This window comes from Streptomyces sp. NPDC005898 (assembly GCF_040629635.1).
GTDB lineage: Bacteria > Actinomycetota > Actinomycetes > Streptomycetales > Streptomycetaceae > Streptomyces.
On sequence record NZ_JBEXWC010000036.1, the window covers coordinates 1 to 49,808 of the forward strand.

The 49,808-nt window shown below is 73.8% G+C and carries 46 protein-coding genes and 1 riboswitch; of the genes, 21 read left to right on the plus strand and 25 right to left on the minus strand.

From position 1 onward, the window contains the following. Positions 1-148 precede the first annotated feature (148 nt). The 3 genes from moaA to ABZ385_RS30950 all read right to left on the minus strand — a co-directional run bounded on the left by moaA (position 149) and on the right by ABZ385_RS30950 (position 3,388). On the minus strand, positions 149-1,156 hold the full coding sequence (gene moaA, locus ABZ385_RS30940) for a GTP 3',8-cyclase MoaA (RefSeq protein WP_358913965.1): 1,008 nt from the start codon (positions 1,154-1,156) through the stop codon (positions 149-151). A 175-nt stretch (positions 1,157-1,331) separates the two neighbouring features. Then, the gene (locus ABZ385_RS30945) at positions 1,332-2,969 is read right to left on the minus strand and encodes a cation acetate symporter (protein ID WP_358589908.1); all 1,638 of its coding nucleotides are present in this window, start codon (positions 2,967-2,969) and stop codon (positions 1,332-1,334) included. Beyond that, positions 2,966-3,388, minus strand: coding sequence for a DUF485 domain-containing protein (locus ABZ385_RS30950; RefSeq protein WP_358589906.1), 423 nt, complete (start codon positions 3,386-3,388; stop codon positions 2,966-2,968). Before ABZ385_RS30950 ends, ABZ385_RS30945 begins: the two co-directional genes overlap by 4 nt. A gap of 330 nt (positions 3,389-3,718) precedes the next feature. Between ABZ385_RS30950 and ABZ385_RS30955 the strand changes: the two genes are divergently transcribed. The 4 genes from ABZ385_RS30955 to ABZ385_RS30970 all read left to right on the plus strand — a co-directional run bounded on the left by ABZ385_RS30955 (position 3,719) and on the right by ABZ385_RS30970 (position 7,751). Further along, positions 3,719-5,266: a S8 family serine peptidase gene (locus ABZ385_RS30955; RefSeq protein WP_358913966.1), complete on the plus strand. Its 1,548-nt coding sequence runs from the start codon at positions 3,719-3,721 to the stop codon at positions 5,264-5,266. A 14-nt stretch (positions 5,267-5,280) separates the two neighbouring features. After that, the gene (locus ABZ385_RS30960; RefSeq protein WP_358913967.1) at positions 5,281-6,888 is read left to right on the plus strand and encodes a S8 family serine peptidase; all 1,608 of its coding nucleotides are present in this window, start codon (positions 5,281-5,283) and stop codon (positions 6,886-6,888) included. A 96-nt stretch (positions 6,889-6,984) separates the two neighbouring features. Continuing rightward, positions 6,985-7,548 (plus strand): hypothetical protein, encoded by a 564-nt coding sequence (locus ABZ385_RS30965; RefSeq protein WP_358913968.1) that lies wholly within the window; start codon positions 6,985-6,987, stop codon positions 7,546-7,548. Next, positions 7,545-7,751: a hypothetical protein gene (locus ABZ385_RS30970; RefSeq protein WP_358913987.1), complete on the plus strand. Its 207-nt coding sequence runs from the start codon at positions 7,545-7,547 to the stop codon at positions 7,749-7,751. The genes ABZ385_RS30965 and ABZ385_RS30970 overlap by 4 nt, the downstream gene beginning before the upstream one ends. Positions 7,752-7,763: 12 nt before the next feature. On the opposite strand, the gene ABZ385_RS30975 is transcribed toward ABZ385_RS30970, so the two are convergent. From ABZ385_RS30975 to ABZ385_RS31015, 9 genes are all read right to left on the minus strand, one after another. Continuing rightward, complete coding sequence (locus tag ABZ385_RS30975; protein WP_358913969.1) at positions 7,764-8,513, minus strand: lysoplasmalogenase; 750 nt, start codon at positions 8,511-8,513, stop codon at positions 7,764-7,766. Further along, positions 8,510-9,433 carry a sterol desaturase family protein gene (locus tag ABZ385_RS30980; protein WP_358913970.1) on the minus strand — a complete coding sequence of 308 codons (924 nt, stop codon included), beginning with the start codon at positions 9,431-9,433 and terminating at the stop codon, positions 8,510-8,512. The genes ABZ385_RS30975 and ABZ385_RS30980 overlap by 4 nt, the downstream gene beginning before the upstream one ends. Before the next feature lie 139 nt (positions 9,434-9,572). Next, the gene (locus tag ABZ385_RS30985) at positions 9,573-10,220 is read right to left on the minus strand and encodes a hypothetical protein (protein WP_358913971.1); all 648 of its coding nucleotides are present in this window, start codon (positions 10,218-10,220) and stop codon (positions 9,573-9,575) included. Then, entirely contained in the window at positions 10,217-10,555 is a 339-nt protein-coding gene (locus ABZ385_RS30990) for a hypothetical protein (protein ID WP_358698113.1), read from the minus strand. Before ABZ385_RS30990 ends, ABZ385_RS30985 begins: the two co-directional genes overlap by 4 nt. A 52-nt stretch (positions 10,556-10,607) precedes the next feature. After that, complete coding sequence (locus tag ABZ385_RS30995; protein ID WP_358913972.1) at positions 10,608-15,800, minus strand: caspase family protein; 5,193 nt, start codon at positions 15,798-15,800, stop codon at positions 10,608-10,610. Positions 15,801-15,976: 176 nt separating this feature from the next. Beyond that, positions 15,977-17,215 carry an amidohydrolase family protein gene (locus ABZ385_RS31000; protein WP_358586075.1) on the minus strand — a complete coding sequence of 413 codons (1,239 nt, stop codon included), beginning with the start codon at positions 17,213-17,215 and terminating at the stop codon, positions 15,977-15,979. Next, positions 17,212-18,495, minus strand: coding sequence for an amidohydrolase family protein (locus ABZ385_RS31005; RefSeq protein ID WP_358913973.1), 1,284 nt, complete (start codon positions 18,493-18,495; stop codon positions 17,212-17,214). Before ABZ385_RS31005 ends, ABZ385_RS31000 begins: the two co-directional genes overlap by 4 nt. A gap of 14 nt (positions 18,496-18,509) precedes the next feature. Then, positions 18,510-19,394, minus strand: a complete 885-nt coding sequence (locus ABZ385_RS31010; protein WP_358913974.1) for an SDR family NAD(P)-dependent oxidoreductase — start codon at positions 19,392-19,394, stop codon at positions 18,510-18,512. A 1-nt stretch (position 19,395) separates the two neighbouring features. After that, positions 19,396-20,193: an acetoacetate decarboxylase family protein gene (locus ABZ385_RS31015; RefSeq protein ID WP_358586070.1), complete on the minus strand. Its 798-nt coding sequence runs from the start codon at positions 20,191-20,193 to the stop codon at positions 19,396-19,398. A gap of 69 nt (positions 20,194-20,262) precedes the next feature. Here ABZ385_RS31015 and ABZ385_RS31020 point away from each other — a divergent pair, with 69 nt between their 5' ends. From ABZ385_RS31020 to ABZ385_RS31045, 6 genes are all read left to right on the plus strand, one after another. Continuing rightward, entirely contained in the window at positions 20,263-20,898 is a 636-nt protein-coding gene (locus tag ABZ385_RS31020; RefSeq protein ID WP_358913975.1) for a TetR/AcrR family transcriptional regulator, read from the plus strand. Positions 20,899-20,929: 31 nt separating this feature from the next. Continuing rightward, positions 20,930-21,925, plus strand: coding sequence for a DEDDh family exonuclease (locus ABZ385_RS31025; RefSeq protein ID WP_358586066.1), 996 nt, complete (start codon positions 20,930-20,932; stop codon positions 21,923-21,925). Between the two features lie 122 nt (positions 21,926-22,047). Next, positions 22,048-22,281: a hypothetical protein gene (locus ABZ385_RS31030; protein WP_358586064.1), complete on the plus strand. Its 234-nt coding sequence runs from the start codon at positions 22,048-22,050 to the stop codon at positions 22,279-22,281. A 105-nt stretch (positions 22,282-22,386) separates the two neighbouring features. After that, positions 22,387-23,175: an SURF1 family protein gene (locus ABZ385_RS31035; RefSeq protein WP_358586062.1), complete on the plus strand. Its 789-nt coding sequence runs from the start codon at positions 22,387-22,389 to the stop codon at positions 23,173-23,175. A gap of 65 nt (positions 23,176-23,240) precedes the next feature. Further along, on the plus strand, positions 23,241-25,025 hold the full coding sequence (locus ABZ385_RS31040) for a glycoside hydrolase family 15 protein (RefSeq protein WP_358586060.1): 1,785 nt from the start codon (positions 23,241-23,243) through the stop codon (positions 25,023-25,025). A gap of 4 nt (positions 25,026-25,029) precedes the next feature. Next, positions 25,030-25,785 (plus strand): SDR family oxidoreductase, encoded by a 756-nt coding sequence (locus tag ABZ385_RS31045; protein ID WP_358586058.1) that lies wholly within the window; start codon positions 25,030-25,032, stop codon positions 25,783-25,785. Between the two features lie 45 nt (positions 25,786-25,830). Here ABZ385_RS31045 and amaP read toward each other — a convergent pair whose 3' ends face one another. From amaP to ABZ385_RS31070, 5 genes are read right to left on the minus strand one after another with little or no spacing between them, the layout of a single operon-like run. Continuing rightward, a complete protein-coding gene (amaP, locus tag ABZ385_RS31050) occupies positions 25,831-26,409 on the minus strand; it encodes an alkaline shock response membrane anchor protein AmaP (protein WP_358913986.1) in 579 nt (192 codons plus the stop codon). A gap of 5 nt (positions 26,410-26,414) precedes the next feature. After that, positions 26,415-27,116, minus strand: a complete 702-nt coding sequence (locus ABZ385_RS31055) for a DUF6286 domain-containing protein (RefSeq protein WP_358586056.1) — start codon at positions 27,114-27,116, stop codon at positions 26,415-26,417. Beyond that, positions 27,113-27,457 (minus strand): hypothetical protein, encoded by a 345-nt coding sequence (locus ABZ385_RS31060; protein ID WP_358586054.1) that lies wholly within the window; start codon positions 27,455-27,457, stop codon positions 27,113-27,115. The genes ABZ385_RS31055 and ABZ385_RS31060 overlap by 4 nt, the downstream gene beginning before the upstream one ends. Before the next feature lie 3 nt (positions 27,458-27,460). After that, complete coding sequence (locus ABZ385_RS31065; protein ID WP_055550183.1) at positions 27,461-27,646, minus strand: hypothetical protein; 186 nt, start codon at positions 27,644-27,646, stop codon at positions 27,461-27,463. Between the two features lie 37 nt (positions 27,647-27,683). Next, entirely contained in the window at positions 27,684-28,169 is a 486-nt protein-coding gene (locus ABZ385_RS31070) for an Asp23/Gls24 family envelope stress response protein (RefSeq protein ID WP_358586052.1), read from the minus strand. Between the two features lie 95 nt (positions 28,170-28,264). Here ABZ385_RS31070 and ABZ385_RS31075 point away from each other — a divergent pair, with 95 nt between their 5' ends. After that, entirely contained in the window at positions 28,265-28,996 is a 732-nt protein-coding gene (locus ABZ385_RS31075) for a nucleopolyhedrovirus P10 family protein (RefSeq protein ID WP_358913976.1), read from the plus strand. Positions 28,997-29,092: 96 nt separating this feature from the next. Here ABZ385_RS31075 and ABZ385_RS31080 read toward each other — a convergent pair whose 3' ends face one another. The 4 genes from ABZ385_RS31080 to ABZ385_RS31095 all read right to left on the minus strand — a co-directional run bounded on the left by ABZ385_RS31080 (position 29,093) and on the right by ABZ385_RS31095 (position 33,102). Then, on the minus strand, positions 29,093-29,896 hold the full coding sequence (locus ABZ385_RS31080; protein ID WP_358913977.1) for an enoyl-CoA hydratase/isomerase family protein: 804 nt from the start codon (positions 29,894-29,896) through the stop codon (positions 29,093-29,095). A 133-nt stretch (positions 29,897-30,029) separates the two neighbouring features. Then, positions 30,030-30,254: a helix-turn-helix domain-containing protein gene (locus ABZ385_RS31085; RefSeq protein ID WP_358586047.1), complete on the minus strand. Its 225-nt coding sequence runs from the start codon at positions 30,252-30,254 to the stop codon at positions 30,030-30,032. A gap of 353 nt (positions 30,255-30,607) precedes the next feature. Then, positions 30,608-32,206, minus strand: a complete 1,599-nt coding sequence (locus tag ABZ385_RS31090) for an ABC-F family ATP-binding cassette domain-containing protein (RefSeq protein WP_358586045.1) — start codon at positions 32,204-32,206, stop codon at positions 30,608-30,610. A 122-nt stretch (positions 32,207-32,328) separates the two neighbouring features. Next, positions 32,329-33,102, minus strand: a complete 774-nt coding sequence (locus ABZ385_RS31095) for a hypothetical protein (protein WP_358913978.1) — start codon at positions 33,100-33,102, stop codon at positions 32,329-32,331. Positions 33,103-33,330: 228 nt separating this feature from the next. Here ABZ385_RS31095 and ABZ385_RS31100 point away from each other — a divergent pair, with 228 nt between their 5' ends. Continuing rightward, positions 33,331-34,221 (plus strand): neutral zinc metallopeptidase, encoded by an 891-nt coding sequence (locus ABZ385_RS31100; RefSeq protein WP_358589331.1) that lies wholly within the window; start codon positions 33,331-33,333, stop codon positions 34,219-34,221. Positions 34,222-34,350: 129 nt separating this feature from the next. Next, positions 34,351-34,764: a VOC family protein gene (locus ABZ385_RS31105; RefSeq protein ID WP_358589334.1), complete on the plus strand. Its 414-nt coding sequence runs from the start codon at positions 34,351-34,353 to the stop codon at positions 34,762-34,764. Positions 34,765-34,803: 39 nt separating this feature from the next. On the opposite strand, the gene ABZ385_RS31110 is transcribed toward ABZ385_RS31105, so the two are convergent. The 3 genes from ABZ385_RS31110 to ABZ385_RS31120 form a co-directional block, all read right to left on the minus strand. Then, positions 34,804-36,312: a hypothetical protein gene (locus ABZ385_RS31110; RefSeq protein WP_358913979.1), complete on the minus strand. Its 1,509-nt coding sequence runs from the start codon at positions 36,310-36,312 to the stop codon at positions 34,804-34,806. A 155-nt stretch (positions 36,313-36,467) separates the two neighbouring features. Next, a complete protein-coding gene (locus ABZ385_RS31115; RefSeq protein WP_358913980.1) occupies positions 36,468-37,604 on the minus strand; it encodes a hypothetical protein in 1,137 nt (378 codons plus the stop codon). Between the two features lie 169 nt (positions 37,605-37,773). Continuing rightward, the gene (locus ABZ385_RS31120) at positions 37,774-38,502 is read right to left on the minus strand and encodes a class II aldolase/adducin family protein (RefSeq protein ID WP_358913981.1); all 729 of its coding nucleotides are present in this window, start codon (positions 38,500-38,502) and stop codon (positions 37,774-37,776) included. A 335-nt stretch (positions 38,503-38,837) separates the two neighbouring features. On the opposite strand from ABZ385_RS31120, the gene ABZ385_RS31125 reads away from it, so the two are divergent. The 7 genes from ABZ385_RS31125 to ABZ385_RS31155 all read left to right on the plus strand — a co-directional run bounded on the left by ABZ385_RS31125 (position 38,838) and on the right by ABZ385_RS31155 (position 47,366). Then, positions 38,838-40,136 (plus strand): inorganic phosphate transporter, encoded by a 1,299-nt coding sequence (locus tag ABZ385_RS31125; protein ID WP_358589344.1) that lies wholly within the window; start codon positions 38,838-38,840, stop codon positions 40,134-40,136. 12 nt (positions 40,137-40,148) lie between these two features. After that, positions 40,149-40,376 (plus strand): hypothetical protein, encoded by a 228-nt coding sequence (locus tag ABZ385_RS31130; RefSeq protein WP_358589346.1) that lies wholly within the window; start codon positions 40,149-40,151, stop codon positions 40,374-40,376. A 156-nt stretch (positions 40,377-40,532) separates the two neighbouring features. Continuing rightward, a riboswitch (cobalamin riboswitch) is annotated at positions 40,533-40,618 on the plus strand. Positions 40,619-40,747: 129 nt separating this feature from the next. Next, positions 40,748-41,719: a cobalamin biosynthesis protein gene (locus ABZ385_RS31135; protein WP_358913982.1), complete on the plus strand. Its 972-nt coding sequence runs from the start codon at positions 40,748-40,750 to the stop codon at positions 41,717-41,719. Then, positions 41,716-43,260 (plus strand): cobyric acid synthase, encoded by a 1,545-nt coding sequence (locus ABZ385_RS31140; protein ID WP_358700354.1) that lies wholly within the window; start codon positions 41,716-41,718, stop codon positions 43,258-43,260. The genes ABZ385_RS31135 and ABZ385_RS31140 overlap by 4 nt, the downstream gene beginning before the upstream one ends. A gap of 34 nt (positions 43,261-43,294) precedes the next feature. Continuing rightward, the gene (locus ABZ385_RS31145; protein WP_358913983.1) at positions 43,295-45,355 is read left to right on the plus strand and encodes a putative cobaltochelatase; all 2,061 of its coding nucleotides are present in this window, start codon (positions 43,295-43,297) and stop codon (positions 45,353-45,355) included. Then, positions 45,355-45,963, plus strand: coding sequence for a cob(I)yrinic acid a,c-diamide adenosyltransferase (gene cobO / locus ABZ385_RS31150; protein WP_358590696.1), 609 nt, complete (start codon positions 45,355-45,357; stop codon positions 45,961-45,963). The genes ABZ385_RS31145 and cobO overlap by 1 nt, the downstream gene beginning before the upstream one ends. After that, complete coding sequence (locus tag ABZ385_RS31155) at positions 45,957-47,366, plus strand: cobyrinate a,c-diamide synthase (protein WP_358913984.1); 1,410 nt, start codon at positions 45,957-45,959, stop codon at positions 47,364-47,366. Before cobO ends, ABZ385_RS31155 begins: the two co-directional genes overlap by 7 nt. 14 nt (positions 47,367-47,380) lie before the next feature. Here the strand turns inward: ABZ385_RS31155 and ABZ385_RS31160 are convergent, their stop codons facing one another. Then, entirely contained in the window at positions 47,381-48,112 is a 732-nt protein-coding gene (locus ABZ385_RS31160) for a ZIP family metal transporter (protein WP_358701739.1), read from the minus strand. Positions 48,113-48,193: 81 nt separating this feature from the next. Between ABZ385_RS31160 and cobC the strand changes: the two genes are divergently transcribed. Next, positions 48,194-49,654, plus strand: a complete 1,461-nt coding sequence (gene cobC / locus ABZ385_RS31165; protein ID WP_358913985.1) for an Rv2231c family pyridoxal phosphate-dependent protein CobC — start codon at positions 48,194-48,196, stop codon at positions 49,652-49,654. Positions 49,655-49,808 lie beyond the last annotated feature (154 nt).

The window sequence follows — 49,808 nt, forward strand, 5'->3', positions numbered from 1 at the left end:
CGCCCGCAGGGCGGGCCTGGCGGCGTCTGGTGCGTGCGATCGCAAGGCGGAGGGTCGCCCCGATACTGGTGGTATCGGGGCGATCCCGACAACGCGGCGAGCGTGCGTGCCAGACGCCGCCAGGCAGACGGGACTTTCGAAACATGCCCTAGCCGCCGATCGCGGACATCGGGCGCTCCGGCTGGAGGAATGAGGGGTCGTCCAGGCCCGAGCCGGCCTTCTTGCCCCACATGGCGCGCTTCCAGATGCGGGCGATCTCCTCGTCCGAGCCTTCCTCGCTGCTCTCCGGGGCGGCGCGCAGTGCCGCGCGCAGGTCCGTCTCCTCGGTGGCGAACAGGCAGGTGCGCACCTGGCCGTCGGCGGTGAGCCGCGTGCGGTCGCAGGCCGAGCAGAAGGGGCGGGTCACGGAGGCGATGACGCCGACGCGGTGCGGGCCGCCGTCCACGAGCCAGCGCTCGGCGGGGGCCGAGCCGCGCTCCCCGGTGCCTTCCTCCGTGAGCTCGAAGCGGGTGCGCAGGGAGGTCAGGATGTCGCCCGCGGTGATCATGCCGTCGCGCTTCCAGCCGTGCTGGGCGTCGAGCGGCATCTGCTCGATGAAGCGCAGTTCGTAGTCGTTCTCCACGGCCCAGGCCAGGAGGTCGGGGGCCTCGTCGTCGTTGAGCCCCGGCATCAGGACGGTGTTGACCTTGACGGGGGTCAGCCTGGCGTCGCGGGCCGCTTCGAGGCCTTCGAGGACGTCCTTGTGGCGGTCCCGGCGGGTGAGGGTCTTGAAGACGTCGGGGCGCAGGGTGTCCAGGGAGACGTTGACCCGGTCGAGGCCGGCGGCCTTGAGGGCCTCGGCGGTGCGCTTGAGGCCGATGCCGTTGGTCGTCAGGGACATCGTGGGGCGGGGTGCCAGCCGGGCGCAGCGCTCGACGATCCCGACGAGGCCGGGGCGCAGGAGGGGCTCGCCGCCGGTGAAGCGGACTTCCGTGATGCCGAGCCGCGTGACGGCGACGCGCACGAGGCGCACGATCTCGTCGTCGGTGAGCAGGTCGGGCTTGGCCAGCCACTGCAGGCCTTCTTCCGGCATGCAGTACGTGCAGCGCAGATTGCAGCGGTCGGTCAGTGAAACGCGCAGGTCAGTGGCTACTCGGCCAAAGGTGTCGATGAGCACTGCGGCCCCCTCCCCGGCGGTTGGATGCTCGCGGGTCCCACCGGTAGGGATCCCACTGCTTTCGACCTTACGCGACCCCTGTGACAACCTCATGGGCCATTTGCCACGAGGAACGGCGCGGCCGCGTCGTAGGACTGTACGACGCGGCCGCTACGAACGTGTGAACACTTTCCGGTCAGTGGGCCCCGAAGCCGGTGAGGGACTTGACCTCCAGCTCGGCGTATTTGCCCTTGTCGGGCTCCTCCTTGGACAGGACGGAGCCGAGCCAGCCGAGCAGGAAGCCCAGCGGGATGGAGATCAGGCCCGGGTTCTCCAGCGGGAAGAAGTCGAAGTTCGCGTCCGGGAACATCGAGGTGGGCTTGCCGGAGACGACCGGGGAGAACAGCACCAGGCCGACGGCCGCGGTCAGACCGCCGTAGATGGACCACAGGGCGCCCTGCGTGGTGAATTTCCGCCAGAACAGGCTGTAGAGGATCGTCGGCAGGTTGGCCGAGGCGGCGACGGCGAAGGCGAGGGCGACGAGGCCCGCGACGTTCAGGTCGCGGGCCAGGGCGCCGAGCGCGATGGAGACGATCCCGATGAAGACGGTCGCCCAGCGGGCGGCCCTCATCTCCTCCCTCTCGGTGGCCTTGCCCTTGCGGATCACGTTGGCGTAGATGTCGTGCGCGAAGGACGAGGACGAGGCCAGGGTGAGGCCCGCGACGACCGCGAGGATCGTGGCGAAGGCGACCGCGGAGATCACCGCGAGGAGGATCGCGCCGCCGGTGGAGCCCCCGCCGCCGCCGATCTCCAGGGCGGCGAGCGGCGCCGCCGTGTTGCCCGCCTTGTTGGAGGCGATGATGTCGGCGTGCTTGAGCAGGGCCGCTGCGCCGAAGCCGAGCACGATGGTCATCAGGTAGAAGGCGCCGATGATGCCGATGGCCCAGTTGACGGACTTCCGGGCGGCCTTCGCGGTGGGCACGGTGTAGAAGCGGATCAGGATGTGCGGCAGGCCGGCGGTGCCGAGGACCAGGGCGATGCCGAGCGAGATGAAGTCCAGCTTGGAGGTGGCGCTCAGGCCGTACTTGAGGCCGGGTTCCAGGAACTTCGAGCCCTGGCCGCTGTTGGAGGCGGCCGAGCCGAGCAGGTCGGAGACGTTGAAGTGGAACTTCAGCAGGATCAGGAAGGTGATGAGGACGGTGCCCGTGATGAGCAGGACGGCCTTGACCATCTGCACCCAGGTGGTGCCCTTCATGCCGCCGATGGTGACGTAGACGATCATCAGGACGCCGACGAGGGCGACGATGAGGATCTTGCCCGCGTCGGAGGTGATCCCGAGCAGCAGCGAGACCAGGACGCCCGCGCCCGCCATCTGGGCGAGCAGGTAGAAGATCGAGACCACGATGGTGGAGGTGCCGGCGGCCGTGCGGACCGGGCGCTGGCGCATGCGGTACGCGAGGACGTCGCCCATGGTGTAGCGCCCGGAGTTGCGCAGCGGCTCGGCGACCAGGAGCAGCGCCACCAGCCAGGCGACCAGGAAGCCGATGGAGTACAGGAAGCCGTCGTAGCCGAAGAGGGCGATGGCGCCGGCGATGCCGAGGAAGGACGCGGCGGACATGTAGTCGCCGGAGATCGCGAGGCCGTTCTGGAAGCCGGTGAACTGGCGGCCGCCCGCGTAGAAGTCGGCGGCGCTCTTGGTCTGCCGGCCGGCCCAGACGGTGATGCAGAGGGTGGCGACGACGAAGGCGGCGAAGAGGCTGATGATCAGCGTGCGGTGCTCGGAGGCGTCGGAGGCCGCCGCGAGGTTCATGGCGGCGGTGTGCGCGGGGCTCATGCGTCGCCCTCCTTGCGGGGCTCGGTGCCGGTCTCCGTGCGGGATGCCATGCGGGTCTCCATGCGGGACTTGATCGCCTCGGCCTTCGGGTCGAGCTTCGCGGCGGCGTGCCGGGAGTAGAACCAGGCGATGAGGAACGTGGTCAGGAACTGCCCGAGGCCGAGCACCAGGGCGACGTTGATGTTGCCGAACAGCTTGGTGCCCATGAAGTCGCCCGCGTAGTTGGAGAGCAGGACGTACACGAGGTACCAGGTGATGAAGGCGACGGTGAGCGGAACGGCGAACGAGCGGTGTGCGGCGCGCAGTTCACCGAACTCCGCGCTCTGCTGCACCTCGGTGAACTCCTCCGTGGAGGGCGCGTGGGGAGCGGTTTCTTTTCCTGCGCCACCCTTCGAAGGGGGCGGTGCGTCGGTGGCCACGGAGTCTCCTCGTGGTGCGGGTGGGATGGGGACGGTCGGTTCTTCCATCGGTTCTCTGGTCTCGCGTTCCGGGGTGACGCGGATCACGTGGACCACGGTTGGCGATGCTAGGGCCACAGGACGTGATCCGACAGGGGTTGATGTTGCTTCCGTTGTCTGCTCAACGTCGCGGTGGCGCGCACGACGCGCCCCGGACCGCCGGTTTCTTCAGGAAGGCATTGCTGGCCTGGGAGTTCGGGGGATAGCTTCACCCGTGCACGACCCGTCATGTACCTGCCCGAGCACCAGCTGTGTTCGGGCAGTTCCGTATCCGGATGATGTGGAGATCCCATGGCTCATCTGCGTTCAAGACGCCGTACGGCGCTCACCGTGCCGCTCGGTATCGCGCTCGCCGCGTCGGTCGGCCTCGTCCCCGGTGCCGCGACGGCGGCCCCGGACGAATCGCCCGCCCCCGCCGTCGCGTCGGCCGCGAAGGACGCCCCCGTTTTCGCGTACGTCGTCAACACCCGTGCGGACCACCGGACGATGGCGTACGTCAAGCGGGCGATAGCCGAGGCCGGCGGCTCCGTCGTCGTCGCACACGACACGATCGGCGTCATCGTCGCGCACTCGTCGGACCCCGCGTTCGGCGAGCGGATACGCGGCGTCCGCGGTGTGCAGTCCGCGGGCGCGACCCACACCGCGCCGCTGCGGGCCGCGGGCACCACGGACGACGGCAAGGCGGAGCTGCTGTCCAAGGCCGACGCCGAGGCCCTGAAGCGGACCGCCGCCCCGGGCGTGGAGCCGATGGAGGGCGACCAGTGGGACCTGCGGGCGATCGGGGCCGACAAGGCGGCCAGGATCAACCCGGGCAGCAGGAAGGTCACGGTCGCCGTGATCGACACCGGCGTCGACGACACCCACCCCGACCTGGCCCCGAACTTCTCGGCGGCGCAGTCCGCCAGTTGTGTCGGCGGCAAGGCGGACACCTCGGCCGGGGCGTGGCGCCCGGCGAACAAGGACCACTACCACGGCACGCATGTGGCGGGTGAGATAGCCGCCGCGCGCAACGGCGTCGGCGTCGCGGGCGTCGCGCCCGGCGTGAAGATAGCGGGCATCAAGGTCGCCGACCCGGTCGACGAGCTGTTCTACCCGGAGAACGTGGTCTGCGCCTTCGTGTTCGCCGCCGACCACGGCGTCGAGATCACCAACAACAGCTACTACGTGGACCCGTGGCTGTACAACTGCAAGGACGACCCCGACCAGCGGGCCATCCTCGACGCGGTCAACCGCGCCCAGCTGTACGCCCAGCGCAAGGGCACCCTCAACGTCGCCTCCGCGGGCAACTCCAACCACGACCTGGACTCCCACGCGATCGTCGACAAGACGAGCCCGGACGACTCCACGCCGGTGACCCGCACCATCGACCCGCACGAGTGCCTGGACGCGCCGGCCCAGCTGCCGGGCATCGTCACCACGAGCGCGACGGGCTTCAAGACCCTCAAGGCGGCGTACTCCAGCTACGGCAAGGGCGTCGTGGACATCACGGCCCCCGGCGGCGACAAGTACCAGACGCCGACCGACACCCCGTCGAAGAACGGCAACATCCTCTCCACCATGCCGAACGGCGAGTACGGCTGGCTGCGCGGCACGTCGATGGCCGCGCCGCACGCCGCGGGCGTCGCCGCGCTGCTGAAGTCCACGCACCCCAAGGCGGGCCCGGCGCAGCTGCGCGGCCTCCTGAAGGCGCAGGCCGACCGCATGGAGTGCCCCGCCGAGCCGTACGACCCGGACAGTGACGGTGACGTCGACGCGGTCTGCGAGAACGGCGGCAAGGGCGACAACGGCTTTTACGGCAGCGGACTCGTCGACGCGCTCGACGCCGTGAAGAAGAAGTGACGGGGGACACGGACATGACCAGGTCGACCAGATTCTCCGCCGGGGCCATATCCCGGGCCAGGACCACCGGTTTCCCGCGCTCCCGGCGCGCGCTGGCCCTGCCGCTCGGGGTGGCGGTGGCCTCGGCCGTCGCCTTCCTGCCGGGCCCGGCCTCGGCGCGGCCCGCCGCGGTGCCGGACGCGCCGGCGTCCGCCGCCGCCTCGGCCACCTCGGCCTCCTCGGCCGATGCCGCGTCGATGAGTTACGTGGTGAACGTCCGGCCGGGCAAGGGCACTTCGGCCCGCGTGAAGAAGGCCATCGCCCGGGCCGGCGGTGACGTCGTCATCGCGTACGACCGGATCGGCGTCATCGTCGTCCACTCGGCGAACCCGGACTTCGCCGCGACGATCCGCGCGGTCAAGGGCGTCGACTCGGCGGGCGCGACCCGCACGGCTCCGCTGTCCGCGCAGTCCGACGACGCCCTGGACTCCGAGCACACGCTCACCGCCGCCGAGGTCGAGGCCGCCGCGGGCAAGGCGTCGGCGGGCCAGGACGAACTGGAGCCGCTCCAGTGGGACCTGCCCGCCATGAAGGCGGACAAGGCGCACAAGATATCGCTGGGCAGCCGCAAGGTGACGGTCGCCGTGCTCGACTCCGGGGTGGACGACACCCACCCCGACATCGCGCCCAACTTCGACCGCGAGGCGTCCGCGAGCTGCCTGAACGGCGTGCCCGTCCAGAAGGACAACGCGTGGCGCCCGGTCGCCCAGGAGAGCGACCACGGCATGCACGTGGCCGGTTCGATCGCCGCGGCGAAGAACGGCACCGGCATCACGGGCATCGCGCCCGGCGTGAAGGTGGCGAGCCTGAAGGTGGCCGAGCCCGCGACCGGCCTGTACTACACGGAGGCCGTCGTCTGCGGCTTCGTGTGGGCGGCCGAGCACGGCGTGGACGTCACCAACAACAGCTATTACACCGACCCGTGGCTGTTCAACTGCACGACGGACGACGACCAGAAGGCGCTGGTCGACGCGGTCGGCAGGGCCGCGCGGTACGCGGAGCGCAAGGGCGCGGTGAACGTCGCGGCCGCGGGCAACGCGCGCACCGACCTCGCGCAGGACGAGCTCGTCGACAAGACGAGCCCCAACGACACCACTCCGGTGACGCGCACCATCAAGACCAAGGACTGCTTCGACCTCCCCTCGCAGCTGCCCGGCGTCGTGACGGTCTCCGCCACCGGGGCCAAGAACATCAAGGCGTCGTACTCGAACTACGGCCAGGGGGTCATCGACATCACCGCCCCCGGCGGTGACCAGACGAGGTACCAGGCGCCCGAGCCGCCGGCCGTCGACGGCCGGATCCTGTCCACGCTGCCGGGCGGCAAGTTCGGCTACAAGGGCGGTACGTCGATGGCGTCCCCGCACGCGGCGGGCGTGGTCGCGCTGCTGAAGTCCACCCACCCGCACGCCTCCCCGGCCCGCCTGAAGGCGCTCCTGTACCGCCAGGCGGACGCCATCGCGTGCACGGATCCGTACGACATCGACGCCGACGGCAAGATCGACGCGGTCTGCGAGGGCGGCACGGAGAAGAACGGCTTCTACGGCGTGGGCATGGCCGACGCGCTGGACGCCGTGCGCAAGTAGCGCTGTGCCCGAGTAGCGATGTACCGGCACGGGTCGGGCCGGGCGGCCGAGGAGCCGCCCGGCCCTTTCCCGTCGCACCACGAGAGAATTTGTGTCATGTACGAGTTCAAAAGTTCCGCGTTCGTGTTCGCCGGCACGGAGCAGTGGGTGGCGTGGCCCGCCCGGCCCCGTTGGCAGCTGGTGCTGCGGTTCGCCGCCACGGTGCTGTTCATGCCGTTCTGGATCACGCTGGGGGTCGCGGTCTTCGCCGCCGTCCTCGCCATCGGCCTGGCCACCGAGGTCATCGCCGCGGTGAGCTCCTCGTACGAGCGGGCCTACGAGGACTTCATGGACCGGGCGATGGGCCGGATCACCACGCTCCCCCGCTGGTGCGTGCTCTGGTCCGAGGTGCGCCATGAAGGGGACGCCGCCTACTACCGCGCCCGCGTCGACGCGGCGCTCGCCCGGTGGACGGAGCGTGCGTCGGCGCCGCGCGTGCCCAAGAAGCCGGCACCTCCTTGCGAGTGCGAGATCCCGCGGCGCGACTACCGCGGCTGCGGCGGGCACTACGTCGTCCAGGCGGCGGCCGCCCAGGGGTGGGAGCTGCGGCCCTCGACGCCGGGTGTATCGATCCGGCTCTGGTGGTCGGCGGCGTCGGAGCGTGAGGGGACGGCCGCGTGAGCGGCACCGGGGCCGCCTGGGCCGCGCTCGGCGGTGACGCCGCGCTCCTGTCCCGGGTCTCCTTCGTCGTCCGCGAGGGCGCCCTGCCCGCGCGGCTGCCCGTCATCGGGCTCGCGCGGGCCTGTGACGCCGTCTGCGCCCTGGCCGCCGCCGAGCTGTCGGCCGCACGCGGCAACGGAGGCGTGCCGTCCGGGCACGGGTGACCGCCTGCGCGCCTACGCCCCCGCGCGCGGGGAGGTGGTCGCGCTGGGTGTGGTCGTCGTGCTGTCGGCGCTGCTGACCGCGGTGCCGTTGCCGGTCCGCCGGTGAGCCGCGCGCAGGACACCTGTGGTCAGCAGGTACTGCGCCGCGAGGTAGGTGAGCATGATCGCGAAGTCGGGCCTCGGCGGCTGCGGCCACGCGGCGACGCCGGTCGCGATGAGCGTGTCGGAGACGAGGAACAGCGCCCCTCCGGCGGCCGCCGCTGGACCGAGCGCGGTGGCGCCGTACGCCATGGCCGTGAGCAGCAGGCTGTAGCCCGCCACGGGGCCCCGCATGTCGGCCGGCAGGTCCGGCCACAGCAGCGTCACGGTGCCGACGAGTGCGAGGGCGTACCCGGCGACAAGGACCGCCCCACGCGCGCGGGGCGAACCGCCCGCCGGGGCGTACCAGCGGGTGTCGCCGTACCGCCTGAAGAGTACGAGGTAGCAGACGTGCCCGGCGGCGAAGGAGCCCATTCCGGCGAGGAAGGCGGGCTCGGCGCCGAAGAGGAGGAGGGTGTCGCCGCCCCAGCCGAAGAGGAGGGCGGCGATCAGCGGGCGGGGGGCCCGCCGGGTGGCGGCGTAGGCGGCGAGGAGCGGCATGAGCAGCGGCTTGCACACGGCGTGGCCGGGGCCGAGGTCCGCGAGGACCGAGAGGAGGTCCCCGAGCGCGGCGAGGGCGAAGGCGCCGAGGAGCAGCCGGGGCACGGGCCGTCGCGCCGTCACGCCGCCCGCTCCGCGACCGCCGCCTCACCGGGCCGCACGGCGGCCGCGGGGGCTGCAGGGGCCGTGGCGGCCGTGGCGGTCGTGGGGGCCTTCGGTCGCCAGCCGGGGCCGCGGAAGACCCGCCCGGCCCGCTCGCGCCAACTCGTGGCCGCCCTCAGGTCCCTGGCGATGGCCGCGTACTCATGGGTGGCGACGCGCAGCGGGTTGTACGTGCTGATGTTCTTCGTCAGGCCGTACACGGGACGGTCGGTCTCGGCGACCCAGGAGCCGAACAGGCGGTCCCAGACGATCAGGATGCCGCCGAAGTTGCGGTCCAGATAGCCGCCCTGGGAGGCGTGGTGGACGCGGTGGTGCGAGGGCGTGTTGAAGACGAACTCGAAGGGCCGGGGCAGCTTCCCGATGCGTTCGGTGTGGATCCAGAACTGGTAGACCAGGTTGGCCGACGAGCAGAAGGCGAGCGCCGCCGGGTGGACGCCGCAGGCGATGAGCGGCAGGTAGAACGGCCACACCGTCAGGCTCGTCCAGGGCTGGCGCAGCGCGGTCGTGAGGTTGAACTTGCGGCTGGAGTGGTGCACGACGTGGCAGGCCCACAGGATGCGGATGACGTGATGGCCCCGGTGCGACCAGTAGTAGAAGAAGTCCTGGGCGAGGAGCATCAGCGGGATCGTCCACCACAGCACGGGGACGCGCAGGGGCGTCAGCGCGTAGACGGCCGTGTAGATCGCGACGATCGGGATCTTCCACAGCAGGTCGAAGGCGAGGCTGCCGAGGCCCATGGTGACGCTGGTCGCCGCGTCCTTGGTCTCGTACCCCGCCGCGTCCTCGTCGGGATGGATCCGGTGGCTCACGATCTCGACGGCGGTGAGCAGCACGAAGGCGGGGATGGACCACAGCACGACATCGGGCAGGTTCGGGGACATGCGTGCACGGTAGAACGGCTCCCCGCCCGCGACTAGGGGTTGTTACCGACAAGTATTACCGGCGGTACGAGGCTGGTTGTTGGTGATCCCCGCCAAAGGCCGGGCCGTGGGCTGCCGGAGCGGCGGTCGTCCGGCGGTCTCAGCAGCGCCTCGCCGGGGCCAGCGACCTGACCTCGTCGGCGGGTATCGTCCGCCGCGCCGCCCTCCCCCCGCGGACCCCCTCCCCCGCCACCCGGAGCACCACGCCCCGGACGTCGCTCACCACCAGCTCTCCGCAGGCGGTGCCCCGCGCCGTCGTCACCCGCACCAGCGGCGGCCCTCCAGCGTCTCCCTCGGCCTTCTTGTCCTCCTCGGCGCCGACCGGCACGACCCAGCTGACCGCCAGCGCGGCCACGATCGCGCACAGGCCCACGACCGAGCGCCGCCGGGCACAGGCCAGAGCGTCCTGGGTCTGCTCGACCTCGTCGAGGACGGCCGCGAAGAGCCGGTCGCCGCTCAGCCAGACCTGCCGCCCGAGTGCGCCGTGTGCGGCCCGCACCGCCTTCAGCGCGCCGGACAGCAGCAGGGCGAAGGCGGCGACGAGCAGGCCCGCCGTGGTCCACCGCCACAGGTCGGGCATCCCCGCGACGCTCTCGCGGCCTTTGAGCACGAAGACGGCGCCGACGAGTCCGGTGAGCCCGGCGAGGCCGTTGCGCCATCCCTCGGCCTGTCGGCGGACGGCGCCGAGCTGGTCGATCTGGAGCTGCTGTCCGAGTTGCGCGAACCGCTTCTTGGCGAGGTCGGTCACGGGGTGGCACCCCCTGGTGCCGGGGGCGGAACCGGTACGTCCCAGAAGGCGCCGCACCCGGAGTCGGGCGACTCGGGCGGCCGGTCCGGGTGCGGGTAGCCGCACTGGCAGTAGACCGGGATGGAACCGGTGAGCGGCTCGGGCCGGGTGCGCCGCCCGCGCCCCTTGGCGGGGCCGAGCACTCCGAAAGCGACCCGGAACACGGTGCGGCCGCGGCAGACCGGGCAGGCGCCGGTGACGGTGTACCAGCGGCCGTCGGGGGAGCGCTCCACGGTGAAGGAGCCGGCGGCCTGGGCCTCCGACTCCTGGAACGGAGTCGGATCGTGGGCGGGCATGGGGTGTCGTCCTCCGTGAGCAAGTCGGCCGGGCGGTCGGTCGGTCAGGCGGTCAGTCGGTCGCGGGCACGTAGCGCTCGGCCCGCGGGGTCGGGGCGGGCTCGGTGGGGCAGTGTGCGGGCAGGGTCGTACCGAACAGCGGGGCGTACAGGGCGAGCCGGTCCCGTACCCAGGGGGTGGACTCCTCGACCTCGCGGGCGGCGACGGCGATGTGGCGGGCGGTGATCTCCCCGGCGACGGCGGGGGCCCGCCCCGTGAAGTGGGAGGTGAGCAGGATCAGGTCCTGCCAGCGGGGGACCATCGCCATGTCGGGCCGCTCCATGGTGAGTTCGAGGCCGAAGGGGCGGTAGCGCGCGAGCCGGTCCCAGGCCCGGTCGAGGGGCCAGCCGAAGCGGGCGGCCGCGCGGACGAGGTCGAGAGGGGTGACGGGCCGGCCGCTGCCGACCAGGTCGCCCTTGAAGAGGGCGGTGTCGTGGACGGTGGGCCGGTGGTCGCGCCACGTCTGGTCCTCGGTGTCGGCGGGGGCCTGCCAGGGGGCGCCCAGTTCGGCGTACGGAAGGAGGGTGTCCAGGCTCTGGCCCAAGGTGCAGTCCTGGTCGCGCGCGTGTGCGATCAGGTGGCGTACGTCCGGGGTCTCGCGCCAGATGACGCCTCGTTCACCGCGCAGGCAGCAGGCGGTGGCGTCCGCCTGGGAAGGGCGCAGCCCGGCGAGCCCCGGGGACGGCAGGCGCAGGGGAGCCTCGTGGCCCGTCAGGGGGCCGAGTACGGCGAGCCGTTCGAAGGTCGGGCCGAGGGGCTGCTCGGCGAGCGCCGCGGCCACCAGGCCGTAGGCCGCGTCGAACTCCTCCTGCACGTCGTCGAAGCCGGCCCCCTCGGTCCGTTGCAGGATCCCGTACACATTCGGGTTGCCCGGCAGGAGTTCCAGGTCCTGACGCGACACCTCCCGCCAGCGGTCCAGCAGTCCGGGCGCCGACGCGTGGATCAGGCCGCCCTCCGCCAGCCGGGTGAGAGCCCGGCGCACCTGCTCGGGGTCGGTCCGCACCTCATGGACCGCGCGGGCCGTTTGGACGAGCGGGACGGGCACCGCTTGGACGCCCAGGGGATCGAGGCGGGACCGGGAAGGCTTCAGCAGCTCGCAGTCGAGCCTGCTGCACATGTATCCGGCGAGGCCGCCGAGTTCGGGCACCTTCATCCCGAGGGCCTCGAACTGGGGGGCGAACCGCTCCACGACCTCGGCGAACGTCAGGGACAGCGCCTCCGAGGCGATGCCCACCCGGACGAGCGACACCTGCGCATCGGTCACGTACGGGCTGAAGAATTCGGCGTACGCGTCCTTCTCCTCGCCGCTCAGCCCACGGCGCTTGCCGTCCCCCTCGGCCACTGCCTGCCGCTCCTCCCCCAGCGCGGGAAGCTCCGGCAGGCCCAGCCAGGCGTAGCGGCGCAGCACCTCGCCGTAGAACCGGTGGTCCGGGCGGGGGCCGCGCCTGCCGCGCCCGTCGAGCCCCGCGCACCAGGGGTGCCACGACAGGGCGTTCAGCTCTTCGGCGGTGGCCGGCCGGTCGGCGGGTGGCTCCGAGACGGTGTCCGGTACGCGGAACGCGAATCCGGCGGCGGCGAAGCGGCGCATCCGGCCGAGTGCCTCCCGCAGGGGAAGCCCGGTCCACGAGGAGAACCGTTCGAGGAGCCAGACCGTGTCCTCGACGGCGCTCTCCTCGGTGTCGAGCCGCCAGTAGGGTCCGAGGCCCCCGTAGCCGCCGCGGCCGTTGAGCAGCCCGCGGTCGATGTCGTCCAGCTCCATGGCATGGGCCGCTTCGAGGTCGGCCACGGCGGGCACGTCGATCCCCGTGACGGCGTGGCGGCGGACCCGCGTCAGCAGGCTGCCGAACGTGTGCTTCTCGGTGGCGGGCGACATGGCGGCCCGGAGCAGGAAGTCGCCCGCGTCCAGGTTGTTGTGGTCGGCTCGGGCCTCCCAGGCGCGGGGCCGCGGGTATCCCTCGACGGAGTCCGGCACGGGAAGGGCCCGGCGGCGTTCGCTCCGCCGGATGCCCGCGTCCCGCAGGATGCCCGAGCGCCAGGCCAGGTAGCGTTCGTCGGCGAGTGAGTACCCGGCTCTGGACCTCTCGTGCTCGATGGCGAGCGCCGGGTCGCTCGGGAAGTAGCCCACCCGGCGGAAGGCAATGAGGGCCCGCTGGTCCCAGGCCAGCACGGAGGTGACCCGGGCGTCCGCGGCCAGCAGCCGTTCCGTGATCCGCGCGGCACCCTCCGGCACCCACCAGGCGAATTCCCAGAGCCACTCCAGGTGGAACCACTGGGGAGCCTCGAACCTCGCGCAGGCGTCGATGATCTCGCGGGCCACCCACTCCTGGTCGTAGGAGAAGACGCGGGTCCTGCTGGTGCTGAGCTCCGGTGTGTGGCTCTCCCGGAGATCCACCACGCACCCGGCCGGGAATCTGCCGCGTCGGGAGTCGTGGGGCCCCCTGTCGTCGTCCCCCCTGGGCCAGGGGGGCAGGTGGAACTCCAGCTCCCCGGCCTGCTCCCCCGGCGTCCCCACCAGTACTCCGTCGGCCAGCAGCCGGCCGTCCCCCGGCACCCACCACAGGTCCCGCGCCGCCCGCACGGCCCGGCCCGCGTCGCCTTCGTAGTAGAGCGTGTCCGGCTCCCAGGTCCGCACCGTCCGCCCGTCGCGCTCCACCCGCATGGTGTAGTCGGTGCGCCACACCAGCGCCGCCAGCTCCTTGGCGACGTCGACGGAGTCGTCCTGGAGGTAGAGCCGCACCGTGGTGCCGCCGCCGGGCTGCGACTCGTCGCGGGGCCTGATCCGAAAGAGGCTGCCGCTGGAGGCGATGTCCACCCCCAGCCCGCGGCCCGACTCCGCGCGGCCGTACGCGTCCGTGGCGCGCGTGGAGATCCTGATCTCGTCGGCCAGCATGAAGTAACTGAACACACCCACGCCGAAGCGGCTGTTGGGGTAGATCCGCAGGTTCTCGTCGGCCCGGCGCCACAGGGCCTGTTCCCTGCGGTACTCGCGGGACTGCTCGAAGCGCCGTCCCGCGCGGGAGAACGTGCCCCGGAGCGTGTCGCGCCCCATGCCGACGCCGTTGTCCTCGCACTCCACGTAGGGGCGGCCCTCGTCGTCGGTCCCCTGCCGGAAGACGATCTCGCCCCGCCAGCTGTACGGGATGCCCTTGCCGGCCTTGCCGTAGCGCAGCCGGGCCTGGCGGTAGCGGCAGGCGTCCAGGGCGTTCTGGTACAGCTCGCGCAGGGCGAGCTTGCGGTCCCCGTAGAGCTGCGTGCCCATGAGGAGTTCGCGCATCTCGTCCTCGGCCAGGCCGAAGCGCATGAGGGGCACTCCGTAGGCGTCGCCCTTGGTGCGGACGTCGTACTGGGGGCGCAGTCTGCCGCAGGTGACCCGCTCGGGCAGATGGGCGAGGAGGCCGTCGGGGGCCGGCCGGCCCAGGTGCTGCCTGATGCGCAGCACCGCGTCGTCGGTCCAGCCGGTCAGCGCCTCCAGGCCGGCGTGGACGGCGGGGTGGGGGCAGGCCACATCGAGGTCGATGGCGCGGGTGTAGCGGTCCCTGACCCACCTCAGCTCCCGCACGCACTCGACGGCCCGGCGGGGGACCAGGCCGTCGGCGACGCCGATGTTGTCGACGAGGACGCCGGGCAGCTCCCGCAGGTCCCCGCCGAGCAGTCCGGCGACGGCGATCAGCCAGGACAGTTCGCGGGGCCGCCAGGTCTCCGTCACCTCGCTGACGCCCGGCGGGCCGGCGAGCACGAGTTCGGCGACGCGGAAGGGCGGCTCGCGCTCCTCGTCGTAGGACCGGGCGGGTACGACACCTGTCTGGCGGCAGATACGCACGAGTTCGTCGGTGAGTTCGGCCACCCGGCGGGCGGAGGCGTCCTCGCCGATGAGCGCCGTGGCCAGCGGGGTCAGGAGCTGCCCGGCGTAAGCCTCGTCCCACAGCTCCTCCTTGCCTCGGACGTGCCGGTGCATGAGCCAGGCGGCGACGGCCTGTGCCTCCTCGGCCCGCCCCCGGGCGGCCAGTTCGCGGCCCTTGCGCCAGATCAGCGCGTGCGCGGCGAAGGTGTGCTCCAGGTCGACCCGCTCCGTCCGGAGTCCGGGGCCCGCCGGGACGGGATCGAGCCGGAAGGCGTCCGCGCCGACCGCCGCCTTGACGCCGAGCGCGTACAGCGCCTCCCGTACGAAGGGGGCGGCCGCGAGCACGGCGAACTCGCCCGCGTCCAGCAGGGGCCCGCCCTGGGTCCGGGAGGGGGCGAGCAGCGGGCGGAGGCCTCTGGTGAGGACCCGCACGGGGTAGTCGTCGTCGGCCCACGGGTCAGGGACCCCGGCCATCGAGGAGGTGTACCAGCGTGCGCACTGCCGGGTCAGTTCGACCAGGGCCTGCTGGAGCCCGGCCCGGCGGTCGTCGTCGCAGCGCACGGCCGTCCACAGTTCGGGGTCGCGCACAGCCGTCGACCACGACTCCTGGAGCGTGCGTCCCGCGCACAGGAGCACCGGGGCGATGGCGTCCGGCCCGCTCGGCGCGTAGTGCGGGGTGGGTGTCTGCTCGTGCCGGGCGGCGCGGGCCAGTTCGGTGGTCCGTGTGGTCGTGTACGCGATGACCTCGGCCACGGTGCGCGGCGCGGTGTCGGCGTCGAGTGCCTCGGCGAGGGCGCGGGTGAAGTGGCTGCCGTGCTCGTCGTCGGCGCCGCAGGTCTGGCCGGGCCCGCAGCCGAAGAGGACGGCGACGCGGTCGCGCCACGCGGGGAAGTTGGTGGCGGGGCCGCCGTGCGAGGCGCTGTCCGGGCCCGCCCGGTCGCGGCAGGCGTCGACGGTGAGCAGTACCGTGCCGGCCTGGCAGCCCGCGAGCAGGGAGGTCAGGTCCAGGTCGATGAGGCTGTCGACGGCCACCTCGGGCGGCTGGACGGCCCAGCTCAACTGGGCGTCGGCGGGCACGAGATGGTCGGCGCCCCCGAGGGAGAGGCCGTGCCCGGTGAAGTGGATGAGGACGGTCCCGTCCTGCGGGGCCGTGCAGCAGATGCGGCTGACGGCGCTGCGGATGCGGGAGCGCTGGGCGGGCCGGTCGGGGGCGAGGCCGAGGACCTCGACGCTGTATCCGGAGGAGTGCAGGGCCTCGCCGAGGAGTTCCGCGTCCCGATGGACGGCCGAGGTCAGGTCGGGGAAGGCCTCTTCCAGTTCGTAGCGCGGGACGGCGATGACCAGTGCCTGCTTGCTCTGCCCCATGGCCCGCGCCTCCCGTTGAACCGAGCTCGACGCGGGCCAGGATTGCACAAGGGGCCCGGCACGGGGCGGGGTTGACCCGCACCGCCCGGGATCTTCGGGGCGGTACGGTGCTGGGCCGCGCCGCCCCGGGTCAGCGCGCGCTCACCAGACCGGCACCGACCCGGGTCAGCGCGCGCTCACCAGACCCGTACCGACCCGCCCGGCGCGAACACGGGGCTCGTCGCGTCGGCGGGGGCCTCCTTGAGGGGTTCGTCCAGTTCCTGGACCCTCGGTCCCACGCGCGCGGCGATGCGCCCGAGCCGCTCCAGGTCGAACCCGTAGACGCGGGCGGCGTTGCCGCCGACCATGGCCGCGATCTCCTCCCGGGGCAGGCCCGCGTAGGCGGCGCGCAGGCCTTCGCGGGAGTAGGGGTACGTGCCCTCGTCGTGGGGGTAGTCGCTGCCCCACATGATCTTGTCGAGGCCGATGCGGTGGCGCAGGGCCGCCTCGTGCGGGCGCATGAAGCTGGCGCCGACGAAGCAGTGCTCGCGCCACACCTCGGAGGGGCCCTTGCCCATCGCCTCGGCGAGGCCCGCGCCGAACTTCGACTCGGCGGTGTCGGCGGCCCGCGTCTTCGTCGCGGTGGCCACGAGGCGCGCGTGGTAGTAGTCCAGCATGTCCAGGACGCCGGGGATCCAGCCGGAGCCCTGTTCGGTGAGGACGAGCCGCAGCCCGGGGTGGCGGCGGAAGGCGCCGCCGAAGACGAGGTGCCACAGCGCCCGGTGCGAGAACCACGTGGTCTCCACCATGAACACCGCGCGCGCCGCGGGCTCCTCGCCGAGGGGCGGTGACGCCGAGCCCGCGTGGTGGTTGACCGGCACGCCCAGCTCGGCGCAGACGGCCCAGATGGGGTCGTACGTGGCCGAGTGCAGCTCCGGCAGGCCCGAGCCGGGCGGGGTGCCGGGCAGCAGCAGCCCGCCGGTGAGGCCTGCCGCCGCCGAGCGCCGGATCTCCGCGACGGCTTCGTCGACGTCGTTCAGGAGGATCTGGAAGACGCCCGCCCTGCGCCCCGGCGCGGCGGCGCAGAAGTCGGCGAGCCAGCGGTTGTGGGCGCGCAGGCCCGCCCAGCGCAGCTCGAACTCCGCCCGGGTGGGCGCGGGGGCCATCAGCGAGGCCGAGGGGAAGAACGGCGGGATGGTGTTCGGGAAGACGACCTCGGCGACGATGCCGTCCGCCTCCAGTTCGGCGATGCGGCGGGCGGAGTTCCAGTTGCGGTCGGCGCTCTCCGCGAGGAGGTCCTCGTAGGGGTTGACGTAGGAGGCCGCCCAGGCGTCGAACGCGTCGTGGTGGCGGGATTCCAAGTAGGGCCGGTAGTCCAGCAGATCGGCGCCCGCGTGGCAGTCGGCGGAGATGACGGTGTAGCGGTCGCCGCTCATGAGGCCGTCCCCAGTGCGGGGAAGTCGTGGCCGGTCAGCCAGTGCCGGCCCACCTCGCGCGAGCGGGCCCAGGAGGCCGCCACGGCCGCCTGGTCGCTGTCCTGTCCGAGGTCGGCGGGGGTCGGGCCGATGCGGCGGGCCAGCGGGGCGAGCTTGGCGGTGTCGAAGCCGAAGACCTCGGCGGCGGCGAGTCCCAGCATGCGCCGGCTCTCCGCGACGGGGATGTCGTGGAAGGTTCTCCGCAGCCACGCGCGCGTGTCGGGCCAGGTGCCCTCGGGGTGCGGGAAGTCGCTGCCCCACAGGATGTTGTCGACGCCGATCTCGTAGCGCTGGGCCAGTTCGCGGCGCTTGGTGTTGGTGGCGCAGACAAAAAGCTGGCGGTCCAGGTACTCGTGCGGCGGGCGCTTCAGCTCCGCGAACGGGGAGAGCTTCTTGCCGCCGTGCGCGCCCAGGTAGAGGCGGTCCATGAACCACAGCAGGTTCGGCAGCCACCAGCAGCCCGACTCGGCGACGCCGAACCGCAGCCCCGGGTGGCGCTCGAAGACGCCGGACCAGAGCATGAACCACAGCGGCCGCGCCGGCCACCACGTCACTTCGGAGACGTAGATGCCCAGGTGGTCGCCGTACTCGTGGCGGGGCGCCGCCCCGGAGTGGGTCATCACCGGCATCGCGCACGCGGCGGCCGCCGCCCACACGGGGTCGTAACGCCGTTCGTGGTAGGGCGCTCTGTCGACCCACATGGAGGGGATCATCAGCGCGCCGAGCCCCGACTCCTTGGCGCGGTGGATCTCGGCGACGACGCGGTCCACCTCGCCGGTGACGGGCAGCAGCGCGACGCCGCAGTGCCGTTCGGGGTGCTCGGACACGAAGTCGGCGAGCCAGCGGTTGTGGGCCCGCGCGCCCGCCATGCCCAGCTCGGGGTCCTGGTCGCCGCTGAGGCCGAGCCCGACGCCGAAGGGCGCGGCCGTGCGGCTGTCCACGGCGTCCGCGTCGGGGAAGACGACCTCGGCGGCCACCCCGTCGCCGTCCAGCTCCTTGAGGCGCTGGGCGGTGTCCCAGCCGCCGCGCAGGCCCTCCTCGTTGTCGCGGAACCACTGGTCGGCGAACGCGTCGTTGCGGATGCCCAACCGGGTCGCCTCCTGGCGGCGGGCGTCCCGCTCGCCGAGGAAGCCGTCGAAGGCGCGGTGGAAGCGGCTGTCCAGGTAGGGGCGGTACTCCTCGGTGGGGAGCCCCGCGTGGCAGTCGGAGGAGATGATCAGATACGGGTCCTGAGCGCTCATCGGGGGCGCTCCCTTCAGTCCAGGATGAAGTTCTCCAGGTACGACGGGTCGGAGCGGTCGAGCATCGACTGCGAGCGGGCCCTGATCTGCCGGTCGCTGTGCTCGCTCGGCGGGAGCAGCCAGAAGCGGTCCGCCGCGATGCCCTCGGCCACGAAGTCCGCGACCTGCTCGACGGGTGTGAACCGCACCTTCTGCCCGGCCTCCCTCATCGCGGCCTCCCACTGGTCGAGGCTGCGGTAAGGGGTCCTGCGGGGGCGTGCCTTGGCGTACCGGTCGGGGCGGTTGCGGTGGGACTCCCACAGGCCGGTGCGCAGCATGTGGGGGCCGGGGAAGAGCACGGAGGCGCCCATGCGCGCGTGCTCGGCCTTCAGATGCGCGTACAGCGACTCGGTCATCGTCACCACGGCCGCCTTGGTGACCGCGTACACGGAGGCGGTGGGCAGCGGCGCGATGCCGCCGTCGCCGGAGGAGGTGTTGACGACGTGCCCCGGTTCGCCGCCCGCGAGCATCCGGGGCACGAAGGCCTGGACGCCGTGGAAGACGCCCCACACGTTGACCTCGAAGGCCCACTTCCAGTCGTTCGGGTCGTGCTCCCACATGCGGCCCTCGGCGCCCGAGCCGACACCCGCGTTGTTGCACAGCACATGGACGGCGCCGAAGGTGTCGTACGCCGCGTCGGCGAGGGCGAGGACCTGCGCGCGGTCGCCGACGTCGACCACGCGCGCGTGGACGCTCGCCCCGTCCGCGCGCAGTACGGCGGCGGCCTTCTCCAGGGCGGCGCCCTCGACGTCCGCGAGGACCACTTTCAGGCCGTCCGCCGCGAACCGCCGCGCCATGGCGAGCCCGATGCCGCTCGCCGCGCCGGTGACGACTGCGACCTGTCCCTCCCGCAGCTCCATCTCACACGCTCCCCTCGGGCGGCCCGTCGAGGATCTGCGCGGGGTCGTCGTAGCGCTGATGGACGTAGGGCAGCAGGGCCCGCGCGCTGACGCGCTCGACGACGCGGCCGAGCTGGTCGGTGGTCTTCTCGCCGATGGTGATCCCGACGAGCGAGCGCACGGGCAGATCGGCCACGGGGTCGTACACCGACTCCCGCAGGACCACGTCGCCGGTGACGCTCTCCAGCCTGCGCACCTTCTCGTGGCGTACGCAGTGCACCAGCACGGGGTCGGCGTCGAAGCCCGAACCGTCGACGGCGGGCAGGAACTTGAAGTAGAAGTCCGTCCTGTCGGCCGGCTCGGGGAGCGGGAGCGCGCCGCCGACGGCGCCCCGCACCTCCACGAAGGCGATGCCGTGCCGGGCCAGCCGGGCGCGTACGACCAGGCCGTCGCGCTCCACCTCGACCTCGCCGAGCTTCTTCGGCTCCCCGAAGACCTCGCGGCCCCCGATCAGGGCCCGCTCATGGGTCATCGGCATCACCAGGGGGTACCAGCCGGCCACTCCCCCGTGTTCGGCGGCGACGGCCACCGAGCCCGCGCCGAGCGGGTAGCCGGGCAGGTCGACCCTGCTGATGTTCGCCCGCACCAGGGGCCGCCCGGTGGGCTTGAGCGGGGGCGGCAGGACCGCCGCGACCGCGTCGGGGTCGCTCTCCCAAAGGGCCACCACGCCCGTGGACCAGATGTCGGGGAGCCGGGAACTCGCGGTGCGCGATGCGGCGATCTCCGCCTCGGTGCGCGGCCCGTAGCGTACGCGTGCCATGTCGTACCACCCTTCGTCGGCGCGGCGCCGGACTTGCGGCAGCTCTGTAACACAGTTACAACAGGAGCCGTGAAGGGTAAAGGGACGCGTACGCGCCTGGGCCGGGAGGACGTCCTCGCCGCCGCCGAGCATCTGGTCATGCGGCACGGCCCGCGAGCCCTGACGATGCGCGGCCTCGCCGACGAGCTGGGCGCCGCCGTCACCTCGATCTACTGGCACGTCGGCAACCGCGAGGCGCTCCTGGACGCCCTCGTGGAGCGCACGCTGGCCGACCTCGGCGAGATCCGCCCGGCAGGCCGCACCCCCGCCCAGCGCGTCGTCTCCGTGGCCCGTGCCCTGCACCGCCAACTGCTCGACCATCCCCACCTCGTCGCGATGGTCCACGAACGCGGGCTCACCGAACGGATGTTCCTGCCCGCGCAGCGTGCGCTGGTCCACGAGGTGCACGAGGCCGGCCTGCGCGGTGTCCGCGCCGCCGACGCCGTCCGCGCCGTCCAGGTCCTCGTCGTCGGCCACGTCCTGGTCGAACGCAACCGCGAACGCGCCCCCGCGCAGCACCCCGGCGAGGAGGAGTTGTGGACGGCGCGGGCCGCACAGGGGGACGGCGCGCTCGCCCGCGCGCTCGCCGGACCACTGGATCCGGAGGCGCTGTTCACCACCTCCGTCAAGGCTCTGGTGACGGGGCTTCTCGGACCGGGCGCCTGACTGTCGGTGGCGGCCCGTATCCTCAGGGACCATGCTCGAGGACCAGACGACCGCAGCGCCCGCCGCCCCCTGGCCGGCCGCGTATCCAACGGGGTACGCGGTCGTCGACGTGGAGACCACCGGCCTGGCCCGCGACGACCGCATAGTGTCGGCCGCGGTCTACCGGGTGGGCGCCCGGGGGGAGATCGAGGACCACTGGTACACGCTGGTCAACCCCCAGCGCGACCCCGGTCCCGTCTGGATCCACGGCCTCACCAGCGAGACGCTCGAAGGCGCCCCGCTGTTCCGGGACATCGCCGAGGAGTTCGCGAGCCGGCTCGACGGCCGCGTCCTCGTCGCGCACAACGCCGTCTTCGACTGGTCGATGATCGCCAGGGAGTACGCGCGCGCGGAGCGCGTCGCCCCGGTGCGCCAGCGGCTGTGCACGATCGCCCTCTCCAAGGAGCTGGCGCTGCCGCTGCCCAACCACAAGCTGGAGTCGCTGGCCGCCCACTTCGGCGTCGAGCAGCGCCACGCGCACAACGCGCTGGATGACGCGCGCGTGCTCGCCGAGGCGTTCCGTCCGAGCCTGCACGCGGCGGCCGGCGGCAATGTCCGCCTGCCGCTCCTGGAGTGCCGGCCGCTCACCGAGTGGTCCGACGGCACGCCCCGCATCGGCCGGCAGTCGACGGGTCCTGCGCCCTCCTCGTCGTACCGGCCGGGCAGTTGGCGCCCCTCACGCAAGCGCCCGCCGTGCCCCCACCCGAACCCCGGGCGTTATGAACCGGGCAAACCGCTCAAGCAGGGCATGCGGGTGGCGTTCTCCGGGGACACCTCCGTGGAGCGCGACCTCCTGGAGGACCGGGCGGTCGAGGCGGGCCTGCACATCGCCACGAGCGTGTCGCGCCTCACCAGCCTGCTCGTGACGAACGACCCGGACTCGGGCACCTCCAAGACCGTCAAGGCGCGCTCGTTCGGCACGCCGGTGATCGACGAGGCGGCCTTCGGCCAGCTCCTCCAGGACGTGGCGCCCGCCACGGACGGGTGACGGCGGGCGGCCGACCGTCAAGACGGGTGATTTGGGGCAGCCGACCGTCAGACGGGTGATTGCGGGCGACTCGCCCGCACACCGCTCGCCCCGCGCCGCCGTCGCGCCCCACGCTGTGGCGCATGGCACGTTGCGAGGTCTGCGGAAACGACTACGGCATGTCCTTCGAGGTGCACGCGCAGGGCGCGGTGCACGTCTTCGACTGCTTCTCCTGCGCCATCCACCGCATGGCGCCCATCTGCGAGCACTGCCGGTGCCGCATCATCGGCCAGGGCGTCGAGGCGGACGGCCACTGGTACTGCGGCGCCCACTGCTCGCGCGCGGAGGGGCAGGTGGGCATCGTCGACAGAGTCTGAGGCCCGCCCCGCGCTCCCCCCCTGTGGCGGCGCCCCACGGCCGGACACCGCACGTCGGGACACCCCACGTCGAGACACCCCGCGACCGAGTTGTACCGTCGTGGGGTGTACCGCTTCCTCCTGACCCGGCAGTGGGTGATCCTCACCCTCATCGCCCTCGTCCTCATCCCCGCGATGGTCGAGCTGGGTTTCTGGCAGCTGCACCGGCACGAGCACCGCGTCGCGCAGAACGGACGGATCTCCCGGGCCCTGGCCGCCGACCCGGTCCCGGCCGAGCGGCTCACCTCCCCCGGCCACGAGGTGCCGAGGTCCGACCTGTACCGCCGGGTGAGCGCCAGGGGGACCTTCGACACCCGGCACGAGGTCGTCGTGCGGCGCCGCACCAACGCCGACGACGAGGTCGGCTTCCACGTCCTGACCCCGTTCGTCCTGACCGACGGCAAGGTCCTGCTCGTCAACCGCGGCTGGGTCCCGGCCGACGGCCCGCAGACCGCCTTCCCCGATATCCCCGCCGCCCCCCGGGGCAAGATCACCGTCACCGGCCGCCTGATGGCCGACGAGACGTCCGCGGCCAGCGGCATCAAGGACGTCCGGGGCCTGCCGGACCGTCAGATCATGCTGATCAGCAGCGGCCAGCAGGCCGCGAGCCTCGGCAAGCAGGTCCTCGGCGGCTACATCGAGCAGACCTCGCCCGAGCCCCGCGACGGCTCCCCCGAACTGATCGGCGAGCCCGACCACAGCGGGATCGGCCCGCACATGGCGTACGCGGTCCAGTGGTGGCTGTTCGCCGCGGGCGTCCCGGTCGGCTGGGTGGTCCTGGTCCGCAGGGAGCGCCGGGACCGCGCCGCCGCGGCCGCCTCCCCCGCCGAGGAGAAGACGCCGGCGGCCGTCTGAGCGCCGCTCACGACTGCCCGGGCTCCTCTCGATTGGCGGGGCCCCGACCCGGGAACCCGTTCTGCGTGTCCCGCCCTATCGAAGACTTCGCGCTCATCGGCGACCACCAGACCGCCGCCCTCATCGGCAAGGACGGCTCCCTGGACTGGCTCTGCCTGCCCCGGTTCGACTCCGCCGCCTGTTTCGCCGCGCTGCTCGGCGACGAGGGGAACGGCCACTGGCGCATCGCTCCCACGGATGCCGGCTCCTGCACCCGTCGCGCCTACCGCCATGACTCCCTCGTCCTCGACACCGAGTGGGACACCGAGGACGGCTCCGTCCGCGTCACCGACTTCATGCCGCAGCGCGACCGCGCCCCCGATGTCGTACGCATCGTCGAAGGCCTCAAGGGCAGCGTCACCGTGCGCAGCACCCTGCGGCTCCGCTTCGACTACGGCTCCGTGGTGCCCTGGGTGCGCAAGGTGGACGGCCACCGCGTCGCCGTCGCCGGGCCGGACTCCGTCTGGCTGCGCAGCGAACCGGCCGTGCGCACCTGGGGGCACGACTTCGGCACCCACTCCGAGTTCACCGTCGAGGAGGGGGAGAAGGTGGCGTTCGTCCTCACCTGGCACCCCTCGCACGAACCGCGCCCGCCCCTGGTCGACCCCCACGAGGCGCTGCGCGAGTGCCTGGAGGACTGGCGCGCCTGGACCGCGCGCTGCCAGTACGACGGTCCGTACCGCGACGCGGTGATGCGCTCCCTCATCACGCTCAAGGCCCTCACCTACGCCCCGACCGGCGGCATCGTCGCCGCCGCCACCACCTCGCTGCCCGAGGAGATCGGCGGCGTACGCAACTGGGACTACCGCTTCTGCTGGCTGCGCGACTCCACCCTCACCCTGGGCGCGCTGCTGATGGCCGGCTATCTGGAGGAGGCCGAGGCCTGGCGCGACTGGCTGCTGCGCGCGGTCGCGGGCAACGCCGCCGACCTGCAGATCGTCTACGGCCTCGCCGGGGAGCGGCGCCTTCCCGAGTACGAGATCCCTTGGCTGCCCGGCTACGAGGGCTCGGCCCCCGTACGCGTCGGCAACGAGGCCGTGGAGCAGTTGCAGCTCGACGTCTACGGCGAGGTCGTCGACTCCCTCGCCCTTGCCCACCGCTCCGGGATAGCGCACCGCGCCCAGGGCTGGAACCTCCAGCTCTGCCTCCTGGAGTTCCTGCACGAGAAGTGGCGCGAGCCCGATCAGGGCCTGTGGGAGGTCCGCGGGCCGGGCCGCCACTTCGTGTACTCCAAGGTGATGGTGTGGGTCGCCGCCGACCGGGCGGTGCGCGCCCTGGAGGAGAACCCGGAGCTGCGCGGCGACCCGGACCGCTGGCGCAAGCTGCGGGACGAGGTGCACCGCGAGGTGTGCGAACGGGGCTATGACCCCGAGCGCAACACCTTCACGCAGTCCTACGGTTCCACGGAACTGGACGCCTCCTTGCTGCTCATCCCGCACACCGGGTTCCTGCCGCCCGACGACCCGCGCGTCATCGGCACGATCGACGCGGTCCGCGCGGAGCTCGACCACCACGGGCTGATGCGCCGCTACACCTCCGACAAGAAGGAGATGGACGGCCTGCCCGGCCAGGAGGGCACCTTCCTCGTCTGCTCGTTCTGGCTGGCGGACGCGCTGCACATGACGGGGCGCACCAAGGAGGCGCGGGAGCTGTTCGAGCGCCTGGTGTCGCTGAGCAACGACGTGGGGCTGCTCGCGGAGGAGTACGACCCGGTCTGCGGCCGTCAGCTCGGGAACTTCCCGCAGGCGTTCAGCCACATCGGCCTGGTGAACACCGCCCTCGCGCTCTTCGACGGGGAGGCGGGAGGATAGGGGCATGGATCTTGGACTGAAAGACCGTGTCTACGTCGTCACCGGCGCGAGCCGCGGCCTCGGCAACGCCACCGCGCGGGAACTGGTCGCCGACGGCGCGAAGGTCGTCATCACCGGCCGCGACGAGAAGGCCGTCGCCGAGGCGGCCGCCGAGCTGGGCCCGAACGCGGCCGGTGTCGCCGCCGACAACGCCGACCCGGCCGTCGCGGACCGGCTGATCGCGGCGGCCCGCGAGCACTTCGGCGGCTTCGACGGTGTGCTGATCAGCGTCGGCGGGCCGCCGCCCGGCTTCGTCGCGGACAGCACCGACGAGCAGTGGCAGGCGGCCTTCGAGTCCGTCTTCCTCGGCGCGGTGCGGCTCGCCCGCGCCGCCGCGACGGAGCTGCGGGAGGGCGGCGTCATCGCCTTCGTGCTGTCCGGTTCGGTGTACGAGCCGATCGCGGGCCTGACGATCTCGAACGGGCTGCGGCCCGGGCTCGCCGGGTTCGCCAAGTCCCTCGCGGACGAGGTCGGCCCGCGCGGCATCCGGGTCCTCGGCGTCCTGCCGGGCCGCATCGGCACGGACCGCATGCGGCAGCTGGACGGCCTCTCCCCCGACCCGGAGGCCACCCGGGCGGCCAACGAGGCGAGGATCCCGCTGCGCCGCTACGGCACACCTCGGGAGTTCGGCCGCGCGGCGGCGTTCCTGCTGTCGCCCGCCGCGTCGTACCTGACCGGGGTCATGGTGCCGGTGGACGGCGGGGCGCGCAGCGGCTTCTGACCGCGGCGGGGCGGGCGGCGCGGGCGGGCAGGGGGCCGCGTGCGGTCAACTCACGCGGTCCGCGCGGTGCTTGACACCGCGCAGCCGCACCGTCGCGGGCAGGCTCGCGAGGCCCGCCGAGTCGCGGGCGGGCGCGAGGACCTCCGAGGAGAACCGGCGCAGCGCGTCGGACGGCATGGCCCGCGGTTCGAGTACGAGTTCCACGCGCGCCCGGGGTGCGCCGCGCCGCCCGGTGAGAGTGGCCCGGGCGCGTTCGACGCCGTCCAGCGACTCCGCCTCCCCGGCCAGGACGTCCTCCAGGGCGCGCCCGCGCACCAGCGCGCCCTCGCCGTCCCCGGTCGCCACCAGGACCTCCGCGAGACGGCGCCTGCGCAGCTGCGCCGAGAGCCACCACAGGGCGAGCAGGACCAGGGCGGCGAGGACGGCGATGACCGTGGGCCAGAACCATCCCTCGTCACGCCAGCGGGTGCGTTCGGCTTCGTCGAGCAGCACGTCGTGCCGCCCGTCGTGGAGCCACCAGGAGGGCGGCGAGGCGCCGAGCCCGACGGCGAGGACCGAGCCGCCGAGGACGAGCAGCACCAGCCCGGCCAGGGCCAGGACGACGCGGTTGACCGAGCGGAGCATGGCGCTCACCCCTTCCTTCCCGGCCGGGCGACCCGGACGGCGAGTCCGGGGGTGCGCGCCAGGCCGAGGTCGCGGATGCCGTCGCTCAGCGCCGCGTCCAGGTCGCCCCGTACGTCGTCGAGTTCGCGGAAGTGTGCGACCGCCCGGACGTCCGCCTTGGCACGCGTCAGGCGGACCCGCGCGGACTGCACGCCGGACACGTCCATGGCGCGGTCGCGCAGCAGCGTGGCGGCGGCCGCGCGGTGGAGTCCGGCGCGCACGTCGCCGTCGGTGCGCCGCATCGGCAGGAGCGCGCGCCGGCCCGGTGTCACGGCGAGCACGAGCAGCCACAGGCCGACGAGGGCGGCGACGCCGGCCCCGACCAGCACCGCCGTGTCGTCCAGGGACCACTCGCCGAGCCGGCGGGCGAGTCCGCGCCGCCAGCTCATCGCGCGATGACCGGCCCGCACGGCGACCACGTCGTACAGGAACAGCCCGGCGACGCCGAGGCCGACCAAGGCGAGGAGAGCGGCGGGCACCCGGCGCGACGACCAGAACCGGGGCGCCTTGTCGTCGGCGGAGAGGGTGGGCAGGGGCTGACCCGCCGCCGAGGAACCGCTGGACGAGGAACCGTCCGCCGAGGAACCGGAGCGGCCCTGCGGGTCCTCACCGGCCTGTTCGACGACCGGCAGCGACCGTGTGGCCCCGCTCTCCGGGGTCTCGCTCATCGGATCCTCCCCTGTCCCGCGGCGCGGACCCGCGCCGAGTGCAGCCGCTCCACCTGGACCACCACTTCGGGGACGGTCATGCCCGCCAAGGCCGCCACGCGCTCGGCGACCCGGCTGCGCACGGCGCCGCACTGGCGGCCGATGTCGCAGGGGTAGTCCAGTTCGAGGCTGACGCGGACCCGGGCGGCGTGGTGGGCGACCGAGACCGTGGCGTGCGGCGGGGAGCCGTCGGCCGGCACCGTGCGCAGCGCCTCTCGTGCCGCCCGGGCGGCGATCTTCGCGACGACCCGGTCGGCGATCCGGGTGGCGCCGCGCTCCCCGGGCGCGACCTGTGCCGCCACCGCTCACCGCCGCCGGTCGCCGCGGGCGCGGAAGAACTCGCCGGGTTCCAGGTCTCCCTCCAGGAACCGGCCGGCCACGAAGCCGATCGCTCCCAGGGCGGCCACCAGCAGGAACGCCCCGAATCCGCCGAAGTATCCGGCGAAGCCGAGCGCCATTCCCGCCACCATGCCGATCACGGCCATGCTCATGTGCGCTCCTTAGCGAGACGCGGCTGAAGGTTGGTTGCTACTGGAGACGGCCCGCGGGCTCCTCGTCGTCCTCGTCGGGCAGCTTCACGTCGCTCACCGCGATGTTGACCTCGACCACTTCGAGTCCGGTCATGCGCTCGACGGCGCCGATCACGTTCTCGCGCACGTCCTGGGCGACATCGGCGATCGGCACGCCGTACTCGACGACGATCTCCAGGTCGAGCGCGGTCTGCACCTCGCCGACCTCGGCCTTCACTCCGCGCGTGACGGATTTCGTGCCCCCGCCGGGGACGCGGTCGCGCACGGCCCCGAAGGTCCGCGCGAGGCCGCCGCCCATCGCGTGCACGCCTTCGACGTCGCGTGCGGCGAGTCCGGCGATCTTCTCCACGACGCCGTCGGCGATGGTCGTGCGGCCCCGGCTCCCGGCGTCACCGCCGCCCCGGGCGCCCGCGCCGCCCAGGCCGTGGCCCAGGGAGTCCTTCTCCAGCGTCTGCGACGTCTTCCGCTCTCCGGTGTCGGTCATCGCCGTACCGTCCGTTCGAAAGGGGGATCTGCTTTCTTTGCCCACATTAAGACGGGTTGCGCGACGGCGCCCCAGGGATGCGGCAGGGTGGAGGCATGACGGGTGACGGGTGGACCGAGGCGGTACGCCGCCAACTGGGCCTTGGCCGGGTGCTTCCGCTGGGCGGCGCGCGGGACGGCACATGGGTGACGGAGGCGGCGGCCGGTGCCGTACTGCGCCATGCGGCGCAACGGGTCACCGGGGTGCGCCTGGGCGGACTGCGCGTCGCCCCGGCCGATCCGGGCGCCGCCTGCGCCCCGGCGGTGCCGCCCCCGCCGAGCGCGCTGCCACCGGGGCCGCTGCGGGTCACGGGGGACTTCACGGCCGCCACCGGTCTGCCGCTGCCGGCGGCGGCGGACCGGCTGCGCGCGGCGCTCCACGAGGCGGCGCGGGGCCTCGGGCTCGCCGCCGAGGAGGTGGACCTGCGGGTGACGGCTCTGCTGGACGTGGGCGAGGGCATCGGCCCCGAGGAGGATGTACGTCCGCCCGCGCCCCGCCCGCCCGCGGCCCAGGTCCCGGCGGGCGAGGGCGACGAGGCCCGCGCGGGGCAGGCGGCGCTCGCGGTGCCCGGCGTGACCCGGCTGACCGGCGCGCTCGGGCCGGCCGTGGTCGTCGAGGAGCGGCCGGCGCCGGGCGCGCTGCCGCGCCGCCATGTGCGCGTGGAGCTGGCGACGGGCCACGCACACCGCGCCCTGGACGTGGCGCTCGCGGTCCGCGCGGCGGTCGGCGACGCGCTGGCCGACCACCCTTCGGTCGCGGTGCTGGTCACCGCGGTGGAAACGCCCTAGGGCGACCGACGACAACGCGGCGAGCGGGCGTGCCGGACGCCGCGAGCCCGGCACGGACCGGAAGAGAGGCCCTAGCCCAGGGCCGCCGAGGTGGCGTCAGTCGCCGAGGCCTGCGAGGTCCCGCAGGCGGCGGCCCTGCGCGGCACGCTCGGCGACGCGCTGCTCCTCGTACGAACGGTTCACGGCGCCCTGCAGCAGCGCCTTGGTCTCGATGACCGCGTCGCGCGGCGCGGCGATCAGCGCGGCCGCCAGGTCCTGCGCGGCGGCTTCGAGCTGGTCGGCGGGGACGACGAGGTTGGCGAGGCCGATCCGCTCGGCCTCGTCCGCGTGGACGAAGCGGCCGGTGGCGCAGATCTCCAGCGCGCGGGCGTAGCCGACGAGCCCCACGAGCGGATGCGTGCCGGTGAGGTCGGGGACGAGGCCGAGACTGGTCTCGCGCATGGCGAACTGCACGTCGTCGGCCGCGATCCGCAGGTCGCAGGCGAGCGCGAGCTGGAACCCGGCGCCGATGGCATGCCCCTGAACGGCGGCGACGCTCACGAGGTCGCTGCGCCGCCACCAGGTGAACGCCTCCTGGTACTCGGCGATGGTGGCGTCAAGGACGCCGTCTTCACCGCGCGCCAGATCGATGAAGGACGGCTCGCCGTCGAAGCCCTCGGGCGTGAACGCCTGCCGGTCCAGGCCGGCGGAGAAGGACTTGCCCTCCCCGCGCAGCACCACGACCCGGACGTTGCCCGGCAGCAGCTGACCGGCCTCGGCCAACGCCCTCCACAGCGCGGGAGATTGGGCGTTCCTTTTGGCCGGGTTGGTCAGCGTCACCGTGGCGACGGCCTCGTCGATGGTGAGGCGTACGCCGTCCTTGTCGAGAACCGGTGCGAGCTCGCTGTCGGACGAAGCCATGGGTGCCTCCGATGGGGTGCGGTCGGTCCGGACGCCCGGGAGCGCCCGTAAGTGACTGCACAGTAACCACCCGGCCGATCAGGCGATCGACCGGGTGGTCACCATCGGACCATGGAACAGCGCGCGCCCACCGTCAGCCGGCGGGGGCGGCCTTCTTGCCGCGCGTCGCCCCGCCGCGTCCCCGCAGCGTGACGCCGGACTCACTGAGCATGCGGTGCACGAACCCGTACGAACGACCGGTCTCCTCGGCCAACGCCCGGATGCTCGCACCGCCGTCGTACTTCTTCTTCAGGTCTGCCGCGAGCTTGTCGCGCGCGGCGCCGGTCACCCGGCTGCCCTTCTTCAGAGTCTCGGCCACCCGTGCCTCCTCGTGGGAAGTGCGCTCTGGACTTCTCATGATCACCCCTCGCGGGCCTCCTGGCCACCCATTCGGCAAGGTCCGTACGACAAGGTTTGCCGCCCGGACCTGCGACGCCACGAACGGAATCGATGATTCCGCGCGCCGAGGGTCGTACATGCGAACGGGCCGCGCCGAGAATCACCAGGTCAGCGGGGTGGTGGCGGAGACGGCCGTCATCATGCCCACGACGCCCCGAAATGCGTGTATGACACACCTCGGTACGAGGACGGCTCACACAGATGAGGGATCACGGATCGGCCGAATGATCCATACGCAGTGGATCAGTGGTTCGATCACGCGAAGTGGACGGCTCAGGCGAGCGCCACGAGGTCCGCGTAGTCCGGACCCCACAGGTCCTCCACGCCGTCCGGCAGCAGGATGATCCGCTCCGGCTGGAGCGCCTCGACGGCGCCCTCGTCGTGGGTGACGAGGACGACCGCGCCCTTGTAGGTGCGCAGGGCGCCGAGGATCTCCTCGCGGCTCGCCGGGTCGAGGTTGTTGGTGGGCTCGTCCAGGAGCAGGACGTTGGCCGAGGAGACGACGAGGGTCGCGAGCGCGAGCCGGGTCTTCTCACCACCGGAGAGCACGCCCGCCGGCTTGTCGACGTCGTCCCCGGAGAAGAGGAAGGAGCCGAGCGTCTTGCGCACCTCGACCAGGTCGAGGTCGGGGGCGGCCGAGCGCATGTTCTCCAGGACCGTGCGCTCGGGGTCCAGGGTCTCGTGCTCCTGGGCGTAGTACCCGAGCTTGAGGCCGTGGCCCTCGATCACCTGGCCGGTGTCGGGCTTCTCGGCGCCGCCGAGCAGCTTCAGGAGGGTCGTCTTGCCCGCGCCGTTGAGGCCGAGGATGACCACGCGCGAGCCCTTGTCGATCGCGAGGTCGACGTCGGTGAAGATCTCCAGCGAGCCGTACGACTTCGACAGGCCCTCCGCCATCAGCGGCGTCTTGCCGCACGGCGAGGGCTCGGGGAAGCGGAGCTTGGCGACCTTGTCGCCGCGGCGCACCTCCTCCAGGCCCGCGAGGAGCTTGTCGGCGCGGCGCGCCATGTTCTGCGCGGCGACCGTCTTGGTGGCCTTGGCGCGCATCTTGTCGGCCTGCGAGTGCAGGACGGCGGCCTTCTTCTCGGCGTTCTGGCGCTCGCGCTTGCGGCGCTTCTCGTCGGACTCGCGCTGCTGCTGGTAGAGCTTCCAGCCCATGTTGTAGACGTCGATCGCCGAGCGGTTGGCGTCCAGGTAGAAGACCTTGTTGACGACCGTCTCCACGAGGTCGACGTCGTGGGAGATCACGATGAAGCCGCCGCGGTAGGTCTTCAGGTAGTCGCGCAGCCAGACGATGGAGTCGGCGTCGAGGTGGTTGGTCGGCTCGTCGAGCAGGAGCGTGTCGGCGTCCGAGAAGAGGATGCGGGCCAGCTCGATACGGCGGCGCTGACCGCCGGAGAGGGTGTGCAGGGGCTGCCCGAGCACCCGGTCCGGGAGGTTCAGCGCGGCGGCGATGGTGGCGGCCTCGGCCTCGGCGGCGTACCCGCCCTTGGTGAGGAACTCCGTCTCCTGGCGCTCGTACTGCTTCATGGCCTTGTCGCGCGTGGAGCCCTGGCCGTTGGCGATGCGCTGTTCGTTCTCGCGCATCTTGCGGATCAGGGTGTCGAGGCCGCGCGCGGAGAGGATGCGGTCGCGGGCCAGCACGTCGAGGTCGCCGGTGCGCGGGTCCTGGGGGAGGTAGCCGACCTCTCCGGAGCGCGAGATCGTGCCGCCCGCGGGGATGCCCTCACCCGCGAGGCACTTGGTGAGGGTGGTCTTGCCCGCGCCGTTGCGGCCGACCAGGCCGATGCGGTCGCCCTTGGCGATGCGGAAGGAGGCGTTCTCGATGAGGATGCGGGCGCCGGCGCGCAGCTCGATGCCGGAAGCGGTGATCACGGGGGGTTACTCCTGAACAGGGTGGACGGCGAGAGGGACGACTGGTTGCTCGGGGCCGGTGTCTACGCCGTCCAACTGAGGAGAGGAGCTGCCATGGCAGCCATTCTAACGGGCGAACGCAACTAGTTTTCTGGGCTCCCGGCGCGCTCCGCGCCCCGCTCCAGGTCTCCGTTGCCCAGCGGCGTGCGGCCCGGGACGACGCGTCCGCGGTCGTCCACCGCGATGACCTGCGCCGTCCAGGACAGGGCGGCCCCCGGGCAGGGCTGCGCGACGAGCAGGGCGCCGCCGCGGCGCAGGGAGCGGGCCGGCGCGAAGGCGCAGCCCGGGCGCGCGGGCAGCACCCAGCGCAGATCGCCGTCCGCGGCGCGGTAGGCGGCGATGCGGTGCGGGGTGACGACCGCCAGCATGCGGGCGCCGTCGGTGAGCGGCCGGAGCACTCCGGCGCCGCCGCGCGCGGCCGGGGTGCGCAGCCACGCGGCGCTCTGCGGGATGGCCCGGTGCCAGCGCACGAAGCGGCCCGCGTCGCGTTCGGTGTCCGTGACCAGACCGTCGCTCCAGAGCGCGAAGGCGTGCCCGGGCGCGGGCAGCAGCGCGAGGGGTCGGCGCCCCTCGCGCGTGTACGTCCAGCGGACCGTGCCGCCGCGCGGGTCGTACGCCTCGACGGCCCGTCCCCTGATCCGCAGGGCGGGGGCCGGGCCGGCGCCGGCGCCGCTCACGCGCGCGTGGGCGGCGAGGTGGTCTCCGTAGGGGGCGGGCCGGGAGTGGTGGGCGGCGGTGACGAGCGGCACGGCGAGCAGCGCGAGGGCGACGGGGAGCAGGAGGCGGGCGCCCGTGCGGGCCCGGCGCGCGGGCACCGCCCCGGGGCCGGCGGCCGGCGCGCGCGGCGGAGCGGCCATGACGCCCCCCTTCGGTACCACTGCCCACGGATCAGGCGCAGAGCGTAGCGGCGGGGCCGCGGACCGCCCTCGCCCGTCGGCGCGACACGGCGCGGGGTCCCCGGTGCGTTCCCCCGTTCGGACCTCCGACCGGGGCCGCGCGAGGGCGGGCGCATGAGGATGAAGTGGCCGGGGACTCGGTGCGGGGCGGCGCGTGCCGCCCGGAGTGCGACACAGAGGGGTACGCCCATGCAGTTCGACGACGACGCCGGCCTGGACACCTCCGAGGTGCAGGATGTGCGCGGCAGTCGCATCCCCGGCGGCCGGGCGACGGTCGGCGGCGGCATCGCCGGTCTCATCGCGCTGGTGCTCGGCCTGCTGTTCGGGGTGGGGCCCGATCAGCTGGGCCTGTCGTCCGGTGACGAGGAGCCCGAGGCGTCCTCGTCGTCCCTCGCGCAGGTGCAGCAGAGCTGCCGCACGGGGCGGGACGCGAACACCAAGGAGGACTGCCGCATCGTGGCGGTGGTCAACAGCGTCCAGGACTTCTGGCGCCCGGAGTTCCAGCGGAGGCGGGCCTCGTACTCGCCCGCGCGGACCGTCCTGTTCACCGGCCGCGTGGGCACCGCCTGCGGGTCGGCGACCTCGGCGGTCGGCCCGTTCTACTGCCCGGGCGACCGGAAGGTCTATCTGGACCTGGGCTTCTTCGACGAGCTGCGCACGAAGTTCGGCTCCTCGGGCGGTCCGTTCGCGCAGGCGTATGTGGTGGCCCACGAGTACGGGCACCACGTGCAGAACCTGACGGGCGTCCTGGGGCGGGCCCAGGACGGGCGCACGGGCCGCGACAGCAACGCGGTGAAGGTCGAGCTCCAGGCCGACTGCTACGCCGGGGTGTGGGCGCGGCACGCGACCCGCAGCCCCGACGAGCGCACGGGCAAGCCGCTGATCAGCAGCCTCGACGACGCGGACATCCGGGACGGCCTGGACGCGGCGGCCGCGGTCGGCGACGACCGCATCCAGGAGAAGTTCCAGGGCCGGGTCACCCCCGAGTCCTGGACGCACGGCTCGGCCGAGCAGCGCCAGGAGTGGTTCTACCGGGGCTACCGCACCGGCGAGATGGGGCAGTGCGACACCTTCCGCTGAGTGGGCCGACCGGGGCGGGGCCCGGCCCGCTCGGGCTCCGGCGGGGCGTTGCCGGACCCTGGTGCGAGACTGGGGACAGGTGTGGGGTGGATCACATCCCGCGTCAGGGATCCGATGGGAGTGATCGGCATGGCAGGCGACGACGGCGGACGGCCGAGCGTCTTCCCGACACTGCTGTACGCGGACGCGAAGGCCGCGATCAAGCAGCTGACGGAGGCCTTCGGCTTCACCGAGGTGAGCGTGTACGAGGGTGAGGACGGCAGCGTCATGCACGCCGAGCTGGCGCAGGGCAACGGCGCGGTGATGCTCGGCTCCAAGGGCCGGGGCGGTCTCTTCGACCAGGTGATGAAGGACGCGGGGCCCAGCGGGGCGTACATCGTCGTGGACGACGTGGACGCCCATCACCAGCGGGCCAAGGAGCACGGGGCGGAGATCCTGATGCCCCCGACCGACCAGGACTACGGCTCGCGGGACTACATGGCCAGGGACGCCGAGGGCAACGTGTGGAGCTTCGGCACGTACGCCCCCGAGATACGGCCCTGACCCCGCACCAGGCCGTACCGCGGCCGCCCCGGCCGGGTGTCACTCGCCGCCGGTGTGCACCTGGAAGGCGGCGCGGCGCACGGCCTTGGCGAGCGCCGGGTCGGGGTGGGCCGCCGCGAGGGCGACCAGGACCTGCACGGTGCGGGGGTGCCCCGCGCGGCGCACCTCGTCCAGGAGGGCGGGCACGGTGGGCTGCACGGCCGACTCCAGGTGCCGGACGAGCAGTTGGGCCTCCCCGTGGTCGGCGACGGCCGCCGCGGTGTCGATCCACAGCCAGGTGGACTCCTCGCGGGTCAGCACGAGGTGGACGTCCTCGGGGTCGGCGCCCTCCTGTTCGGCGAGCCACAGCAGGGCGTAGGGCCGCAGCGGGGTCTCGTCCAGGACGGCCCTCACCTCCGCCTCGGCCGGGGCTCCGACGACGCGCAGCGCCTCGAAGGCGAGGCCGCGCAGCAGGGCGTCCTCGCCGCGGGCGGCGGTGAGCAGGTCGGTGACGGCGCTGCCGACGGGGCGGGCGGCGAGCCAGGCGCGGTACTCGGCGCGGGCCGCGTTGGGCCGCAGGCGGGCGCAGCCGCGCAGCATCTCCTCGGCGGACTGCTCGAAGTGCCCGGCGGGGCTCTGCGCCGCGACGCAGATCTGCTCCAGCTTGACCCAGACCGCCCAGCTGCCGAGCGGGGTGAGGGTGGCCTGTCCGTCGGCGAAGGTGAGCGCGCCGACGGCGGCGAGGCCGTGCAGCGCCCAGTCCAGGAGGGCCGGCAGCGGGGCGTCCTCTTCGGCGCGGTCGACCGGGGCGTTCTCTTCGGCGCGGTCGGCCGGGGCGGTTTCGGGGGTCGCCTCGGGGGCGGACCCGGAGTGCGCGCCGTACGGGATCTCGCAGCGTTCGGTGCGCAGTTCGGTGACGCGCTGGTCCAGGAGGTCGAGCAGTTGCGGCACGGGGACCGGGCCCGCCGACAGCTGCAGGAAGGACAGGACCTGCGGCATGGCCTCGACGACCTCGGCGACCGCCGCGGCGGGCAGGTCGTCCGGCGCCGGATGGGCCAGCGACCAGGCGTCGAAGAGCGCGACCCAGCCGCGCAGCACGGCGGTGTCGTCGCGGTCCCAGGCGCGCAGGCGCCAGCCGGGGCGGGCGCTGTCGCCGTGCATCTCCACGAGGCCCGCGAGGCGCGCGGTGTCCCAGTCGGCGCGGACCTGAGCGGGGGTCAGTCCCAGCTCGGCGGCGGCCCGTTCGGCGGTGGCGTCGGACAGGGCGCCCCTGCCGTCCGGCCGCGCGCCGGTGCGGGCGGGCCCCGGGCGCAGGGCGGCGTCGGCCCAGCGGGCGACCCGCACCGCGTCGGCGAGGCCCTCGCGTGCTCCCCGGGCCAGCTCGGAGGGCGCCGGCGTGCCCTCGGGCGGGCGGGGCGCGGGGCGGCGCGTGCGGCGGTTGCTCACCGCGCCGGGGGCGGCGGAGAGGGGGCGCGCTGGGTCGCGCTGGGCCTCCCCCCGCTTCTCGGCCCTCTGGCGGGGAGCACGGACGAGTCGGAGCCTGGAGTCGCGCGGGGTACGGGACGTCACGGGAGCAGTCTTCCTGTTGACGGTCCGAAAACCCAAACGGGATGGCGTCGGTGGCCCTCGGGACGCCGTGCGACAGGGATTTCGCGGCCGGGTCGGAAAGGTGCGGACGGTCACATCAGGGGGTGCCACTCAGCGGGTGCCACCTCGGCGGAGTGTCACATCAGGGGGGTGAGGAAACGGCGCAGGGCCTCTTCGTAGCCCGCCGGGTCGGCGTTCCACATGGCGCCGTGCGGGGCGCCGGGGACGACCCGCAGGGTGACCAGTTCGGGGCGCCGCTTGGCCAGTTGCCGGGAGTGGTCCCACGGGGCGATGGCGTCGTCGGGGCCGTGCAGGATCAGCGTAGGGACCCGCAGCAGGTCGGGGCGGGCGGCCGCGAGGACGCGGTCGCCGCGCAGCCCCGTGCGGCCCTGTGCCGCGCGGACCGCGAGCGGCAGGAGCGGCCCCGGGGTGCGCCGGGCGGCGGCGAGGGCGCGCAGGGTGGTCTCCCAGTGGAGCACCGGGGAGTCCAGGACGAGGCCGCTGACGCGCTCGCGCAGCGCCGAGTGCGCGGCGGCGTGCAGGCACATCGTGGCGCCGGTGGACCAGCCGTGCAGGATGACGTTGCGCGCCCCGCGGCGCACCGCGTAGCGGATGGCGGCGTCCAGATCGCGCCACTCCGTCTCGCCGAGGTGGCCGAGGCCGTCCGCGGAGCGGGGGGCGCCCGGGTCGCCGCGGTAGGCGATGTCGAGCACCGGCAGTTGCAGGCGGTGCAGGAAGTCCATGACGACCATGGGGTGTTCGCGGGAGGTGCCGAGGCCGTGCACGGTGATGACCCAGGTGTCGCGCGGTCCGGGCACGAACCAGGCGGGCAGGCCGCCGAGCTCGCCGGGGACGACGACCTCCTCGTGGTCGAGGCCGAGCGCGGTGCCCGGGTCGCCGAGGTGGACCTGCGGGGTGAGCCAGACCTTCGCGCCCGGTTCCAGGGTGCCGTGGGTGACGGATTCGAGGCGGCGCACGACGGTGTCCGCCTTGTGCGGGGCCCCGTCCAGGACCGGGCCCACGATCGCGTGGGTGCCGCTGCCGCTCAGGCCGTAGGTGCCGGGGCGCAGGCTGGCCAGGGCGCGGGTCAGGGTGATCTGGCCGGCGGCCGTGGCGTGCACGGTCAGGCGTGGCTCGGTCGGCAGCGGGCGGCCCGCCGGAGCCTTGAGGGCGGCGTCGCTGGCGAATCTGCCCGCCGCGACCGCGGCCGCGGCTGTCCCGAGGGCTGCTGTGACTGCGGTGACGGCCGCTGCCGTCGCTTTGGCTGGGCGCACTGTCCCAGTGTCCGGGGGCAGGCGCCTTGGGGCCAGTGGGCGGGGCCCGCGGGGTGATGCGGGCGCGGGGCGCTGCCAGGGCAGCGCCCCGCCCCGTCGGCCCGCGGGCCGGGAGCCGGGTGTACGCGTCGGTTCTGCCATACGTGTCTGGTGCCCCGGGATGGCGCTGTCAACGGTCGGGAAACGGCTCGGCCGGATGTGGACGCTCGCCGGGAGCGGCCTGCGCGGCAGCGGGCTGTCCGTAGCCGCGCAGTTTGTCGCGTGCCTCGCGCAGCTGGGCGTCGGACAGGAGGGTGGGGGCACGGCCGGGCACCGCGCTGGCCGTGAGCCACAGGCGGGACATCCATTCCAGCTGCGCGGTGCGGTCGTACGCCTGGGCCAGGGAGTCCCCGTAGGTGATGGTGCCGTGGTTGCGCAGGAGGCAGCCGGTGCGTTCGCGCAGGGCCCGGAGCATGTTCTGGGCCAGTTCGTCGGTGCCGTAGAGCGCGTAGGGGGCCACGCGGACCGGGCCTCCGAGGGCGCCCGTCATGTAGTGGACGGCCGGCAGCTCGGAGACCAGCATCGAGACGGCGGTGGCGTGCACGGCGTGGGTGTGGACCACGGCCCGCGCGTCGGTGCTGCGGTAGATCGCCAGGTGCATGGGCAGCTCGCTGGTGGGCGTGAGCTCCCCGAGGACGCGCCGCCCCGCGAGGTCGACGCCGAGCGCGTCGGCGGGCCCCAGCCGGTCGTAGGGCACGCCGCTCGGAGTGACCAGGACCGTGTCGCCGACCCGTACGGAGACGTTGCCCGAGGTGCCGACGACGAGGCCGTCCGCCACCGTCCTGCGCGCCGTCTCGACCAGCTCGCCCCATGCCCGCCCGACGGCGTCCCGCTCCGCGCCCTGCCGCTGCTCAGTCATGGGGGCGATCCTGCCAGCCGGCGGCGCGGCCCTGTAGGCCTCGCCGAGAGCCCGGGGCGGGTGAGATGGGTCTCTCGGGGAGGGTGGTGTGCCATTCCGCTTGGGGCGCGGAAAGGGGGTGCGCGAGGGCGCCCAGGAGCGTGGCGGAGGGCGACACTCCGGCTGGATCAGGGGGCCTGAGCCCCCACTCCGTACGATCGCTCGCAGACGCCTGGAGGATATGGAGAGGCGGCGCTCCGCTTAGGGTCACCGCGTCGCCCGGCCCAGTTCACTTTCCGTTCACCCAGGTTGCCTACGTTTCTCATGCCACTGACGTCCAACAGAAGCCTGGGTAAATGGAACACATCACGCTTCTCCTCGGGATCGTGATCGTCACCGCTCTCGTGTTCGATTTCACGAACGGTTTCCACGACACTGCCAACGCGATGGCGACGACCATCTCGACCGGCGCTCTCAAGCCCAAGACGGCGGTGGCCATGTCCGCCGTGCTGAACCTCGTCGGAGCCTTCCTCTCCGTCGAAGTCGCCAAGACGATCTCAGGCGGCATCGTCAACGAGGACGGCCTCAAGACCGAGGTCATCTTCGCCGCGCTCGTCGGCGCGATCCTGTGGAACCTGCTGACCTGGCTGGTGGGCCTGCCCTCCAGCTCCTCCCACGCCCTCTTCGGCGGCCTCATCGGCGCCGCGGTCATGTCGATGGGCTGGTCGTCGATCAACGGCGGCACCGTCGTCACCAAGATCCTCATCCCGGCCCTCGCCGCGCCGCTCGTGGCGGGCCTCGCCGCGATGCTGGCCACCCGCCTCACCTACCGGATCGGCCGCAACACCGACACCCGGGCCACCGCCAAGGGCTACCGCGCGGGCCAGATCGCCTCCGCGGGCCTCGTCTCGCTGGCCCACGGCACGAACGACGCGCAGAAGACCATGGGCATCATCACGCTCGCCCTGGTCACCGGCGGAGTCCTGAGCCCCGGCTCGAACCCCCCGCTGTGGGTCATCGTCTCGGCCGGTGTGGCCATCGCCCTCGGCACCTACCTGGGCGGCTGGCGCATCATCCGCACCATGGGCAAGGGCCTCACCGACCTCCAGCCGCAGCAGGGCTTCGCCGCCCAGACCAGCGCCGCGACGGTCATCCTCGCCTCCTCGCACCTGGGCTTCTCGCTCTCCACCACCCAGTCCTGCTCCGGCGCCGTGATGGGCGCGGGTCTCGGCCGCAAGGGCGGCGTGGTCCGCTGGTCGACCGCGACCCGCATGTTCATCGCCTGGGGCCTGACCCTGCCGGCCGCCGGCCTGGTCGGCGCGGGCGCCGAGTTCCTCACCCAGCAGGGCCCCTGGGGCGTCGCGGCCACCGCCGCGCTGCTCATCGCGGGCGCCGCGGTCATTTGGGTGCTCTCGCGGCGCAACTCCGTCGACCACACCAACGTCACCGACGACGAGATCCGCCGCGCCGCCGTCCCGGGCGCCGAGCCCGCGGGCGTCGTCACCACGGCCATCGCCGCCGTCTCCCCGCCCCCCGCGGGCACGCTGACCGCCGTCGGCGCCCTCGCCGACGAACCGGTCAAGGCCACCATCGCGGCCCCGACCACGACCTCGACCGGCGCCATGGCGGACCCCGCCCGGCCCGCGACGGTGTAAGGACACATCAGCATGCACATCGACTGGGCAGCTCTCGGTTCGGTCTTCGGAGTCAGCCTCGCCGTGACGGTGGCTCTCGTGGGCCTGTTCACCCTCGGCGTCGTCGGCCTCTCCAAGCAGGAGACGGCCGCCGCCGCCCCGGCCGGCGGCTCCGCGGCCCTGGCCCGCACCGGCGCGTACGCCTGCTTCGCCCTGTGCGCGGCGGCCGTGGCGTACGGGATCTATCTGATCGTCGCCTGACGGCGGCGACTCCCCGGTGGGGTGCGGGACGTGTGTTCACGTCCGGCGCCCCACCGTCGTATGTGGGGCTCCGCACACTCTCCCGCCGCAGGTCAACGGCGAGTTGACGGGCGTTCGCGGGGCGTGGTGGACTTCCGGGGCCAACTACGGCGGCAGAAGAGGAAGCCGGTGCGAATCCGGCGCGGTCCCGCCACTGTCACCGGGAGGCCGTCACGGACGCTCCCCCGGAAAGCCAGGAACTCTCGCCGCCGATCACGTCGAACCAGGGCGCGGACACCCTGAGTGAGGACATATCGCCATGCGCGGCCGCCCGTTGCCGGACCACTCCCCGAGCGTCAGCTCCCTTCTCGGCACAGCGGCCGGCTGAGCCGATGAGTGCCGACCGCGACTTCGCGTACGGCGCCGCCGCCGGCCTCCTGGGCGACCTGCTGCTCGGCGATCCCCGCCGCGGCCATCCGGTCGCCGGGTTCGGCCGGGCGGCGGGCGCCGTCGAACGGCTGCTGTGGCGCGACCACCGCGGATGGGGCGCACTGCACGCCGTGGTGTGCGCCGGGGGCGCGGCGGGAGCCGCCGCCCTCGCCGCCCGTCTCGTGCGCCGCTCCCCCGCCGCGTCCGTCGCGCTGACCGCCGCCGCGACCTGGGCCGTGGTCGGCGGGACCTCGCTGGGCCGGGAGGCGCGGGCCGTCGGCGGCGCCCTCGAAGCGGGGGACATCGAGGTGGCCCGGGAGCGGCTGCCCCATCTGTGCGGCCGGGACCCGCAGGCGCTGGACCGCGACGGCATCGCGCGCGCCGTGGTCGAGTCCGTCGCCGAGAACACCTCGGACGCCGTGGTCGGCGCGCTGGTGTGGGGCGCCGTCGGCGGGGTGCCGGGGCTCGTCGCCTTCCGCGCCGTGAACACCCTCGACGCGATGGTCGGGCACAAGTCGCCCCGGTACCGGCGCTACGGCTGGGCGTCGGCCCGGCTGGACGACGTCCTCGGCTGGCCGGGGGCCCGGCTCACCGCGGGGCTCGCGGCGCTGGCCGGGACTTCGCCCTCGGGGGCGGTGCGGGCGTGGCGCGCGGACGCCGCCAAGCACCCGAGCCCGAACGCCGGTCCCGTCGAGGCCTCCTTCGCGGGGGCGCTGGGCGTACGGCTCGGCGGCACCCTCTCGTACGGGGGGCGGGTCGAGCACCGGCCCGTGCTGAACGCGGGCGGGCGGGACGTGCGCGTGGCGGACATCGAGCGGGCCGTGCGGCTCTCCCGGCGGGTCAGCTGGCTGGCGCTGGGGGTCGCGGTGGCGGCCCGGCGGGTGCTGGGGTCGACGAGGTCGCCGCGAGCGGCGAAGTCAGGGAGAAGAGCATGAGCGGTGGACTGCTGGTCGCCGGGACCACATCGGACGCCGGGAAGAGCGTCGTCACCGCGGGGATCTGCCGGTGGCTCGCCCGCAAGGGCGTGTCCGTCGCGCCGTTCAAGGCGCAGAACATGTCGTTGAACTCCTTCGTGACCCGCGAGGGCGCCGAGATCGGCCGGGCGCAGGCCATGCAGGCGCAGGCCGCCCGCGTCGAGCCGAGCGCGCTGATGAACCCCGTCCTGCTCAAGCCGGGCAGCGACCGCTCCAGCCAGGTCGTCCTCATGGGCAAGCCGGTGGGCGAGATGAGCGCGCGCGGGTTCTTCGGCGGTCCCGGCGGAGCGTCCTCCGGGACACCGCAGCCGGGAGGGCGCCAGGCGCTCCTGGAGACCGTCGTGGGGTGTCTGGAGGAGTTGCGGAGCACGTACGACGTCGTGATCTGCGAGGGCGCGGGCAGTCCCGCCGAGATCAATCTGCGGCGCACCGACATCGTGAACATGGGCATCGCGCGCGCCGCCCGCTTCCCCGTCCTGGTGGTCGGGGACATCGACCGGGGCGGGGTGTTCGCCTCGTTCTTCGGGACGACGGCGCTGCTGAGCGCGGCCGACCAGGAGCTGGTGGCCGGATACCTCGTCAACAAGTTCCGGGGGGACGTCTCGCTCCTCGAACCCGGCCTCGACATGCTCCAGGGCCTCACCGGCCGGCGCACCTTCGGTGTGCTGCCCTACCGGCACGGGCTCGGCATCGACGAGGAGGACGGCCTGCGGGTGTCCCTGCGGGGCGCCGTGCGGGAGTCGGCCGTGGCGCCGCCGGTCGGCGCGGACGTGCTGCGGGTCGCGGTGTGCGCGGTGCCGCTGATGTCCAACTTCACGGACGTGGACGCGCTGGCCGCCGAGCCGGGTGTCGTCGTGCGGTTCGTGGACCGGGCCGAGGAGCTGGTCGACGCCGACCTCGTGGTCGTGCCGGGCACCCGGGGGACCGTACGGGCGCTCCAGTGGCTGCGGGAGCGCGGGCTCGCGGACGCGCTGGCGCGCCGGGCCGCCGAGGGGCGTCCGGTGCTCGGGATCTGCGGCGGCTTCCAGGTCCTCGGCGAGCACATCGAGGACGACGTCGAGTCGCGGGCGGGCTCGGTGGACGGGCTCGGCCTGCTGCCGGTGCGGGTGCGGTTCGCCCGGGAGAAGACGCTGGCCCGGCCGGTCGGCGAGGCCCTCGGCGAACCGGTCGAGGGGTACGAGATCCATCACGGGGTCGCCGAGGTCGCCGGCGGGGAGCCGTTCCTGGACGGCTGCCGGGTCGGTGAGGTGTGGGGCACGCACTGGCACGGGTCGCTGGAGAGCGACGCGTTCCGGCGCCGCTTCCTCACCGAGGTGGCGCGCGCGGCCGGGCGCCGCTTCGTGCCGGCGCCGGACACCAGCTTCGCCGCCCTGCGCGAGGAGCAGCTGGACCTGCTCGGTGACCTGATCGAAGAACACGCGGACACGGACGGGCTGTCGCGCCTGATCGAGAAGGGCGCGCCGGCCGGCCTGCCGTTCATCGCACCGGGCGCGCCGTCATGAGCACCGCCCCGCACCACCGCACCAAGGAGGCTCTGTGAGTACCCCGTATCCGTTCACCGCTCTTGTCGGGCAGGACGACCTGCGGCTCGCGCTGTTGCTGAACGCCGTCTCGCCCGCCGTCGGCGGCGTGCTCGTACGGGGTGAGAAGGGCACCGCCAAGTCCACCGCCGTACGCGCCCTGTCGGCGCTCCTGCCGCCGGTGCCGGTCGTCGCCGGATGCCGTTTCTCGTGCGACCCGGCGGCGCCCGACCCGAACTGCCCCGACGGCCCGCACGAGGCGGGCGGGGCCACGGCGCGGCCCGCGCGCATGGTGGAGCTGCCCGTGGGCGCCTCCGAGGACCGTCTCGTCGGGTCCCTCGACATCGAGCGCGCGCTCGCGGAAGGCGTCAAGGCCTTCGAGCCCGGGCTGCTGGCCGCGGCGAACCGCGGCATCTTGTACGTGGACGAGGTCAATCTGCTGCACGACCATCTCATCGACCTGCTCCTGGACGCCGCCGCGATGGGCGCCTCGTACGTCGAGCGTGAGGGCGTGTCCGTGCGGCACGCCGCGCGGTTCCTGCTCGTCGGCACCATGAACCCCGAGGAGGGCGAGCTGCGGCCGCAGCTGCTCGACCGGTTCGGGCTGACCGTGGAGGTGGCCGCGTCCCGGGACACCGACCAGCGCGTGGAGGTCGTGCGGCGGCGGCTCGCGTACGACGACGACCCCGAGGCCTTCGCGGGGCGCTTCGCCGCGGACGAGGCCGCGCTGCGCGAGCGGGTCGTGGCGGCGCGGGCGCTGCTGCCCCAGGTCGTCCTGGGCGACGGGGCGCTGCGCCAGATCGCGGCGACCTGCGCGGCGTTCGAGGTGGACGGGATGCGGGCGGACATCGTGATGGCGCGCACGGCGACGGCGCTGGCCGCCTGGGCGGGGCGTACGGACGTCACGAGCGAGGACGTGCGGCAGGCCGCGCTGCTGGCGCTGCCGCACCGCAGGCGCCGCAACCCCTTCGACGCGCCGGGGCTGGACGAGGACAAGCTCGACGAGACGCTGGAGGAGGCCCGCGAGGACGGCGCCGCCGAGGAGCCCGAGCCACCGGAGGGCGACGACGATCCCGACGGCGGCGGCCCCGACGGCGGCCCGGGCGGCGGGCAGCCCCCCGCGGGCGGTCCCACCACCCCCGACCTGCCCTCCCAGCAGCAGGGGCCGGAATCCGACGAGGCGCCGGCCCCGCAGGAGCCCGCCCCCGCCCCGGGCGCGGGCGCCGGTGAGCAGCGGGCGGTGGGCGCCGCCGAGCCGTTCCGCACGAAGACGCTGAGCGTGCCCGGCATCGGCGAGGGCGCCGCCGGGCGGCGCTCGCGGGCCCGGACCGAGCACGGCCGCACGACGGGTTCGCGGCGTCCCCGGGGCGCGCTGACCAAGCTGCACCTGGCGGCGACCGTGCAGGCCGCGGCGCCGCACCAGAAGGCGCGCGGGCGCTCCGGCCCCGGGCTGGTCGTCCGCCGTGACGATCTGCGGCAGGCGACGCGGGAGGGCCGTGAGGGCAACCTCGTGCTGTTCGTCGTGGACGCCTCCGGGTCGATGGCGGCCCGGCAGCGGATGAGCGCCGTGAAGGGTGCCGTCATGTCCCTGCTGCTCGACGCCTACCAGCGGCGCGACAAGGTGGGGCTGGTGACGTTCCGGGGCAAGGACGCCGAGGTGGCGCTGCCGCCGACGTCGTCGGTGGACGCGGCCGCGGCCCGGCTCGCATCGCTGCCGACCGGCGGGCGCACCCCGCTGGCCGCGGGCCTGCTGAAGGCGCACGACGTCCTGCGCGTCGAGCGGCTGCGGGACGCGGCGCGGCGGCCGCTGGTGGTCGTGGTGACGGACGGGCGCGCCACGGGCGGGGTGGAGCCGGTGGCCCGGGCGGGGCGCGCGGCGCGGATGTTCGCGGCCGAGGGCGTCGCCTCGGTGGTCGTGGACTGCGAGTCGGGTTACGTACGGCTGGGTCTGGCCGGGCAGTTGGCGGGCGAGCTCGGCGGGACGGCCGTGACGCTGGACGAGCTGCGGGCGGATTCGATCGCCGGTCTGGTCAAGAACGTACAGGGAATGAACTCGCCCACGAGGAGGGCCGCCTGATGCCGCAGGGACAGCCGAGTGTCGTACCGGACGACGGGCTCACGACACGCCAGCGCCGCAACCGCCCGCTCGTCTTCGTCCACACGGGCGTCGGCAAGGGCAAGTCGACCGCCGCGTTCGGGCTCGCGCTGCGGGCCTGGAACCAGGGCTGGCCGATCGGGGTGTTCCAGTTCGTGAAGTCGGCGAAGTGGAAGGTCGGCGAGGAGAACGCGCTGAAGGTGCTCGGCGCCTCCGGCGAGGGCGGCACGGTCGCCTGGCACAAGATGGGCGAGGGCTGGTCGTGGATCCAGCGCGCTCCCGCCGAGGGCGAGCCGACCAACGAGGACAAGGCCCGCGAGGGCTGGGAGCAGGTCAAGCGCGACCTCGCCGAGGAGACGTACAAGCTGTACGTCCTGGACGAGTTCGCCTATCCGATGCACTGGGGCTGGATCGACACGGACGAGGTGGTCGAGGTCCTGCGCGACCGTCCCGGCACCCAGCACGTGGTCATCACCGGCCGCAACGCGCCGCGGAAGCTGGTCGACTTCGCGGATCTCGTCACCGACATGTCCAAGGTCAAGCACCCGATGGACACCGGCCAGAAGGGCCAGAGGGGCATCGAGTGGTAGCTCGCCTCGTCATCGCGGCGCCGTCGTCGGGCAGCGGCAAGACGACCGTCGCAACGGGCCTGATGGCCGCCTTCGCGGCGGCCGGGCTCGCCGTGTCCCCGCACAAGGTCGGGCCCGACTACATCGACCCCGGCTATCACGCGCTGGCGACCGGCCGCCCCGGCCGCAACCTCGACGCGTACCTGTGCGGGCCCGACCTGATCGCGCCGTTGTTCGCGCACGGGTCCGCCGGGTGCGATCTCGCCGTGATCGAAGGCGTGATGGGGATGTACGACGGGGCCGCGGGCCAGGGGGAGCTGGCGTCGACGGCGCATGTCGCCAAGCTGCTGCGGGCGCCGGTGGTGCTGGTCGTGGACGCGTCCTCGCAGTCCCGGTCGGTGGCGGCGCTGGTGCACGGCTTCGCCTCGTGGGACCCCGGGGTGCGGGTGGCGGGCGTCATCCTGAACAAGGTCGGCTCGGACCGGCACGAGCTGTTGTTGCGGGAGGCGCTGGAGGAGTCCGGGGTGCCGGTGCTCGGCGCGCTGCGCCGTGCGCCGCAGGTCGACACGCCGTCGCGGCACCTGGGGCTCGTGCCGGTGGCCGAGCGGCACGCCGACGCGGTGGCCTCGGTGGCGGCGCTCGCCGCGCAGGTGCGGGCGGGGTGCGACCTGGACGCCCTCCTCGCCCTGGCGCGCGGTGCGGCTGCCCTGTCGGGGGAGGCGTGGGACCCCGCGGCGGGGCTCGGGCCGGCACCGGCTTCGCCGGGTGCGTCCGCGCACTCCCCCGGCCCCGGGCCCACGACGGGCAGGGGGGCGCCCGCACGACGGCCCGTGGTGGCCGTCGCCGGTGGGGCCGCCTTCACCTTCTCCTACGCCGAGCACGCGGAGCTGCTCGCCGCCGCCGGGGCCGAGGTCGTCACCTTCGACCCGCTCCGGGACGAGCGGCTGCCGGACGGGACCGCCGGGCTGGTCATCGGGGGCGGCTTCCCCGAGGTGTACGCGCCCGAGCTGTCCGCCAACGAGCCGCTGCGCGAGGCGGTGGCGGAGCTGGCGCGCTCCGGGGCGCCGGTGGCCGCCGAGTGCGCGGGGCTGCTGTACCTGGCCCGCGAGCTGGACGGGAAGCCGATGTGCGGCGTGCTCGACGCCGGGGCGCGGATGTCGGGGCGGCTCACCCTCGGATACCGGGACGCCGTGGCCGTCTCGGACAGCGTGCTCGCGGCGGCGGGGACGCGGGCGCGGGGACACGAGTTCCACCGCACCGTCGTGGAGCCCGGCGCGGGGGCGGCGCCCGCCTGGGGCCTGCACGCGCCCGAGCGGCGCGTCGAGGGCTTCGTACAGGCGAACGTGCACGCCAGCTATCTGCACACGCACTGGGCCGCGCGGCCGGACGTCGCGCGCCGCTTCGTCGACAGATGTACGCCGTGACCGCGCGCCGCCGCTCACTCGGCGACACCCACCACCAGCCAGATGAACGCCGCGCCCGCCACCGTGCACAGCAGCGTCGAGCGGGCCGGGTGGTCGTGGTGCGCCTCGGGCAGGATCTCGGCCGCCGCGAGGTAGAGCAGCGCGCCGCCGAAGAAGCCGAGATAGCCGCCGAGCGGTTCTTCCGGGATGGTGAGCAGCAGCGTCGAGGCGGCGCCGGCCACCGGGGCCAGCGCGTCCGCGAACAGCATCGCGAGGGCCTTGCGGCGGGCGTTCCCGTACAGACTGGTGATCGTGTACGTGTTGAAGCCGTCCGCGAAGTCGTGGGCGATGACGGCGAGCGCCACGGCCGCCCCCATGCCGCCGCCCACCTGGAAGGCGGCGCCGATCGCGACGCCGTCCATGACGCTGTGGCCGACCATCGCGGCGGCCGCCGTGAGCCCCACCTGGGGGACCCGGCCGTGCGCGTGCTCGCCCGCGCCGTGCGCGGCCTGACGGCCCGCGAGGAGGCGTTCCACGAGGTGGGCGACGAGGAAGCCGGCCACGAACAGCAGCAGCGCCGCCGGTACGCCGAACACCGGCCGCCCGGCCGCGTCCAGCGCCTCCGGCAGCAGGTCCAGGCCGACGACGCCGAGCATCAGGCCGCCCGCGAGCCCGAGGACGAGATGGCGCCGGTCGGTGACCCGCTGGGCCGTCCAGCCGCCCACCAGGGTCATGAGGAAGGCGCCGAGCGCCACGAACACCGCCATGGCCCCTTGCTAGCGGATCACCGCCCTCCCGCGCGCATCCCGCACCCCGTGTCCCCCCTCCTCGTATGAAAGGACCCCTCCATGGCTGACGTCCAGGTACTGGTCGTGGGCGTCGGCGCCTGCGAGGGCGCCTCCCTCGACGAGGTGCTCGGGCTCGTGCGGGACGCGGTCGCCGAGGCCGGCTTCGACGAGGGGGCGGTCGCCGAGCTGGCGACCGTCGACGTGAAGGCGCGGGAGCCGGGCATCGTCGGGGCGGCGGCCCGGCTCGGGGTGCCGCTCATGGCGTACTCGGCGCGGGAGCTGGCGGACGTGCGGGTGCCGAACCCCACCGACCGGTCCCGCGCGGCCGTCGGGACGCCGTCCGTCGCGGAGGCGGCGGCGCTGCGCGGCGGCGGTGAACTGCTCGTGCCCAAGCGGAAGTCGGCGCCGGCCGGGCGCCCGGCGATGGCCACGTGCGCGGTCGCGCGCCGCGTCGACGGCTCCGAGCGGTCCGGCCTCGGCCACGACCTGCGCCACCACGGGGACGCGGAGGTGCGGGACGACGGCGCGGACCTCACCGACCTCGCGGTGAACGTACGGGCCGACACTCCCCCGGTGTGGCTCAAGGACGTCATCGCCGCTTCCCTGGACGGCCTCGCGGCCTACCCGGACGGCCGGCGGGCGCGGGAGGCGGTGGCGGCACGGCACGGGGTGCCGCCCGACCGGGTGCTGCTCACCTCGGGGGCGGCGGAGGCGTTCGTCCTGCTCGCCCGCGCCCTGAAGGTGCGGCGGCCCGTCGTCGTGCATCCGCAGTTCACCGAGCCCGAGGCGGCCTTGCGGGACGCCGGGCACGAGGTGGGGCGGGTGCTGCTGCGGGAGGCGGACGGCTTCCGGCTCACCGGGTCGACGGCGATCCCCGAAGAGGCCGACCTCGTCGTCATCGGCAACCCCACGAACCCGACGTCCGTGCTCCACCCGGCGGCCTCGGTCGCCGCGCTGGCGCGGCCCGGGCGGATCCTGGTCGTGGACGAGGCGTTCATGGACGCCGTGCCGGGCGAGCGGGAGGCGCTGGCCGGCCGGACGGACGTGCCCGGCCTCGTGGTGCTGCGCAGCCTCACCAAGACGTGGGGCCTCGCCGGGCTGCGCATCGGTTACGTCCTCGCCGCCCCCGACGTGATCTCCGCGCTGGAGCAGGCGCAGCCGCTGTGGCCCGTGTCCACGCCGGCGCTGGTGGCCGCCGGGGCCTGCGTGGGGCCGCGGGCGCTGGCGGAGGCCGGTCACGCGGCGTACCGCGTCGCCGCGGACCGGGCCCATCTCCTCGCCGGGCTCGCGGAGTTGGCCTCCTTCGGGGTGCGGGCGGTGGGGCCCGCGGAGGGGCCCTTCGTCCTGGTGCGGGTGCCCGGGGCCGCGGGGGTGCGGGAGCGGTTGCGGGGGCGGGGGTTCGCGGTGCGGCGGGGCGACACGTTTCCTGGCCTGGGGCCTGAGTGGTTGCGGGTCGCGGTCCGGGATCGGGGGACCTCGGACCGCTTCCTCGCCGTGTTGCGGGAGGTGCTTTTCCCCTAGGCCGGGTCGCCGGTGGCTCGTGCCGCCGCTGCGCGGCGGGTGTTTCCCGCCCACCCGCCCGTTTACCCCGCATGGGGTCGTTGGCGTAGGGGCCTGGCTGTGCCGCCGCTGCGCGGCGGGTGTTTCCCGCCCACCCGCCCGTTTACCCCGCATG

Bases quoted from the DNA above. Each gene is read 5' to 3' on its own strand.
- ABZ385_RS31045 (WP_358586058.1), top strand. From the start codon at position 25,030: ATGGATCTTGGACTGAAAGACCGTGTCTACGTCGTCACCGGCGCGAGC.
- ABZ385_RS31000 (WP_358586075.1), bottom strand. From the start codon at position 17,215: ATGAGCGGCGACCGCTACACCGTCATCTCCGCCGACTGCCACGCGGGC.
- amaP (WP_358913986.1), bottom strand. From the start codon at position 26,409: ATGCTCCGCTCGGTCAACCGCGTCGTCCTGGCCCTGGCCGGGCTGGTG.
- ABZ385_RS31130 (WP_358589346.1), top strand. From the start codon at position 40,149: ATGCACATCGACTGGGCAGCTCTCGGTTCGGTCTTCGGAGTCAGCCTC.
- ABZ385_RS30995 (WP_358913972.1), bottom strand. From the start codon at position 15,800: ATGGGGCAGAGCAAGCAGGCACTGGTCATCGCCGTCCCGCGCTACGAA.
- ABZ385_RS31140 (WP_358700354.1), top strand. From the start codon at position 41,716: ATGAGCGGTGGACTGCTGGTCGCCGGGACCACATCGGACGCCGGGAAG.
- cobC (WP_358913985.1), top strand. From the start codon at position 48,194: ATGGCTGACGTCCAGGTACTGGTCGTGGGCGTCGGCGCCTGCGAGGGC.
- ABZ385_RS31095 (WP_358913978.1), bottom strand. From the start codon at position 33,102: ATGGCCGCTCCGCCGCGCGCGCCGGCCGCCGGCCCCGGGGCGGTGCCC.
- ABZ385_RS31135 (WP_358913982.1), top strand. From the start codon at position 40,748: ATGAGTGCCGACCGCGACTTCGCGTACGGCGCCGCCGCCGGCCTCCTG.
- ABZ385_RS31160 (WP_358701739.1), bottom strand. From the start codon at position 48,112: ATGGCGGTGTTCGTGGCGCTCGGCGCCTTCCTCATGACCCTGGTGGGC.
- ABZ385_RS30980 (WP_358913970.1), bottom strand. From the start codon at position 9,433: ATGTCCCCGAACCTGCCCGATGTCGTGCTGTGGTCCATCCCCGCCTTC.
- ABZ385_RS30965 (WP_358913968.1), top strand. From the start codon at position 6,985: ATGTACGAGTTCAAAAGTTCCGCGTTCGTGTTCGCCGGCACGGAGCAG.
- ABZ385_RS31065 (WP_055550183.1), bottom strand. From the start codon at position 27,646: ATGAGCATGGCCGTGATCGGCATGGTGGCGGGAATGGCGCTCGGCTTC.
- ABZ385_RS31075 (WP_358913976.1), top strand. From the start codon at position 28,265: ATGACGGGTGACGGGTGGACCGAGGCGGTACGCCGCCAACTGGGCCTT.
- ABZ385_RS31005 (WP_358913973.1), bottom strand. From the start codon at position 18,495: ATGAGCGCTCAGGACCCGTATCTGATCATCTCCTCCGACTGCCACGCG.
- ABZ385_RS31015 (WP_358586070.1), bottom strand. From the start codon at position 20,193: ATGGCACGCGTACGCTACGGGCCGCGCACCGAGGCGGAGATCGCCGCA.
- cobO (WP_358590696.1), top strand. From the start codon at position 45,355: ATGCCGCAGGGACAGCCGAGTGTCGTACCGGACGACGGGCTCACGACA.
- ABZ385_RS31010 (WP_358913974.1), bottom strand. From the start codon at position 19,394: ATGGAGCTGCGGGAGGGACAGGTCGCAGTCGTCACCGGCGCGGCGAGC.
- ABZ385_RS30945 (WP_358589908.1), bottom strand. From the start codon at position 2,969: ATGAGCCCCGCGCACACCGCCGCCATGAACCTCGCGGCGGCCTCCGAC.
- ABZ385_RS31055 (WP_358586056.1), bottom strand. From the start codon at position 27,116: ATGAGCGAGACCCCGGAGAGCGGGGCCACACGGTCGCTGCCGGTCGTC.
- ABZ385_RS31125 (WP_358589344.1), top strand. From the start codon at position 38,838: ATGGAACACATCACGCTTCTCCTCGGGATCGTGATCGTCACCGCTCTC.
- ABZ385_RS31120 (WP_358913981.1), bottom strand. From the start codon at position 38,502: ATGACTGAGCAGCGGCAGGGCGCGGAGCGGGACGCCGTCGGGCGGGCA.
- ABZ385_RS31100 (WP_358589331.1), top strand. From the start codon at position 33,331: ATGCAGTTCGACGACGACGCCGGCCTGGACACCTCCGAGGTGCAGGAT.
- ABZ385_RS31030 (WP_358586064.1), top strand. From the start codon at position 22,048: ATGGCACGTTGCGAGGTCTGCGGAAACGACTACGGCATGTCCTTCGAG.
- ABZ385_RS30990 (WP_358698113.1), bottom strand. From the start codon at position 10,555: ATGCCCGCCCACGATCCGACTCCGTTCCAGGAGTCGGAGGCCCAGGCC.
- ABZ385_RS31070 (WP_358586052.1), bottom strand. From the start codon at position 28,169: ATGACCGACACCGGAGAGCGGAAGACGTCGCAGACGCTGGAGAAGGAC.
- ABZ385_RS30960 (WP_358913967.1), top strand. From the start codon at position 5,281: ATGACCAGGTCGACCAGATTCTCCGCCGGGGCCATATCCCGGGCCAGG.
- ABZ385_RS31025 (WP_358586066.1), top strand. From the start codon at position 20,930: ATGCTCGAGGACCAGACGACCGCAGCGCCCGCCGCCCCCTGGCCGGCC.
- ABZ385_RS31105 (WP_358589334.1), top strand. From the start codon at position 34,351: ATGGCAGGCGACGACGGCGGACGGCCGAGCGTCTTCCCGACACTGCTG.
- ABZ385_RS30955 (WP_358913966.1), top strand. From the start codon at position 3,719: ATGGCTCATCTGCGTTCAAGACGCCGTACGGCGCTCACCGTGCCGCTC.
- ABZ385_RS31080 (WP_358913977.1), bottom strand. From the start codon at position 29,896: ATGGCTTCGTCCGACAGCGAGCTCGCACCGGTTCTCGACAAGGACGGC.